We start from the raw sequence: 56071 nt of genomic DNA, 5'->3' as shown, positions 1-56071 counted from the left end.
ACACACGTCAGCCGGAACGACACCCCCGTCAGGGCCACCCCCACGAGCGGCCCGAGCAGAATGCCCGCCTGGTAGTAGACGTTGAACAGCGCGAAGGCCTCGACCCGGCGCTCCTCCCCCGCCTCCGCCGCGAGACAGGCCCGTACGGCGGGGTTGAACAGCGCCCCCGCGAGCCCGGTCGCGAGCGAGGCGGCGATCAGCATCGGGAGCGACTGCGCGAACGCGAGGGCCCCGAAGCCCGCCGTCCGCAGCGCGCAGCCCGCCACGATGAGCGGCTTGAAGCCGAGCCGGTCGGCGAGCGCCCCGCCGACGAGGAACATGCCCTGCTGGGAGAGGTTCCGGGCGCCGAGCACGAGCCCGACCGCCCAGGCCGCCATGCCGAGCCCGTCCGCGAGGTGCGCGGCCAGGTACGGCATGAGCATGTAGAAGCCGAGGTTGATGGTGAGCTGGTTGAGGAAGAGGAGCCGGACGGCCGGTTCGAAGGTACGGCTCTGCTTCCAGACGCCGCCCTCGGGCGGGGCCGCCGCCGTGGTCAACGCGCCGACCCCGTCCGGTCCATGACCCTGCGGGTCCAGCCGCTGACCGCGTCGGCGGAGACGTACCCCGCGGGATCCTCCCGTACGGGCCCGTCGAGGAGACCGTGGGCCGCGCAGAACTCGTCGTTGAAGACGGTGTCGAAGTACCGCTGCGGCCCGTCGGGGAAGACCGCCGCGATCCGCGTCCCGCGCGGCCGGGTCCGGGCCAGCCACCCGGCGACCAGCGCGACCGCGCCGACGCTCCAGCCGCCCGTGGCGAACTGACGCGAGGCCAGCCGGCGGGCCGCCCGGACCGCCTCGGCGGGGCCCACCCAGTGGATCTCGTCGAAGGCGCCGTGGTCCACGTTGCCCGGGTGGATGGAGGAGCCGAGGCCGCGCATCAGCCGCTCCCCGGCCGGCAGGCCGAAGACGGTGGAGCCGACGGAGTCCACGCCGACGAGTTCGAGCGCGGGGCTGCCGGTGGCGCGCAGGGCCCGGGAGATCCCGGCCGAGTGGCCGCCGGTGCCGACCGCGCAGACGAGGACGTCGATCCGGTCGAGCTGCCGGGACAGCTCGGCGGCGAGCCCCGCGTACGCGTCGGGGTTGTCCGGGTTGCCGTACTGGTCGGGCCACCAGGACCCGTCGAGGCTCACGAGCAGCTCGGCGACCCGGTCCATCCGGGCCTGCTGCCAGCCGCCCCGGGGGCTCGGCTCCGGTACGACATGGACCCGGGCGCCGTGGGCGACGAGCATCCGCTCGACGATCGGTTCGAGGCCGGGGTCGGTGACGACGTGCACCGGATGGCCGTGGAGGACCCCGGCGAGCGCGAGACCGAGGCCGAGGGTCCCGGAGGTCGATTCGACGATCGGGGCGCCGGGCCGCAGCTCACCGCGCCGGCGGGCCTGTTCGACCATGTAGAGGGCGGCACGGTCCTTGATGCCGCCGAAGTTGAAGCCTTCGAGCTTGGCCCAGTAGCCGTCGTCCGTGCGGAGGACGGGGGTGTTGCCGACGGTCTGCTCGGCGACGGGCAGCGGGCTGCCGGACAGCAGGTGGTTCATGGGTGGGACGTCCTTGGGGTGTAGCGGAAGGGGGCCTGGTCACGCGAGGGCGAGACCCGGCTCAGTTCCGGTCCACTCCGAGGGCGATCAGCAGCCGGCCCGGCTCGGGGCCGGGTCCCGCCCTGCCCCGGACACAGCGCGCGCGGGGATCGGTGCGGAGGTCGGCCGCGTACGGCAGGAGTACGGCTCCGCCGGCGTCCGGCGCGGCGAGGGGCGCGGCGGCGGTCTGCGCGGGGAGGTGGACGTCGAAGGACCACGCTTCTCCGGACCGCTCGCAGCCGTGCGGCAGCGCGGGGGCCGAGACGACGGCCGCGGAGCCCGAGGGCGGCAGCATGTGCCCGTGCGAGCCGTGGCAGACGCTGACGAGGAGGGCGAGGAGCGCGAGCAGGACGAGGACGGCGGGCGCCCGCCGGCGTACGTCACTCACGCACTCGTCACTCATGGTGCGCGTGACACTACGGTGGGCAGTGCGGGCACACAAAGTGACAGGCGCGGTTTTGGCCACCGTTTACTTCGGGCGGCCGGGGCCTTACTCGGCGGGGTCTTACGGCGGCCGGGGGCTTACGGCGGCCGGGGGCTTCCTCGGCCGGGGTCTTCCTCGGCCGGGGTCTTCCTCGGCCGGGCGTTCGGGCTACAGGTTCCGCTCCGCGTAGATCTCCAGCGCGTCACGGACCAGGACGGCGGTGCCCTCACCGTGCCTGTCGTAGTTCGCGGTGAAGCGCGGGTCGTCGACGTACATGCGGCCGAGACCGATCAGGTACTCCTTGCTCGGGGTCGTGGTGGTGGACAGCCACGCGACCTGGCGCCACGCGATCGCCTGCACCTCGTCGCTGTCGGCGGCGAGACCGTCCCTGAGCGCCCGCGCGAAGTCGCGGGCGATGCCGGACTGCTCGTCCATGAACATCTTCTTCTGCACGGCGGTGAGCGAGCGCCACCAGCGGTCGGCCTTCTCATAGGCGCCGCGGCCCCAGCGCTCGGTGACCTCCTGCTCGTACACCGTGTGGTCGAAACCGTCGAACACTTCGTCGGCCATGAGTTCTTCTCCGTTCTCGGTCTTGTGGAGAGTGGTCCGCACCGAGGCGATCTGCCGTCCGATGCGCTCGCGCTCCTGCTCCAGGAGTGCGAGATGGGTGCGCAGGGCGGCGGACGTGTCCCGCTGCCCCGCGAGGACCTCGGCGATCGCGGGCAGCGAGAGCCCCAGCTCGCGCAGCAGCAGAATCCGCTGCAGCCGCACGAGAGCCGCCTGGTCGTAGTACCGGTAACCGTTCGCGCCGATCCGGCTCGGCTCCAGCAGTCCGCGGTCCCCGTAGTGCCGGAGGGTGCGACTGGTGGTGCCGGCCTTCTTGGCGATCTCTTGGATCGACCACTCCATACCGAGAACGCTAAATCTTGACGTTGCGTAAAGGTCAAGCGCCGACATGCGGGAACGACGAAGGCCCGGATCCAGTGACTGGATCCGGGCCTTCGTTGCTACTGAGTAGCGGGGACAGGATTTGAACCTGCGACCTCTGGGTTATGAGCCCAGCGAGCTACCGAGCTGCTCCACCCCGCGTCGGTAAACACGACTCTACGGCATGACCGGGGTGATCCGGAAATCGGTTTCCGTCAGCAGCCGCAGTCGTCGGAGTCGACCGGCGCCGTGAGCGGGTCCGCGGCCTTCTCCGCGGGCCCCTCCCAGGTCTCGTACGCGAAGCCCTCGCGCACCCAGTACTCGAAGCCGCCGAGCATCTCCTTCACCTGGAATCCCAGCTCCGCGAGGGCCAGCGCGGCGCGCGTGGCGCCGTTGCAGCCGGGGCCCCAGCAGTACGTGACGACCGGCACGGACCGGTCGAGCAGCCGCTCGGCCTGCTCGGGGATGAGCGCGGTCGGCAGGTGGACGGCGCCGGGGACGTGCCCCTGGTCCCAGGAGGCGGTCGAGCGCGAGTCGATCACCACGAAGCCCGGGTCGGTGCCGTCGCCGGCCGCGGCGGCCAGCGCGGAGGCCACGTCGGAGACGTCGGCGTGGAAGGCGAGGCTCGCGGAGAAGTACGCGGCAGCGGCGGCGGGAGAGGCCGGCGGGGTGCGGAGCACGGCGTTGACCTGCGAAGTTGTCGTCGTCATGAGAATCAATCTACGGATGATGATCACCGCGCTGAAGGGATGATCCCCGGCGCTCCGAGGCGTCGACCGGGGATTCCCGGGCGTTCGCCGCGCGGCGGCGTGGATCTCACGTACCGGAATCGTCGGGACCGCCGATGCCCCGTCACAAGGGGCGTGACAGGCGGCGTCACATCGACGAGGTTTGATCCGTCATGACGACATGACGGGACGCGAACGGGGAGATCGACGAGTGGACCAGAACCGCGACAACCACACCGACGGCAAGGACCTGCTGGCCCGCCGCTTCGAGGCCGACCGGGGTCATCTGCGGGCGGTGGCGTACCGGATGCTGGGCTCGCTCAGCGAGGCCGAGGACGCCGTCCAGGAGGCCTGGTTCAAGCTCAACCGCAGCGACGTCGGCGCGGTGCAGAACCTGAGCGGCTGGCTGACCACGGTCGTCGGCCGCGTCTGCCTCGACATGCTGCGCTCGCGCGGCTCGCGCCGCGAGGACCCGCTGGAGTACTACGTCCCCGACCCGGTCGTCCGGGTCGCCGACACCACCGACCCGGAGCACGCGGCCGAGGTCACCGAATCCGTCGGCCTCGCGCTCCTCGTCGTCCTGGAGACCCTGGGCCCCGCCGAGCGGCTCGCGTTCGTCCTGCACGACATGTTCGCCGTCTCCTTCGACGAGATCGCGCGGATCGTGGACCGCACTCCGGCCGCCACCCGCCAGCTCGCCAGCCGCGCCCGCCGCCGCGTGCAGGACGCCGCCCCCGCCCCCGGGCCCGACGCGCGCCGGCAGCGGGAGATCGCCGACGCCTTCCTCGCCGCCTCGCAAGGCGGCGACTTCGAGGGGCTGCTCGCCGTCCTCGACCCGGACGTGGTGCTGCGCGCGGACGGCGGCCGGACGCTCGCGGCCGTCTCCAAGGTCGTCCGGGGCGCCGAGGCCGTCATCTCGCAGGCCCTCATGTACGCCAAGTTCCGGCAGGCCGCGCTGCCCGTCGTGGTCAACGGCGCGCCCGCGTTCGTCGCGGTCGTCGACGGCCGCCCGACCGTCCTCATGTCGTTCACGATCGCCGGGGACCGGATCGTCGAGCTCCAGATCCTGGCGGACCCGGAGCGGCTCGCCGCGCTCGACCTCTCGGAGGAGGACCTGGCCCGCGCGACGTACTGAGGCGCCCGGCGCACGGAAACGGCCGGCGTACGGAGACGACGACCGGCGTACCGAAGCGGCCGGCGTACGGAAACGGCCTTGCGTCTGAAGCGACCGGGCGCGTCTCCGACGCCCGGTCACTTCCTCCTGGCGGCCGTCAAGGAGGCCACGGCCGTCAGGGAGACGGCGGCGCTCGCGACGCCGAGGACGGCGCCCGCCGCGACGTCACCCGGGTAGTGCACCCCGGTGTGGACACGGGAGTAGCCCACGGCCATCGCCAGGATCTGCAGGGGCACCGCGACCGGCGGGAAGACGACCCCCACGGCGGTCGCGAAGGCCACCGCCGACGCGGTGTGCCCGGAGGGGAACGACGCCGAGTCCGGCATCGGCACATGGCGGCCCACCACGACCCGGGCCGCCTCCCGGTCCGGCCGCGGCCTGCGGACGAGGCGCTTGCCCAGCAGGTTGGCCGTGGCCGAGGCGACCGCCACCGCCCCGATGCCGGCCAGGGCGGCGCGGCGCGGCCGGCCGGGGACCAGGGCGAGCCCGGCCGCCACGGTGAACGAGATCTTGGAGTGGTTCGCCGCGCTCGACAGCCTGCGGAAGCCCGTGTCGAGGGTGGGCGTGGGGGTGGCGGCCACGGCGGCGTAGACGGCCCCGTCGATCGCGCGGAGGTCCCGGAAGACCGCCCGGACGGGGTTCGTCGCGGGGGCGGGGGCGGGGGTGGTGGTGCCGGTCATGAGCCGCTGCTCCTCGAAGGGGTCTGGAAGGCGATTTCGGTGATGCGCCGCCAGTCCAGGGGCGGCTGGGGCTCGATGACGCCGGGCCGGTGACGCGGCACGAGCACCCGCAGGGCGCGGGGGCGCAGGGTGCAGACGACGGGGGTGGGGAGGGTCAGCGCCTCACCGTCGACGGCGACGGCGATGGTGCCGGGGGCGCCGGGGGCCCGGGCCGGCGCGGGGACGAAGGCCGAGGGAGGCACGGGGACGGGGGCGGCGGCCTTCCCCGTCACCTCGACCCGAGCGGCCGTCAGGACGTTCAACCCGGTCGAGTTGGTGCCCAGTACGGCCATCTCGGCGGCCTGCGCGGCCCCGTCGACCCGGATGGCGATCACCCCGAGCTCCCCGCCGTCCAGGCGCGGTCTCCGGGCGGCGGCGGCGCTGAACGGATCGGGCGCGGCGTACGCGTTGTTGCTGACGAGGAGGGCCTGCTGGGCGGGCAGCCGAAGGCCGTCGGCGGTCGCGTCGAGACGGTCGCCGCCACCGCCCTGGAGCAGGTCGGGGAGGACGTCGACGGCGGTGCCGGCCTTGGCGTCGCGGTACTCGGGGAGCTGGACGACATCGGCGTACACGCCGAAGGAGACGGTGTTGACGAACGCCCGCCCGGACACGGAGCCGAGGTCGACACGGAGTTCCTCGCCGTCGACGAGGGCGTCCAGGCAGGTCGCCGGGTCGGCGCGGTCGAGACCCAGGTCGAGGGCGAAGTGGTTGCGGGTTCCGGCGGAGATGACCAGGAAGGGCAGGTCGTGCTCGGCGGCCACGTCGGCGACCAGCGCCTGGGTGCCGTCCCCGCCGGCCACCCCGAGCAGGTCGGCACCGTCGGCGACGGCTTCCCGGGCGAGCGCGGCGACATCGGTCTCGACGGACGGGTCGATGAGGACGACCCGCGCGCCCAGCTTCTCGGCCCGCTCGACGAGCCCGAAGCGGGCGACCTTTCCGCCCCCGGACTTCGGGTTCATGATCAGTACGGGCCGCTTCGGCCGGGGCCGCCGCTTCGGCCGCGGGCGGGCGGGCCCGCCGCTCATGTCCCGGATGAGGCGCAGGGCGGCCCGCGCGCAGACCAGCGCCACGCTCCACGACGCGAGGGCCCCGAGCCCGGTCAGCCAGGGGCCCCAGGCGACGTACAGGACGAGGACGGCGAGCGGCGCGGCGACGGCCAGCAGGGCGCCGGAGACCCGCAGCGGCCCGCGGTGGGCGAGGAACCACCAGATGCCCACGGCCGAACAGACGAGCCCCACGAGCGCGCCCAGGAGGACCAGAAGACCGGCGGCGCCGAGCCCCGTGAGCAGCAGCACGACCGCCGCCGCGGCGGCGCCGAGCGCCCACCGCGCCAGCGTCCGGGCCTGGTCCATCGGATCACCGGATCCGTTCACCGTCACGGTCCCCACCTCCACGCTCAGCGTCCACGAACCAGATTCGCCCACGGTGCCGCACACCGCGTCCCGGATACGGAAACGCCCCGACCGGTCGAAACCGGTCGGGGCGCTTCTCGGCAGCTCGGAGACCGAAACCCCCGCCTGCCACACGTAGGCCGTGTGGGACTCGAACCCACAACCAACGGATTAAAAGTCCGCTGCTCTGCCAATTGAGCTAACGGCCCGTGGACAAGCACACCCGTGCAGCATAGCCCGAGAGATCCCCCGAACCGATCGGGTATACGCGGACGGCTCGGGCCCGTTCCCGCGACGGCGCGTGGGCCGGGCCCCGAGGCGGGTGCCCGGGGCGCTCCGTTTCGGTCGTGTCGCGGGCCACCGGGTCGGCCTTGCCGTCGCCGGTGACGCCGTCCGGCAGCGGCCGGGCCCGCGAGAAGAGAACCGGTTCACCAACGCGCAGGGCCCGTACGGCACCGAAGTGCTGTACGGGCCCTGCGCGTTGTCAGGTCAGTCGACCTCAGCCGTTGCGCTTCCAGCGCGGCTTGTCGTCGCGGCGGCCGAAGGAGCCACCGGTCGAGCCGGTCGAGCCGGTGCCGCGGTGGTCGTCACGACGGGCGTGCGGGCGGTCGCCGCCACCCGGGCGGAAGCCGCCGGCGGGGCGGTCGTCGCGACGGTCGCGGTTGAACGGACGGTCGCTGCCACGGTGGCCGCCGGCCGGACGGTCGTTGTCACGACGCTCGAAGGAACGGCCGCCGCGGTCATCGCGGTTGAAGCCGCCCGACGGACGGTCGTCACGGTTGAAGCCGCCCGAGGGGCGGTCGTCACGACGGAAGCCACCGGACGGACGGTCGTTGTCACGACGGAAGCCACCACGGTCGCCACCACGGTCGTCGCGGTTGAAGCCACCCGAGGGGCGGTCGTCGCGACGGAAGCCACCGGACGGACGGTCGTTGTCACGACGCTCGAAAGAACGGCCGCCGCGGTCGTCGCGGTTGAAGCCGCCCGAGGGGCGGTCGTCACGACGGAAGCCACCGGACGGACGGTCGTTGTCACGACGGAAGCCACCACGGTCGCCACCACGGTCATCGCGGTTGAAGCCACCCGAGGGGCGGTCGTCACGACGGAAGCCACCGGACGGACGGTCGTTGTCACGACGGAAACCGCCACGGTCGCCACCACGGTCACCGCCGCGGAAGCCACCACGGTCGCCACGGTCGTCGCGGTTGAAGCCGCCACGGTCACGACGCTCGTAGTTGCCCCGCTCGTCGCGGGCCGGGCGCTCCTCGCGGCGCTGCTCCTCGGCGCGGGCGGCACGCTCGGCCTCGACGGCGGCGGCCGCGACCTCGGCCTCGGCGGCCTCGGTCACCTCGGCGACGGCGACCTCGGGGTCCTCGCCACGCTCACGGGCGGCGCGGGCCACCAGACGGTCGGCCTCCTCGCGGAGCTCGACGGCGCGGAGCTGCAGGCGCTCCAGCTGCTTGGTCAGGTCGACGACCTCGCGCTCGGCCTGCTTGGCCGAGTTGTTCGCCGAGTCGGCCTGGACCTCGGTCAGCGAACGGGCGCCCGTGATCTCCGCGACCTCGGGGTCGAACGCGCCGGCGCCGCCGACCATGTGGCGCGAGGCGTCGACGCCCGCGTCCTCCATCAGACGGAAGATCTGACGGCGCTGGTGCGGCAGGGCCAGGGAGACCACGACACCGGAGCGGCCGGCACGGGCGGTACGGCCCGAGCGGTGCAGGTAGTCCTTGTGGTCGCCGGCCGGGTCCACGTTGAGGACCAGGTCGATGCCGTCGACGTGGATGCCTCGGGCGGCGACGTCGGTCGCGACGAGCGCGTTGACGTAGCCCTTCTTGAAGTCCTCCAGGACGCGGGTACGGGCGCCCTGCGTCATGCCGCCGTGCAGCGCGTCGGCCTTCACACCGGCGTCGCACAGCTGCTCCGCGATGCGGTCCGCGCCCAGCTGGGTACGGACGAAGATGATCGTGCGGCCCTTGCGGGCGGCGATGGCGGCGGTGACCGGCGCCTTGTCCTTCGGCTTCACGACGAGGACGTGGTGCGTCATGGTCGTGACGTTGCCCTGGGCGCTGTCGACCTCGTGCGTGACGGGGTCGGTCAGGTAGCGCTTGACCAGGGTGCCGATCTCGTTCTCCATGGTGGCGGAGAAGAGCATGCGCTGGCCGCCGCCGGGGATCTGGTCGAGCAGCTCGGTGACCTCGGGCAGGAAGCCCAGGTCGGCCATCTGGTCGGCCTCGTCGAGGACCGCGATCTTCACGTTCTCCAGGGAGCAGGCGCCGCGGTTGATGATGTCGCGGAGACGGCCCGGGGTGGCGACGAGGACGTCGACGCCGCGCTCCAGGGCGTAGATCTGGTTGCCCATGGACGTACCGCCGCAGACGACCTTCATCTTGAGGCCGAGCACGTCGCCGTACGGCTGGAGGGCGTCCGCGACCTGCATCGCGAGCTCACGGGTCGGCGTGAGGATGATGCCGCGGGGCTTCTTCTTGTCGGTGTGGCCGCCGGCCAGACCGGCCAGGAGCGGCAGACCGAAGGAGAGGGTCTTGCCGGAGCCGGTACGGCCACGGCCCAGGATGTCCTTGCCGGCCAGGGCGTCCGGGATGGTCGCCGCCTGGATCGGGAAGGGGGTGGTGACACCGTTCTGCGCGAGCTTGCGCACGACGCCGTCCGGCAGACCGAGGTCGCCGAAGGTGATGGTGGGCTCGGCGGGCTCCTCGACGGAGTCGTCGTCGGAGTCGATGTCGATGTCGAGCGCCTCTACGGCGTCGGCGAGGTCGTCGGTGTCGATCTCGACGATCGCGACAGCCTCGGCGGCGTCGACGATCTCGTCGTTCTCGGGCATGACGGCGTGGTCAGAACTGAAAATGGACATGCGAAATGCGAAACCTTCCGGAGTCTCGGCACGCGCCCGTCAACTCCGTGATTTCGCAAACGACCGCCTCAATGCGGTCAGCCACGGCTAGGGAGAGTACGCGCCACGCGGCGCTCTTCTGTGTCGGCGCCGGGCAATGGGATCAAACGATCTACCACCATACGCACTCTCCCCCACCTATGGCAAATCGGACTCCCTCACACCGGTCCGACCTGCGGAGACGCCACCGGCTCCGGGGGCGCTCCCGGTCCGTCCGCCGCGCGCATCGCACCCATCTGGGTGTCGCTTCCGGGCGTCGGCGGATCGGTCGGATTGGAGGTCGGCTCCGGCGTCGGCTCGGGAGTCGGCTCCGCGGTCGGTTCGGGTGTCGGTTCGGGAGTCGGCTCCGCGGTCGGTTCCGGCGTGGGCGTGCCCCCGCCGCCCGGACCGCCGGAGCCGCCGCCGTTCGCCCCGCCGCCGTTGCCGCCGCCCCCGTTCCCGCCCCCGCTGCCACCGCTGCCTGCGCTGCCGGCGGAACCGCCCGCGCCACCGCCCGGGCCGTCCTGACCGCCCGTCGGCTGCGGCTTCGACGGGCCGCCGGGGCCGCCCGGACCCTCCACCGGCAGCACCGTGCCCGGGGAGGGCTTCGCCGTACCCGAGGGGGAGCCGCTCGGCACCGGTGACTCCGTACCGGAACCGGCCACGTCGGGGCCGCCGCCGGCGTCCGGCCGGCCGTTCCACGAACCGGCGTCGCCGCCGGGCTCCCCGGCCGCACCGCCACCGGACTCGGTCGCCACGCCCCGCTTCCCGCCGGACGCGCCGGGAGCTGGCTTCGCCCCCTCGTCACTCACACTCATACAGCCGCTCAGACCGGCACAGGCCGCGACGGCCAGCGCGGCGGCGGCCCATCTGACACGGGTGGGCAAATGGCGCACGGGGGCACCTCCAGGACACGACAGGCAGGAACGGAACGCGTTGCACTGCCCAACTCCCCCGGCGCCACAAGGGACACGCCCGAAAGGCCCCGGGCGTGTGCCCGAGGTCCGCTCAGCCGTAGCCCAGGGCGTGCAGCCGCTCGTCGTCGATGCCGAAGTGGTGGGCGATCTCGTGCACCACCGTGATCTCGGTCTCCGCGACGACGTCCTCGCGCGACTCGCACATCCGCAGCGTCGGCCCCCGGTAGATCGTGATCCGGTCCGGCAGCACACCGGCGTACCACTCACCGCGCTCGGTCAGCGGCGTCCCCTCGTAGAGCCCGAGCAGGTCGGGATCGTCCGGGGCGGGCTCGTCCTCCACGAACACCGCGACGTTGTCCATCAGCCGCGTCAGCTCCGGCGGAATCCGGTCCAGGGCCTCGGCGACCAGCTCTTCGAACTCCTCGCGCGTCATCTCCAGCACGCGCCCATTGTCCCCCCGCCGGAAACCGTTTTGGCGATAGCGCCCGGCATCCCATATGCTTCTCACGTCCCCGACGCGCTGCGAAGCGCCCAGGTGAGCCTCTAGCCCTCATCGTCTAGTGGCCCAGGACGCCGCCCTTTCAAGGCGGTAGCACGGGTTCGAATCCCGTTGGGGGCACGCATTACCGTGTGCGAGACTAGTGATCGCACACAAGCTTGGCTCTGTGGAGCAGTTGGTTAGCTCGCCACCCTGTCAAGGTGGAGGTCGCGGGTTCAAGTCCCGTCAGAGTCGCTGAAGCCGGAAACGGCTTCGTGGCTGGGTAGCTCAGTTGGTACGAGCGATCGCCTGAAAAGCGATAGGTCGCCGGTTCGACCCCGGCCCCAGCCACAAACAGAAGGCCCCGTTCGAAAGAACGGGGCCTTCTTCGTGTGTGCACGCGGAGATGCGTACGGGGAGGAGACCGCCGCCCCCTCCCCGTACCGTCAGACCTCCTCGCGTTCCCCCGAACGGCTCCCCCGCCTCGCCCGCAGCGCGAGCACCAGCGCCACCACGGCCACCACCGCGACGAGCAGCGCCCAGTCCGGGACCGCCCGGCCGAGCGAGGCCACCCGCTGCTCCACCGCGAACGAGTCGTCCACCGACAGCAGGCCCGGCAGCGCGGTCGTCCCGTCGAAGACCAGGAAGAGACTCCCGAGGGCCACGAAGAACAGGCCCGAGAGCAGCGACGTCGAGTGGAGCGTGAGGGGGCCCACCCGGAGCGGCCGGCCGCGCAGCCAGGACCGCCGGCCCAGGTCGTACCGCTCCCAGAGCAGCGCGAGCACGAACAGCGGAACGGCCATGCCGAGCGCGTACACGGCGAGGAGCAGTCCCCCGTACGCCGGGCTGCCGCTCAGCGCCGCGACCGTCAGGACGCTGCCGAGGATCGGGCCCGCGCAGAAGCCCGCGAGGCCGTAGACCAGGCCGAGGGCGTAGACGGAGAGCGCCGACGTGGGCCGGATCCGGCCGCTCGCCTCGGCGATCCGCCGGGAGGCGAAGCCCAGGCCGAGGATCTGCAGGACGCCGAGGCCGATGATCAGCCAGCCGCCGACGGTGACGAGCAGGTCCCGGTGGCCGTAGAAGAGGCGGCCCGCGAAGGAGCCGGCCGCGCCGAGCGGGACGAGGGTGGTCGCCAGACCCGCGTAGAGGATGCCGGTCCTGGCCACCAGCTTCGCGCGCGTGTCGATCGAATACGCGAAGAAGGCCGGCAGGAGCAGGGCGCTGCACGGGCTGAGCAGGGCGAGCAGTCCGCCGAGGAAGGCGGCGAAATAGCCGATGCCGGAGGTCACCGCGCGGAGTCCGAGCCCGGCTTCGTGGCGCCGTCGGTCGGCTCGGCCGTCTTCGGCGCCTTGGCCGCCCCGGCGGCCTTGGCCGCCCTGGCCGCCGCCTCGATCGTCTCCGTGAACGTCTCCAGCGGCTGCGCGCCGGCGATCGGCCGGCCGTTGATCAGGAAGGACGGGGTGGAGGTGGCGCCGAGGGAGTAGCCCTGCTCCTGGTCCGCGCTCACGGCCGCGCGGGCCGCCGCCCCCTCGCTGTCCTTGGCGAACCGGGCCGCGTCGGGGACGCCCGCCTCCTTCGCCAGGGCCGCGAGCCGGTCCTTGCCGAAGCCCTTCTCCTTGGCGCCCTCCGCGTAGGCGGCCTTGTGGAACTCCCAGAACCGGCCCTGCTGCCCGGCGGCCCAGGACGCGCGGGCGACCGCCTCCGACTCCTCGCCGAAGATCGGGAAGTTCCGCCATTCGATGCGCAGGGTGCCGTTGTCGACGTACTTCTCGACCAGGACCGGCTCGGTGTCCCGGGCGAACTTCCCGCAGTAGCCGCACTTGAAGTCGGCGTACTCGATGAGCACGACGGGCGCGTCGGCGCGGCCGAGGGCGAGCTTGTCGGAGGCGTCACGGCGGGCGTACGCCTCCAGCTCGGCGTAGACACCGGCCGAGGGGTCGGCGGAGACCTCGGCGACGGAGGAGGAGCCGGCGGCGCCGGGGGACGCGGGCCGGGTGGCGGTGTACGAGACGACGCCGAGCAGGACGGCGGCGACGGCCACCCCGGAGACGAGGACGATCGGCTTGGACCTGGACATGCGGAAGCGCTCCTGCGGAGAGAAGAGGAAGAGGACGGCGGAGGACGGCCGTCCGTCTAGACCCTCAGGACCGAAAGCTCCACGGGAGACAGGGGTACGCGCGCGGGTGGCTCCCGTCCCGCCGACACGCCCCGGCCGGCCGCATCCTGTTCCCGGGCGCCGCACGGGGTCCGGTCGGCGGCCAGGGCCGGCAGCAGCTCCGCGAAGGCGTGCGCCCGCGGTGGTACGACGGGACCGGCGGCCCCCTCGTCGACGGGGTGGCCCGGGTCGCAGCCGGGTACGGCGGCGCCCAGGACGACCGGGGCCGTCCCCGCGGGCGTGGCCGTCGTCGCACCGCACACCAGGAGTCCGAGGACCAGCGCCACGAGCGCGGCGAACGCCGCCGGCACGCGGGTGGTGCGGAACATACGAAACCTCTCCGGTCCGGTCGACGTGCCCGAAATAGTACGCACCCCACCACCCCGCACCCGGACGCCACCCACCGCCGGGTAGCCGCTCGTGGGTTCCCCGGTACGCCGCTCGTAAATCGGTTCGCCGCTTCTCGGCCGCAGGTGCGATCCTGGATCCCGTATGTCTACTTCCTTCGCCGCCCTCCAGTCCGTCCTGGCCGAGGTCTCGCTGCGGGACTCGCACCGGCTCGGCCGTCGTCTCGAAGGCGCCCGCCGCATCCGCAAGCCCGAGGCCCGTGAGGCCGTCCTGGACGAGATCGCCGCCGAGGCGGCCAAGGCCAAGGAACGCGTCGACGGGCGCGCCTCCCGCGTGCCCGCGGTCACGTATCCCGAGCAGCTGCCCGTCTCGCAGAAGAAGGACGAGATCCTGGAGGCGATACGCGACCACCAGGTCGTGATCGTCGCCGGTGAGACGGGTTCGGGAAAGACCACCCAGATCCCGAAGATCTGCCTGGAGCTCGGCCGGGGCGTCCGGGGCATGATCGGGCACACCCAGCCCCGTCGGATCGCCGCCCGCACGGTCGCCGAGCGGGTCGCCGAGGAGCTGAGGACCCCGCTCGGCGAGGCCGTCGGCTGGAAGGTCCGCTTCACCGACCAGGTGAACCCCGACGCGACGTTCGTGAAGCTGATGACGGACGGCATCCTGCTCGCCGAGATCCAGACGGACCGCGAGCTGCGCGCCTACGACACGATCATCATCGACGAGGCCCACGAGCGGTCCCTCAACATCGACTTCCTGCTCGGCTATCTGGCCCAGCTGCTCCCGAAGCGCCCCGACCTCAAGGTCGTGATCACCTCGGCGACCATCGATCCGGAGCGCTTCTCCCGCCACTTCGGCGAGGCCCCGATCGTCGAGGTCTCCGGCCGTACGTACCCGGTGGAGGTCCGCTACCGGCCCCTCCTGGAGGAGGACTCCGAGGAGTCCGACCGGGACCCGATCACCGCGATCTGTGAGGCCGTCGACGAGCTCCAGTCCGAGGGTCCCGGCGACGTCCTGGTCTTCCTCTCGGGTGAGCGCGAGATCCGTGACACCGCGGACGCGCTCCTCAAGCGGAACCTGCGCAGCACCGAGGTCCTCCCCCTCTACGCCCGCCTCTCGCACGCCGAGCAGCACCGGGTCTTCCAGGCGCACTCCGGCCGCCGGATCGTCCTCGCGACGAACGTCGCCGAGACGTCCCTGACCGTCCCCGGCATCAAGTACGTCGTCGATCCGGGCACCGCCCGCATCTCCCGCTACTCGCACCGGACCAAGGTGCAGCGGCTGCCGATCGAGCCGGTCAGCCAGGCCAGCGCCAACCAGCGCAAGGGCCGCTGCGGCCGTACGTCCGACGGCATCTGCATCCGGCTGTACTCGGAGGACGACTTCCTCTCGCGGCCGGAGTTCACGGACGCCGAGATCCTCCGTACGAACCTCGCCTCCGTCATCCTCCAGATGACCGCCGCCGGCCTCGGCGAGATCGAGAAGTTCCCCTTCATCGACCCGCCGGACCACCGGAACATCCGGGACGGCGTGCAGCTCCTCCAGGAGCTCGGCGCGATCGACCCGGACGAGAAGGATCCGAAGAAGCGGCTGACGCAGCAGGGCCGGAAGCTCTCCCAGCTGCCCGTCGACCCGCGGCTCGCCAGGATGGTCCTGGAGGCCGACAAGAACGGCTGTGTCCGCGAGGTCATGGTGATCGCGGCCGCCCTCTCCATCCAGGACCCGCGCGAGCGGCCGGCGGAGAAGCAGGCGCAGGCCGACCAGCAGCACGCCCGGTTCAAGGACGAGACGAGCGACTTCCTCGCCTTCCTGAACCTGTGGCGGTACGTCCGTGAGCAGCAGAAGGAGCGCGGCTCCAGCTCCTTCCGCCGGATGTGCAAGCAGGAGTACCTGAACTTCCTGCGCATCCGCGAGTGGCAGGACATCTACGCGCAGCTGCGGACGGTCGCGAAGCAGCTGGGCATCCATGTGAACGAGGAGGACGCGCCGGAGCAGTCCGTCCACATCTCGCTCCTCGCGGGCCTCCTCAGCCACATCGGCATGAAGGACGTCAAGGACGGCGCGAAGAACGACTACCTGGGTGCCCGCAGCGCCAAGTTCGCGATCTTCCCCGGTTCCGCGCTCTTCAAGAAGCCCCCGCGCTTCGTCATGTCCGCCGAGCTGGTGGAGACCTCGCGCCTCTGGGCCCGGGTCAACGCGCGCGTGGAGCCCGAGTGGATCGAGCCGCTCGCCCAGCACCTGGTGAAGAAGACGTACAGCGAGCCGCACTGGGAGAAGGACCAGGCGGCCGTGATGGCCTTCGAGAAGGTGACGCTGTACGGCGTCCCGATCATCGCCGACCGCAAGGTCAACTACGGCCGGATCGACCCCGAGATCTCCCGCGACCTGTTCATCAGGAACGCGCTCGTCGAGGGCGACTGGCGCACCCACCACAAGTTCTTCGCGGACAACCGCAAGCTCCTCACCGAGGTCGAGGAGCTGGAGCACCGCGCGCGGCGCCGGGACATCCTGGTCGACGACGAGACGCTCTTCGACTTCTACGACAAGCGCGTCCCCGAACACGTCGTGTCCGGGGCCCACTTCGACTCCTGGTGGAAGCACAAGCTCCACGAAGGAGGCGCTGCGTCGGAGTTCCTGGACTTCGAGCGCGAGATGCTCATCAACGAGAAGGCCGCCGGGGTCACCAAGGACGACTACCCGGACTCCTGGCGGCAGGGTCCGCTGAAGTTCCGGGTGACGTACCAGTTCGAGCCCGGCGCGGACGCCGACGGTGTGACCGTCCACGTCCCGCTCCAGGTCCTGAACCAGGTGACGGACGACGGCTTCGAGTGGCAGATCCCCGGTCTGCGCGCCGAGGTCGTCACCGAGCTGATCCGCTCCCTGCCGAAGCCGATCCGCCGCCACTACGTGCCCGCGCCGAACTTCGCGTCCCGCTTCCTCGACGCGGTCGTGCCCGTGCAGGAGCCGCTGGCGGGGGCCCTCGCCCGCGAGCTCCAGCGGATGGTCGGCGTGCCGGTCACCGCCGAGGACTTCGACTGGGCGAAGGTGCCCGAGCACCTCAAGGTGACGTTCCGGATCGTCGACGAGCGGCGCAGGAAGCTCGCCGAGGACAAGGACCTGGAGACGCTGCGGCTCCAGCTGCGCCCCAAGGCCCGTAAGGCGCTCTCCCAGGCCGCCGCGGCGGCCACGGGCGGCCCGGACGGCTCCGGGCCCTCCCTGGAGCGCGCGGGGCTCACGGACTGGACGATCGGCACGCTCACGAAGGTCTTCGAGACCAAGCGGGGCGGCCATCCGGTCAAGGCGTACCCGGCGCTCGTGGACGAGGGCGCGACCGTCGCCGTACGGCTCTTCGACACGGAGGCCGAGCAGGAGCGGGCGATGTGGCGGGGCACCCGGAAGCTGATCATGCTGAACATCCCGGTGAACCCGGCGAAGTTCGCCTCGGACAAACTGACCAACCAGCAGAAGCTGGCCCTGTCCTCGAACCCGCACGGCTCGATCCAGGCCCTCTTCGACGACTGTGCCACCGCGGCCGCCGACAAGCTGATCGCGGACCACGGCGGCCCGGCGTGGGACGAGGAGTCGTTCCGGAAGCTGTACGACAAGGTCCGCGCGGACCTGGTGGACACGACCGTACGGACGGTGGGCCAGGTCCAGCAGATCCTGGCGGCCTGGCAGGCGTGCGAGCGCCGGCTGAAGTCGACGAACAGCCTGGCGCTGATCAACAACCTGACCGACGTGCGCGACCAGCTGGCCTGGCTGATGCCGACGGGCTTCGTCACCCGTACGGGCCTGAAGCGGCTCCCGGACCTGATGCGCTATCTGGTGGCGGTGGACCGGCGGCTCCAGCAGATGCCGACCGGGGTCCAGCGGGACACCACCCGGATGGAGAAGGTCCAGGAGATGCAGGACGAGTACGCCTGGCTGCTCGAACAGCTCCCCAAGGGCCGCCCGGTGCCGTCCGAGGTCACCGACATCCGCTGGATGATCGAGGAACTGCGGGTGAGCTACTTCGCGCACGCGCTGGGCACGGCGTACCCGATCTCGGACAAGCGGATCGTGAAGGCGATCGACGCGGCGGCCCCGTAGCGGGCGCCCGTCGGTGAGTTCGACCGGACCGCTGACCTGCTGTACAGTGTTCCTCGCAGCCACTTACGAGGGGCTGCGAGCAAGGACCTGTGGAGCAGTTGGTTAGCTCGCCACCCTGTCAAGGTGGAGGTCGCGGGTTCAAGTCCCGTCAGGTTCGCTTTCAGGAAAGGCCCGCATCATGAGATGCGGGCCTTTCTTTGTGTTCCCGTGTCTTGACGGGGCCACAGGCCCGCCGGTACCCCGTACATCAGGGATTCGGGGGCCCACACCGGAGGTGGTCGCGCATGGCAGCGGCGTCCGCAGCACGGCACGAGACGAGAGCACTGCTGCGCGCCCATCTGGCGGCCGCGTCCCGGTACGGACATCTCACCCGCCACTGCGTGGTGTGCCATCGCCTCCTGCGGCTCTCCATGGACCTTCCGGACCCCGAGGGGCCCGGGGAAGGACCGGAGGGGCCCGGGGGAGGACCCGAAGGGCCGGAAGGTACGGGGGCCGGGCCCGAGCGGCCGGCGGACGGCAGTGGGGACGAAAGTCCCACCGACCCATGACCAACGGCGGGTTGAGGCCGTTCCGCGAAGTGGGAGGCTGTTCTTTGGCAAGAGTTCGCCAGTGTGACGGGAGTCACTGAAGCAGTTTCAGAAACCGCTTCACTTACACCCTCCCTACACCGGCCCGATTTAATATGTGCAATTGCACCGCCCTCCGAAGAGTGGCGCCGGACACAAAAGAAGATCGCGCCAGACCCGGCGGAGTCCAGCGCGATCGTTGACGAAGGCCTGTTGGGGCAGGAATCCGTCGGCAGAGCTAGGTGTGGGCGACCGGATTGGGGGATCCGGACAGGCCCGGTGTTACGGGGTACTGCAGGTACTACGGGGTGTTTGCGCGACCTCAGGCCTCGCTGCGCTGCTGCGGAATACCCGCCAGCAGAGCGCGAACCTCAGCTTCGCGGTACCGGCGATGCCCACCCAGGGTGCGGATGGACGTGAGCTTCCCGGCCTTCGCCCAACGGGTCACCGTCTTCGGGTCCACACGGAACATCGTGGCAACCTCGGCAGGGGTCAGCAGCGGCTCGGCATCAGGGGTGCGAGCGGTCATGAGCGGCCTCCTCGGGAGAACCGAACCATCTCGGTTCTTTCCTCTAAATTCTGCACCTTGACCCGCGTTGCCCGAAATGGCAGAAGCGGGCCGAGTCGGTTATAGGACGAACGGCTTGTCCTCGGCACTACAACTACACCATCCGTCCAGCCACGTCGGCCAAACCGATGGAATTGCCCTCGCAGGTGTTCATCAGCGGCGGAAGTCGATGGACCATGCCATAACGGACAGTCACGCCACTGTGACGATCAGTCACAGAGCGATCAGGAGTCCTCAGACCCCCCATAGAGTGCAATGCTGAGCGTTCCGCCCATAGATGGACGGAAGGAACCCTCCCCGGACTCCTTGTCCTATTTTGGCACGAGGGTGGGTGATGGGCGCAAGGGTGCGTTACGTGCTGTCCGTCACGCTTGAGCCAAAGGCCCGGATCGGGACCAACGTCCCCGCCCAGCGGGTGCCGAAAGACCCGACACCCCCCGGCATTCAAAACCGGGCAGGCGGTATCCGGACACCCCTGAAGATCATTTACACCCGTCGGACATGTCTTGTCGATACCGACCTGACGAAGATGCCCGACTGATGTCAATTCGCGAAGCGAAGATCCCTGACCGTGCGCCAGCGCTCCGCGAGCCGCCCGTACGCGTCGCTCGCCCGCTCACCGTCGCCGGCCCGCAGCGCCGCGATCCCCTCCGCCAGCTGCGCCGCCGACCGGTCCGCCGCCAGCCACTCCTCCGGGACCGCGTGCACCAGACCGCCGAAGTCCAGCTCCACGAGCGCCCGCGGATGGAACTCCTCCAGCCACCGCCCCACCTCGATCAGGCCCTCCGTCATCGGACCGTCGTCGATCGACTCCCGCAGGGCCCGCAGCGCCCGCGCGAGGCGGCGGCGCGCCTGCGCCATCGTCGTCCGGTAGCGCAGCACCGGAGCCTTCCCCGCACCGTCCGCGCCCGCACCGGCCGCACCGGCGCCGTCCACGCCCGCACCGGCCGCACCCGCGCCGGACGGCCGCTTCCCCGGCTCGTACTCCCGGTCCTCGTCCCCGAAGAGCGCGAACCAGCGCAGCGGCACCTGCCAGACCGCCGTACGGATCCACGGACGCGCGTCCGGGTTCCTGCTCAGCCAGCGCTCGTAGTCGCTCTCCACCTGGACGCGCACGACCGGCGGCAGCATCGCGTCGAGCACCGGCTCCGGGAACTGGCCGGCCAGCTCCTGGAGCGCCAGCCACCCCCGCAGCCGGGTTCGCCACGGGCAGATCACCACCACCCCGTCCAGCCGGGCGACGAAGGCCTCCCCGCTCTCGTGGACCGGCACCGGGACCGGCGGCGTCGGCAGCAGGTCGGCCAGCGAGCGCCGCAGCTCCTCCTGCGCCCCCGGGGTGCGCGGCAGGCGGGCGTACCGGGCCCAGTGGGTCCGCTCCGGCTCGGGGAACGCGGCCAGCGGCTCGTACACCCGCAGATAGGACGCGTAGGGAATGAGGACCGAGGAAGCGACCGACATGTCGCGAATCCTTCCACGGAGGTACTCCGGGAGGGGGTGATCCTGAGCACTGCTGCCGATCTACGCCCAGGTAGGACTTACTCTCTTGCCGAACTGGTCCTCCCCCACCCACAGGGAGGTCCGCAACCGCCGCTTCGTACTTGGGAGTCACCACCGTGACCGATGTGACCGGCGTTCCTGCTGATGTACTGCACACCCTGTTCCACTCGGAGCAGGGTGGCCACGAGCAAGTCGTGCTCTGCCAGGACCGCGCCACCGGCCTCAAGGCCGTCATCGCCCTCCACTCCACCGCCCTGGGCCCCGCCCTCGGCGGCACCCGCTTCTACCCGTACGCCAACGAGGCCGCGGCGATCACCGACGCCCTCAACCTGGCCCGCGGCATGTCGTACAAGAACGCCATGGCCGGTCTCGACCACGGTGGCGGCAAGGCCGTCATCATCGGCGACCCGGAGAAGATCAAGACGGAGGAGCTCCTCCTCGCCTACGGGCGCTTCGTCGCCTCCCTCGGCGGCCGGTACGTCACGGCCTGCGACGTCGGCACCTACGTCGCCGACATGGACGTCGTGGCCCGCGAGAACAAGTGGACCACCGGCCGCTCCCCCGAGAACGGCGGCGCCGGCGACTCCTCCGTCCTCACCGCCTTCGGCGTCTTCCAGGGCATGCGCGCCTCCGCGCAGACCGTCTGGGGCGACCCGACGCTGCGCGGCCGCAAGGTCGGCGTCGCGGGCGTCGGCAAGGTCGGCCACTACCTCGTCGAGCACCTCCTGGAGGACGGCGCCGAGGTCGTGATCACCGATGTGCGCGAGGAGTCGGTGCGCCGGATCACCGACAAGTACCCGCAGGTCACCGTCGTCGCCGACACCGAGGCGCTGATCCGCGTCGAGGGTCTCGACATCTACGCGCCCTGCGCGCTCGGCGGCGCCCTGAACGAGGAGACCGTCCCGTTCATCACCGCGAGCATCGTCTGCGGCGCGGCCAACAACCAGCTCGCCCACCCGGGCATCGAGAAGGACCTCGTGGAGCGCGGGATCCTCTACGCCCCCGACTACGTGGTCAACGCCGGTGGCGTGATCCAGGTCGCCGACGAGCTGCACGGCTTCGACTTCGACCGCTGCAAGAAGAAGGCGACGAAGATCTTCGACACCACGCTGGAGATCTTCGCACGTGCGAAGGCCGACGGGATTCCGCCGGCTGCGGCGTCCGACCGGATCGCCGAGCAGCGGATGGCCGACGCGCGACACGCCTGAGCACGACCGGGACCGACCCGTCGCCGGGGTGACCGTGAGGAGTCCGTGGGAGGGCCACGGAACGACCACGGGGAGACTTCGCTCACGCCCCTCGGCGGGTCGGCCCTCAAGAAGAGGTTAAAATCGCGATTGACCAGCGAGGAAAGGGCACCTCGATGGTTCTGTACCGGGGTATGTGATGCGCGCGGCGTACCGTAGACCCGCGGAAACAGGTACCGTTGAAGCCCTACGGACCGGTCTCTCTGTCGAGAGTCCGTTCCGAATCATGAACGCGTGTCAAGACTCTGGGGCCACCGAGCCCCGTCACCGAGGGGGTCGAGCCATGGGGCGCGGCCGGGCAAAGGCCAAGCAGACCAAGGTCGCCCGCCAGCTGAAGTACAGCAGCGGCGGGACAGACCTGACGCGTCTGGCCAATGAGCTGGGCGCTTCGACTTCGAACCAGCCGCCGAATGGCGAGCCGTTCGAGGACGACGACGAGGAAGACGACCCGTACGCCCAGTACGCGGATCTCTATAACGAGGACGACGAGGACGAGGACGACGAGTCCGGTCCGAGTGCGTCCCCGCGTCGCGCTTGACCTTCTGAATCGCAGCACAGAAACCCGGTCCGGGATCACCCGGCCGGGTTTCTGTGCTGTCCGCGTCCGTGCGCCGCAGGACCCTGTACGACGCGTACGGGGCGCCCCCTCAGGAGCGCCCCGTACGCGTCGTACCGCGTGACTGCTACTTCGCGTAGTCGCCGACCAGCTCCGCGCCCGTGGTGTGCGCGCCGCGCTCGGTGATCTCGCCCGCGACCCAGGACTCGACGCCCCGGTCCGCCAGCGTCGTCAGGGCCGCGTCCACGAACTCGGCCGGCACGACCGCCATCATGCCGACACCCATGTTCAGGGTCTTCTCCAGCTCCAGGCGCTCCACCCGACCGGCCTTGCCGACCAGGTCGAAGATCGCGCCCGGCGCCCAGGTGGAACGGTCGACCGTGGCGTGCAGGCCGTCCGGGATCACCCGGGCCAGGTTGGCCGCCAGACCGCCGCCCGTGATGTGGCTGAACGCGTGGACGTCCGTGGTCCGGGTGAGGGCCAGGCAGTCGAGCGAGTAGATCTTCGTGGGCTCCAGGAGCTCCTCGCCGAGCGTCCGGCCGAGCTCGTCGACCCGCTGGTCGAGAGTCATGCCGGCGCGGTCGAAGACCACGTGCCGGACGAGCGAGTACCCGTTGGAGTGAAGACCCGAGGAGGCCATGGCGATGACCGCGTCCCCCGTACGGATGCGATCGGCGCCGAGCAGCCGGTCGTGCTCCACGACGCCCGTGCCCGCGCCGGCGACGTCGAAGTCGTCCGGGCCGAGGAGGCCCGGGTGCTCCGCCGTCTCGCCGCCGACCAGGGCGCAGCCGGCCAGGACACAGCCCTCGGCGATGCCCTTGACGATGGCGGCGACCCGCTCCGGGTGGACCTTGCCGACACAGATGTAGTCGGTCATGAAGAGCGGCTCGGCGCCGCAGACGACGATGTCGTCCATGACCATCGCGACCAGGTCGTGGCCGATCGTGTCGTACACGCCCATCTGGCGGGCGATGTCGACCTTCGTCCCGACGCCGTCGGTGGCGGAGGCGAGCAGCGGACGCTCGAAGCGCTTGAGGGCGGAGGCGTCGAAGAGGCCGGCGAAGCCGCCCAGGCCGCCGAGGCCCGCGACTTCCGCGCGCTGCGTCTTCTTCACCCACTCCTTCATGAGCTCGACGGCGCGGTCACCCGCTTCGATGTCGACGCCCGCGGACGCGTAGCTGGCACCAGTGGTCTCAGACATGCTGAAGAACTTTCGTGTCGTACTGCGGTTGCAGCGGGGTCTTACGAGCGACGGCGCTCACGGACGACGGAGCGCGTCGGAGGCCGCCGTGGCAGCGGGACCCGCGGCCAGTTCGGTCTCCAGGAGCTGCTTGCCGAGCAGCTCGGGGTCCGGCAGCTCCATCGGGTACTCGCCGTCGAAGCAGGCACGGCAGAGGTTCGGCTTCTGGATCGTGGTCGCCTCGATCATCCCGTCGATCGAGATGTACGAGAGCGAGTCCGCGCCCAGCGACTTGCCGATCTCCTCGATCGACATGCCGTTGGCGATCAGCTCCGCGCGGGTGGCGAAGTCGATGCCGAAGAAGCAGGGCCACTTCACCGGCGGCGAGGAGATCCGGATGTGGATCTCGGCCGCGCCGGCCTCGCGGAGCATCTTGACGAGGGCGCGCTGGGTGTTGCCGCGGACGATCGAGTCGTCGACGACCACCAGGCGCTTGCCCTTGATGACGTCCTTGAGCGGGTTCAGCTTCAGCCGGATGCCGAGCTGCCGGATGGTCTGGGAGGGCTGGATGAAGGTGCGCCCGACGTAGGCGTTCTTCACCAGGCCGGCGCCGAACGGGATGCCCGAGGCCTCGGCGTAGCCGATCGCGGCCGGGGTACCGGACTCCGGCGTCGCTATCACCAGGTCGGCCTCGGCGGGCGCCTCCTTCGCCAGGCGGCGGCCCATCTCCACGCGGGAGAGGTACACGTTCCGGCCGGCGATGTCGGTGTCCGGGCGAGCCAGGTACACGTACTCGAAGACACAGCCCTTGGGCTTTGCCTCCGCGAATCGCGAGGTACGGATGCCGTTCTCGTCGATCGCGATCATCTCGCCCGGCTCGACCTCGCGGACGTAGCTGGCGCCACAGATGTCGAGGGCGGCGGACTCGGATGCGACCACCCAGCCGCGCTCCAGGCGGCCGAGGACCAGCGGGCGGATGCCCTGCGGGTCACGGGCCGCGTAGAGCGTGTGCTCGTCCATGAAGACGAGGGAGAAGGCGCCCCGGACATCGGGAAGGACCTTGGCGGCCGCCTCCTCGACGGTGAGCGGCTTGCCCTCGTCGTCGACCTGGGCGGCGAGGAGCGCCGTCAGCAGGTCGGTGTCGTTGGTGGCCGCGACACGGGTGCTGCGGCCTTCCTTCTTGGGCAGGTCGGCGACCATTTCGGCGAGCTGCGCCGTGTTCACCAGGTTGCCGTTGTGGCCGAGCGCGATAGAGCCGTGGGCGGTTGCCCTGAACGTCGGCTGCGCGTTCTCCCACACGGAGGCCCCGGTGGTCGAGTAGCGGGCGTGACCGACCGCGATATGACCTTGGAGGGAACCGAGAGAGGTCTCGTCGAAGACCTGGGACACGAGGCCCATGTCCTTGAAGACGAGGATCTGGGAGCCGTTGCTGACCGCGATTCCCGCGGATTCCTGGCCCCGATGCTGGAGGGCGTAGAGCCCGAAGTACGTGAGCTTTGCGACCTCTTCACCCGGAGCCCAGACACCGAAGACGCCACAAGCGTCCTGGGGGCCTTTCTCTCCGGGAAGCAGGTCGTGATTGAGTCGACCGTCACCACGTGGCACGTTTCCGAGTGTAGACGGGCTCGACCACTGGTCCGAATTGAGGAATTGCGGGGTCCCCCCGCTCGTGCGATCACACGAAATGATCATCTCCGGCTTGGAGAGGGCTACGAGGCAGGCGCGGTAAGGGATTCCCGCCCCCGGGCCCTCCCGAGCGGACGCTCGTACCAGGACGGGAGCCCCGTAGCGATGTGACGGAGGGCACCCCGGAGAGGCTCGTTCACCGGGACGCCGGGGGCTCTTGGCCCTCCGTTCCGCCTGCTCCTTCGGAGGTTCCGCCAGTCGTCCCGGTGGCCGCCTTCGCCCCCAGGCCCTCGCCCTCGGCATTGGTGAGGGTCAGCGTCCGGTGGTCCAGGCGATAGGTGAGCGGGCCGTCGAGGAGCTCGTACAGCGTGGCCTCCAGCTGCATCTGCGGGCTGGTGCACATCATCCGGGTGGTCGCCGCCGGGCCCTCGATCGTGAGCGTCTTCCCCTCGACGCGGGCGGTCGCGGTGAAGTTGTTGCAGCCCAGGTTTCCGGTGACCCGGCCGTCCGCGCCGAGGACGAGACGGGCCTTGTCACCACTGCCGGCGGGCAGCGAGGACGCGGTGTCCCCGGAGATCAGCCCGTCGATCTTCCAGGTGGTGCCGCGCAGCGGGAGGTCCGCCTCGGCGGTCAGCTCCAGGCCGTTGCGGCCGTCCGGGGACGTCAGGGTGAGGGCCTCGCCCTTCTGCCTCCCCTTGAGCGTGCCGGTGAAGGCCTTGCCCAGCTCCGTCTCGAAGCGCTGCCGGTCCTCGGGACAGCCCATCTCGGTGATCTCCTGCGGGGAGACGGTCAGGGTGTCCCCCTTCACGGCGACGGTCGCCCCGAAGGTGTTGCAGCCGCTGTTCCCGCGGGCGCGGCCGTCCGCGCCGAACTCGACGCGGGCGCCGTCCGGGGCGGCGGACCTGCGGCCGTCGACCGTGACGGCGCCGATCGTCCAGTGGGTACCGGCGACGGGCAGGTCGGGGGAGACGGTGTCGGAACCGGAGCCCGCTCCGGTGGTGCCTCCCTCCGTGCCGCAGGCGGCGAGAAGGAGGGCCAGGGCGGCGGCGGATGCGGCGGATGCGAGGGTGCGCGGCGTCGGCGTCTGCATGCCGGTGGGACGGGCCGCGGCGGAAGTCGGTTCCGCTTCGGTTCCACGGCCTGTCCCGCGGCCGGGTTCCGCTTCGGTCCCGCGGCCGGTCCCGCAGCCGGGTTCCGCGGCCTGTCCCGCGGCCCGTTCCGCCGGAGGGCCGGCCCCTGCGGGGAGTCTCAGCCCATCAGGGGCAGGAGGTCCTTCAGATCGGCCCGCTCGCCGCTCGCGCCGACCCGGGCCTCGTCCAGCTCCGTCGCCCACTCCGCCCGCCCGGTCGCGAGGCGGATCCAGGTCAGCGGGTCGGTCTCGACCACGTTGGGCGGGGTGCCCCGGGTGTGCCGGGGGCCCTCCACGCACTGCACCACCGCGTACGGCGGGATCCGCACCTCGACCGCCCCGCCCGGGGCCTTCGCCGCGAGGGCGTCGGCGAGCAGCCGGGTACAGGCGGCGAGGGCCTGCCGGTCATAGGGGACGCCGGCGCCGGTCGCGGCGTTGAGGTCGTCGGTGTGGACGACGAGCTCGACGGTCCGGGTGACGAGGAAGTCGGCGAGGGTCATCGCGCCGAAGCTCACCGGCAGGAGCCGCTCCTCCGGCGCCTCCACGAGCGCCCGCTCGTAATCCTCCGCCACGCGCGCGTAGAGCCCCGGCAGGTCGGAGGCGTCCATGCCCCGGGTGTGCTCGTCGATCCGCTCGGCGCCTCCGGCCGTCACGAACGGCCAGTCGAGGAGGGCGAGCCGGTCCTGCCCCACGCGCTCCGGCGCGGCCAGGAGCTGCGGCACCGAGTCGACCATCCACGCGAGGTGCGCCGCCAGGTCCCGTACCGTCCACTCCCCCAGCCGGGTCGGCCCGTCGAGCTGCTCGGGTGTGAGCGCCGCGACCGCCTCCCGTACGTGGGCGAACTGGGCGAGCACGGCCGCCCTGGTCTTGGCGGAGTCGTATCGACGGGTGCGCTTCTTGGCCGGTGGCATGGGGGCGAGGGTAGTCGGAGACTGGAAGGGGAGGGCTTCCGGCAGCGCACCTGTTCGACCGAGAGGGGTCGATGAGCGATGGCTGAGCACCCTGACGCCGCCCTGGTCCGCCGGGGCTTCGACGCGTGGACCAGAGGAGACATGGAGGCCGTCGGCGAACTGATGACGGCGGACTGTACGCATCACTCGCCCGGCGAGAGCCAGATATCCGGGCACATCAAGGGCCGGGACAACGTCCTCGACATGTACCGCAAGATGTTCGAACTCACCCGCGGCGAGATGCGGGTCGAGCTGCAGAGCGTCTCCGTCGACGGCCGCGGCCACGCCGTGGCGTCGAACCGGTTCTTCGCCACGCGCGAGGACAAGGGCATGGGCATCGAGATGAACGGCGCTCTCGTCTTCACCATCATCGGCGGCAAGATCTCCGACATCGACGAGTGCGTCGAGGACATCGACGTCTCCGACGCCTTCTGGGGTCAGGCCGGGTAGACCGGATCGCGTGGCACCTCGAACGTCTCGCCGTTCTTCGGTACGCCGACACCGCGCCAGGTGAACGGCACTCCGCTCGCCGTGTTCAGGTCCGGGCCGTCCATCAGCTGGAAGTGCACGTGCGGCTCGGTGGAGTTGCCCGAGTTCCCGCACCGGGCGAGTTCCTGGCCGGCCGTGACCCGGTCGCCCGGGCGGACGGCGAGGGAGCCGCGCCTCAGATGCGCGTACATCGCGTACGTACCGTCGCCGAGGTCGAGGACGAGGTGGTTCCCGGTGATCCGGTGGGCTCCCCCGATGCTCCGCGCACCGGACTCGATCAGCAGCAGATAGAGGACACCGAGCAGCGAATTGCGGCTGAGGTGGTCGCGCTGCCCGTCCTCGGCGTGCACGACGGTCGCGTCGGCGACCGCGAGCAGCGGCACGCCGAAGGCCGGGAAGTCCTCGCTCCGCCGGACCACCGGCCACAGCCACGCGAAGCCCGGGCGGGGCTTCGCCTCGTCCTCCCGGGTGACGTCGATCGCGTACGTCTGGCCCAGCTGGTGGGTGCCGTGGCTGGGCGTCCGGTCCGCCGGGCTGTTCAGCGCCGACCAGCGGCCGGTGACCGGCGGGTCCACCTCGACCGTGGCGCGGGGCGTGGCCATGACCCGGCTGCGGGCGGTCCGGGAGAGACCGACGCCGAGGATCATCGCGACGATCACGGGCAGCCAGCCCACCCAGTACGGGTACGGCAGTTCGACGACGAACGAGGCGATCACCTGGACGACGAACGCCAGCCAGAGCACGCGGTGGAGGACCATCAGCAGTTTGCGCGAGGACATCCGGATTCCCCCTCAGGATTCGTGGTGTCGGTTACGGGCGGGCCGCGGTGAGGACCACCAGGAGCGGGACGACCCGGGCCCCGGGGACCTCGTAGCGACCGCGTCCGACGGTCCTGAGCCAGCCCGCGCCGGTCAGCTGGCGCAGGTGGTGGTAGATCTGGCCGGTCGTACCGGTCTCTTCGAGCTCCGCCAGTTCGGCGGCGGTGCGCCGGCCTCCGAGGATCTCCCGCAGCAGGCGGAGCCGTACGGGATGGCCGAGCGAGGCGAAGGACTCGGCGGCGTCCGCCCAGTCCTCCTCGAACAGCTGCCCGGTGAAGGCGCCGAGCTGCCACTCGTACCGCTCCTCGGTCGGCAGCCTGACCGTCCCCGTGAAGACCACGGCGCCGTCCTCGCCCCGGTCTCCCGGGTCCGCCGCGAGCTGCGCCTTGAGGCTTTCGAGGGCCCAGAGCGGGCTGTCGGTGACCTCGGGCGCGGGGCGCTCCGCGGCCGCGGTGTCGGCCGCACTGTCGGCCGCGCGTCCCGCGCTTCCGGCCGTGCTTCCGGCCGTGCTTCCGGCCGCGTTCTCCAGGGCTGCCAGACGCCGTTCCAGCGCGGCGACCCGCTCTTCCAGCTCCATGCCGTCGAGATTACGTAATTACGTAATCTCCCGCAAGGGGGAAACGCGAAAGCCCCCGCCAGGACCTTCCGGTCCGGACGGGGGCTTCCCCGATGCTCCGTATCAGGCCAGCAGGGCCGGAATCGTCGCCTCGTGCGCCGTGCGCAGCTCCGTCAGGGAGAGCGCGAACTCACCCTGGACGTCGACCGCGTCCCCGTCGACGACACCGATCCGCGCCGCCGGCAGACCCCGCGCACCGCACATGTCGGTGAAGCGGAGCTCCTCGCTGCGCGGGACGGCCACGACCGCACGGCCGGCCGACTCGCTGAAGAGGAACGTGAACGCGTCCAGGCCCTCCGGGACGACCAGGCGCGCGCCGTGTCCGCCGCGCAGGCAGGACTCGACGACCGCCTGGACCAGACCGCCGTCGGACAGGTCGTGCGCGGCGTCGATCATGCCGTCGCGCGAGGCCGAGATCAGGATCTCGCCGAGCAGCTTCTCCCGGTCGAGGTCCACGGCCGGCGGCAGACCGCCGAGGTGCTTGTGGATGACCTCGGACCAGGCCGAGCCGCCGAACTCCTCGCGCGTGTCGCCGAGCAGGTAGAGGAGCTGGCCCTCTTCCGCGAAGGCGATCGGCGTACGGCGGTTGACGTCGTCGATCACACCGAGGACGGCCACGACCGGCGTCGGGTGGATCGCGACCTCGCCGGTCTGGTTGTAGAGCGAGACGTTGCCGCCGGTCACCGGGGTGCCGAGCTGGAGGCAGCCGTCCGCGAGACCACGGGTGGCCTCGGCGAACTGCCACATCACGGCCGGGTCCTCGGGCGAACCGAAGTTCAGGCAGTCCGAGATGGCCAGCGGCTTCGCGCCGGAGGCGGCGACGTTGCGGTACGCCTCCGCGAGCGCGAGCTGCGCACCCGTGTACGGGTCGAGCTTGGCGTACCGGCCGTTGCCGTCGGTCGCCATGGCCACGCCGAGGTTGGTCTCCTCGTCGATACGGACCATGCCCGCGTCCTCGGGCTGCGCCAGGACCGTGTTGCCCTGCACGAACCGGTCGTACTGGTCCGTGATCCAGGACTTCGACGCCTGGTTCGGGGAGGAGACCAGCTTCAGGACCTGGTCCTTCAGCTCCTCGCCCGTCTGCGGCCGGGGCAGCTTGCCGGCGTCGTCGGCCTGGAGCGCGTCCTGCCACTCCGGGCGGGCGTACGGCCGGTGGTAGGTCGGGCCCTCGTGGGCCACGGAGCGCGGCGGCACGTCGACGATCTGCTCGCCGTGCCAGAAGATCTCCAGGCGCTCGCCCTCGGTCACCTCACCGATGACGACCGCGATGACGTCCCACTTCTCGCAGATCTCCAGGAAGCGGTCGACGTGCTGCGGCTCGACGATCGCGCACATGCGCTCCTGCGACTCGCTCATGAGGATCTCCTCGGGCGAGAGCGTGGCGTCGCGCAGGTGGACCTTCTCGAGGTCGACGTGCATGCCGCCGGAGCCCGCGGAGGCCAGCTCGGACGTGGCACAGGAGAGCCCGGCGCCGCCGAGGTCCTGGATGCCCGCGACCAGCTTCTCCTTGAAGATCTCCAGGGTGCACTCGATGAGGAGCTTCTCCTGGAAGGGGTCGCCGACCTGGACCGCCGGACGCTTGGTCGGCTTGGAGTCGTCGAAGGTCTCGGACGCGAGGACCGAGACGCCGCCGATGCCGTCGCCGCCCGTGCGGGCGCCGTACAGGATCACCTTGTTGCCGGGGCCCGAGGCCTTGGCGAGGTGGATGTCCTCGTGCTTCATCACGCCGATGCAGCCGGCGTTGACCAGCGGGTTGCCCTGGTAGCACTCGTCGAAGACGACCTCGCCGCCGATGTTCGGCAGGCCGAGACAGTTGCCGTAGCCGCCGATGCCGGCGACGACACCCGGCAGCACGCGCTTGGTGTCGGGGTGGTCGGCCGCGCCGAAGCGCAGCGGGTCGACGACCGCGACCGGGCGGGCGCCCATGGCGAGGATGTCGCGGACGATGCCGCCGATGCCGGTGGCCGCGCCCTGGTAGGGCTCGATGTACGAGGGGTGGTTGTGCGACTCGACCTTGAAGGTGACCGCGTACCCCTGGCCGACGTCGACGACGCCGGCGTTCTCACCGATGCCGACGAGCATGGCGTCGTTGGCGGGGACCTTCTCGCCGAACTGCTTCAGGTGGACCTTGCTGCTCTTGTAGGAGCAGTGCTCGGACCACATGACGGAGTACATGGCGAGCTCGGCGCCGGTGGGACGGCGGCCGAGGATCTCGCGGATGCGCGCGTACTCGTCCTCCTTGAGGCCGAGCTCCTTCCAGGGCTGCTCGCTGTCCGGCGTCTCGCTCGCGTGCTTGACGGTGTCGAGGCTCATCAGGCGTTGACCAGCTTCTTGAGGATCGAGGTGAAGAAACCGAGGCCGTCCGTCTTGCCGGTGCCGATGAGCGGCTCGACGGCGTGCTCGGGGTGCGGCATGAGGCCGACCACGTTGCCCGCGGCGTTGGTGATGCCCGCGATGTCACGCAGCGAGCCGTTGGGGTTGACGTCCAGGTAGCGGAAGGCGACCCGCCCCTCGGCCTCCAGCTCGTCGAGCACCCGCTCGTCGGCGACGTACCGGCCGTCCATGTTCTTGAGCGGGACCTCGATCTCCTGGCCCTCGGTGTAGTCCGAGGTCCAGGCGGTCTCCGCGTTCTCCACCCGCAGCTTCTGGTCGCGGCAGATGAAGTGGAGGTGGTTGTTGCGCAGCATCGCGCCCGGCAGCAGATGGGCCTCGGTGAGGATCTGGAAGCCGTTGCAGATACCGAGGACGGGCATGCCCGCCTTCGCCTGCTCGATGATCGTCTCCATCACCGGCGAGAAGCGGGAGATGGCTCCGGCCCGCAGGTAGTCGCCGTAGGAGAAACCGCCGGCCAGGACCACGGCGTCGACCTGCTTGAGGTCCTTGTCGCGGTGCCAGAGCGATACGGGTTCGGCGCCCGCGAGGCGGGCGGCACGCAGCGCGTCCTGGTCGTCGAGCGTTCCGGGGAACGTGACGACGCCGATGCGTGCGGTCACGACTCCACCTTCACGATGAAGTCTTCGATCACAGTGTTGGCAAGGAAGGTTTCGGCCATCTCATGGATGCGGGCGAGAGCGGCGTCGTCGACCGGTCCCTCCACCTCCAGCTCGAAACGCTTCCCCTGACGGACGTCGGCGATTCCGGCGAATCCCAGGCGGGGCAGTGCACGCTGCACCGCCTGCCCCTGAGGGTCGAGGATCTCCGGCTTGAGCATGACGTCGACTACGACGCGTGCCACTGGCACTCCCGGTGGTGTGTTGCGTGGGCGGTTCCCTCAGCGTACCTGTCTCCAAATTCTACGCGGGTAGAGATCTGAAGGATCCTACAAAAGCCAGGCCACGGCGCCGCCCCACCAGGGATCACAGCCCATGCCCCCGCCCGAGCACACCCACGCAAAATTCGAGTGAAATATTGCGGACCTCATTGCACCGGGACACGCGGAAACAATTGCCAGGGCTTCACAATGCGACGCCCACCGCTGTACAAAGGAATCGAGAAGAAATCAGCATTGTCGCGGCACAGCCGTACGGTCGGCATCGCCGCACGTCAGAGGCGCCACAAGCGCCCCCTCTGCGGCGCCGGCCGCAGGAAAGGACCGATATCCGTGGCTCAGCGTGTGGTGGTCACAATCTCCGACGACATGGACGGCGGAGAAGCGGCTGAAACGGTCGCGTTCGGCCTCGACGGGAAGATGTACGAGATCGACCTGAATGCTGCCAATGCAAAGAAACTCCGCAAGGCACTCGCCCCGTACCTCGCCGCCGGGCGCAAGTTGCCGGCGAAGGCCGTGACCGGCCGGAGCGCCTCCCTGGAGTCGTACACCCACACCTCCCTCGCCCCCGACCCGGCGGCGGTCCGCGCCTGGGCGCAGTCCAACAAGATGGAGGTGCCCGCCCGCGGCCGGATCCCGAAGCGGGTCTACGAGGCCTTCCGCGCCGCGAGTTGAGCGGACCGGGCCCCCGGCCGCCGACGCGGCGGGGCGAGCCGATTTGCATTGCACCCCCCATGATCCGCTAAAGTCTGGAACACGCCGAGGGGCGAGGCCGCAAAGCCCCACCTCACGCAGCGTGCGGGTGTAGTTCAGTAGCAGAACATCCCCCTTCCAGGGGGAAGGCGCAGTGTGCAATTCCTGTCACCCGCTCTGCATCGCAAGACCAAGCACTCCGGTGCATCAGGTAGAGTGGTGCTCGCACCGCCCAGTGAAAGCTGAGCGGCAGCAAATGCGGACGTGGCTCAGTTGGTAGAGCATCACCTTGCCAAGGTGAGGGTCGCGAGTTCGAATCTCGTCGTCCGCTCCAGATCGAAGGCCCCGGTTCTCTGGAACCGGGGCCTTCGGCGTATCCCCGAGCGCTCCCGACTCCCGCCGCCCCCATGACATTTGTCAGAAGCGGGTGGTGACAGCGCGCACTGCCGGACGGCCCGCGCCGCCGGAAGCCTGGACACATGACCCACGCGACCCACGTGACCCCCGCGATCGAGGCGGAAGGCCTACGCCGCGGCTACTCCGGCGACTTCGAGGCCGTCCGCGGCATCTCCTTCACCGTCCCGCGCGGCGAGATCTTCGCCCTCCTCGGCACCAACGGCGCCGGGAAGACCTCCACCGTCGAACTCCTCGAAGGCCTCGCCGTCCCGAGCGCCGGCACCGCCCGCGTCCTCGGCCACGACCCGTACCGCGAACGGGCCGCCGTCCGCCCCCGGATCGGCGTGATGCTCCAGGAGGGCGGCTTCCCCTCCGAACTGACCGTGGCCGAAACCGTACGGATGTGGGCAGACTGCACCACCCACGCCCGCCCCGCCGCCGAAGCGCTCGACGCCACCGGCCTCACCGGGCGCGAGGACGTACGGGTCAAGCAGCTGTCCGGCGGCGAACGACGCCGGCTCGACCTCGCCCTCGCCCTCCTCGGCCGCCCCGAGGTCCTCTTCCTCGACGAACCCACCACCGGCCTCGACGCCGAGGGCCGCCGCGACACCTGGGAACTCGTCCGCGCCCTGCGCGACGGCGGCACCACCGTGCTGCTCACCACCCACTACCTGGAGGAGGCCGAAGCCCTCGCCGACCGGCTCGCGATCATGCACCGCGGGCAGATCGTGCTCTCCGGCACCCCGGCCGAGGTCACCGCTGCCCGGCCCGCCCGCATCCGCTTCACCCTCCCCGCCGGCGTCCCCGCCGCCCGGCTCCCGCTGGGGCTGCGGGCCGCCGAGGACGAGGGGCGGGTGGAGATCCGTACCGAATCCCTCCAGGACGACCTCGCCGCGCTGCTCGGCTGGGCCCGGGACGAGGGCGTACGGCTCGACGGGCTCGACGCCCGCTCCGCCTCGCTCGAAGAGGCCTTCCTCGACATCGCCGCCGCGGCGGACACCGTGACAGAAGCCCGGACCCCGGAACCGGAGGCCGTTCGATGAGTTCCCCCGCCCAGCTCCCCTCGCGCACGCCGCTGTCCTCCCGTACGCCCCTGTCCTCCCGTACGCCGAACCCTTCGGGTACGCCGAACCCCTCACGCACGCGACTCCCCTCCCGCAGGCGGCTCGTCGCGCTCGGGCGGGCCGAGCTCACGCTCCTCGTCCGCAACCGCACCGCGCTCTTCGGCGCACTTCTCGTCCCCCTCCTCACGGTGGGAGCGGTCCGCAGCTCCCTCCAGGACGTCGACCTCGGCAAGGCCGGCACGACCATCGCCGAGGTCGCCGTGACCGGCGCCATCGGCATGGCCCTCCTCATCGGCGTCTACAGCAACCTCGTCGCCGCGTTCGTCGCCCGCCGCGAAGCCCTCGTCCTCAAGCGGCTGCGCACCGGAGAGCCGACCGACCCCGAGATCCTGACCGGGATCGCACTGCCGGCCGCCACCCTCGCCCTCGCTCAGAGCGCCGTCCTGACCATCGGCGGCATCGCCGTCCTCGACCTGCCCGCACCCGCCCGCCCCGACCTGCTCCTCGCAGCCGTCGTCCTCGGCACCGTCCTGCTCACCACCGTCGCCGCGGCCACCTCGGCCGTCACCCGCACACCCGAGAGCGCCCAGCTCACCGCGCTGCCGCTGGTCCTGATCTCCTCCCTCGGCTCCGGGCTCTTCGTCCCCCTCTCGGTGCTTCCCGACGGGCTCGCGTCCGTCTGCGAACTGCTGCCGGTGACCGGGGTCATGACGCTCGTACGCGCCGGCTGGTCGGGCGGCGTGGAAGCGGGAGACCTGCTGGGCGCGGCGGCGGTCACGGTGGCCTGGATCGTGGTCTCGGTGTTTGCTGTCCAGCGGTGGTTCCGCTGGGAGCCCCGGCGCTGAGGAACCCGGCGCGACACCGAGAGGACGGACCTGCGCCCGTGAAGAGGCCCGTGAAGAGCTGGAACGGCCGGAGCGGCCTGGCCAAGGTCGACCTCTACACCCGCGTCACCGCGTACATGCTGCTGTGGGCCGCCGTCCTCGTGCTCGGCCTCCTGCTCCTGATCCGGCCGATCCGGCACGAGGCCCCGCTCCTCCTCGTCGTCGTCGCCCCGCTGCTCAACCTCGCCAACGGGGTGCTCTGCCACCGTTTCCTGCACCGCGCCATGGACGCCTACCTCAGGCCCGGCACCGTGCTCCCGCCGCGCGAGGTGCTTCCCGCCGCGGCGGCCACGGCCGCGGTCGCCGGAGCCGTCCTCCTCGAAGCGGCCACCGCCGACCTGGTCGGCGCGCTCCCCGGGATGCTCGGGGCGGCACTCGTACCCTTCCTCGCCGGGCACTGCCTGATCCTTCCCCGCCGGATCGTCGCCCTGCACCATGCCCTGCTCGCCGGGGCGCTCCTGATCCTCGTACCGCTCACCGAACGGGACACGGTGCAGAGCCTCACGACCGTGATCAGCGTCGTCTTCATCACCGGCTGGCTCGCCGTCACCGTCCGCCTCTCGCTCTGGGTGCTCGGCGTCGTCTTCGAACTGCGGGAGGCACGCGACGTGCAGGCCAGGCTCGCGGTCGCCGAGGAACGGCTGCGCTTCGGGCGCGACCTGCACGACATCCTCGGCCGGAACCTCTCCGTGATCGCCCTCAAGAGCGAGCTCGCCGTCCGGCTCGCGCGGCGCGAACGCCCCGAGGCCGTCGACCAGATGATCGAGGTGCAGCGCATCGCGCAGGAGTCCCAGCGGGAGGTACGGGACGTCGTCCGCGGCTACCGCGAGGCGGACCTGCGGGTGGAGCTGGAGGGCGCGCGGGGCGTGCTCGACGCGGCCGGGATCGAATGCGCCGTCGACTCCCCGGGGCCGGCGCTCGGCCTGCCCGACGAGGTCCAGGCGGCGCTCGGGTGGGTGGTCCGGGAGACCACGACGAACGTACTGCGACACGGGGACGCGCGGCGCTGCGCCATCGCCGTGCGGGAGGAGGAGGGCACGGTGCTGCTGACGGTGGAGAACGACGGCGTACGGGCGGGAACGGGGGGCGGGGGTGGGTCCGGCGGTGGTGCCGGCGGTTCGGGTGGTGGTGCCGGCGGTTCGGGTGGCGGTCCCGGCGGTTCGGGCGCGGGTGACGGCGGTTCGGGTGGCGGTCCCGGCGGTTCGGGCGCCGATGCCGGCGGTTCGGGCGCCGATGCCGGCGGTTCGGGCGCCGGTGCCGGCGGTTCGGACCCCGGTCCCGGCGGTTCGGGGCTCGTCGGGCTGCGGGAGCGGCTCGCCGCCGTCGGCGGGACGCTCGACGCGGGGCCGGGCGACGGCGGTACGTTCCTCGTGACGGCCCGGATTCCGGTGACCCGGGCGGGGGTCCGGCGATGAACACGCTTGGAGCCGTGCCCGCACCCGTGCCTGCGCCCGTACCCCTGCCCGTACCCGTGCGCGTGCTGCTCGCCGACGACGAGCATCTGATCCGTGGTGCGGTCGCCGCGCTGCTCGGCCTCGAAGACGATCTCGTCGTCGTCGCCGAGGCCGCGACCGGGCCCGAGGCGCTCGCCATGGCCCGCGCCCATCGTCCCGACGTCGCCGTGCTCGATCTGCAGATGCCGGGTGCCGACGGTGTGAGGGTCGCCACAGTCCTACGGGACGAACTGCCCGACTGCCGCACAATGATCGTGACCGGTCACGGCCGTCCCGGGCACCTCAAGCGGGCCCTCTCGGCCGGTGTCCGCGGCTTCGTCCCGAAGACCGTCAGCGCCCAGCGGCTCGCCGAGATCATCCGTACCGTGCACGCCGGAAACCGTTACGTGGACCCGGAGTTGGCGGCCGACGCCATCGCCGCCGGGGACTCCCCGCTGACCGCGCGGGAGGCCGAAGTACTCGAGTTCTCCGCCGACGGGGCACCCGTCGCGGAGATCGCCAGGCGTGCCTCGCTCTCCCCCGGAACCGTCCGCAACTACCTCTCCTCGGCCGCCGCGAAACTCGGTGCCGAGAACCGGCATACGGCAGTGCGTCTCGCACAGGCGAAAGGATGGGTATAGTTGGCTCCGCGCTACGGCGCATGCGGACGTGGCTCAGTTGGTAGAGCATCACCTTGCCAAGGTGAGGGTCGCGAGTTCGAATCTCGTCGTCCGCTCCATGAAGAAGCCCCCGGTCGAATCGACCGGGGGCTTTCTCGTGTCCCGAGGCGTGGCCCCCGGCACAAGTGCCGAGGGCCGGGGCCGGGGGCCGGGGGCCGGGGACCTCAGAAGCTGTCGGACCAGGACTTGCCGGTCAGCAGCTCGTACGCCTCCAGGTACTTGGCGCGCGTCGCGTCCACGATCTCCTGCGGGAGCGGCGGCGGGGGCTGCTCGCTCTTGCGGTCCCAGCCGGAGGCCGGGGAGGTCAGCCAGTTCCGGACGAACTGCTTGTCGTACGAGGGCTGGGCGCGGCCCGGCTCCCACTGGTCGGCCGGCCAGAAGCGCGAGGAGTCCGGGGTCAGGACCTCGTCGCCGAGGACGAGCGTCTCCCCGTCGAAACCGAACTCGAACTTGGTGTCCGCGAGGATGATCCCGCGCTCGCGGGCGATGTCCCGGGCCCGGCCGTACACGGCGAGGGTCGTCTCGCGCAGCAGCGCGGCCGTCTCGGCGCCGACCTGGCGGGCGACCTCCTCGTACGACACGTTCTCGTCGTGGTCGCCGACCGCGGCCTTGGTGGCCGGGGTGAAGATCGGGGCGGGCAGCTCGGAGCCGTCAGCGAGGCCCTCGGGGAGCTCGAGGCCGCAGACCGTGCGGGACTCGTTGTACTCCAGGAGGCCGGAGCCGGTGAGGTAGCCGCGGGCCACGCACTCGACCGGGACCATGTTCAGCGACTTGCAGACCGTGGTGCGGCCCGCCCAGTCGGCGGGGGCGCCGGCCGGCAGCTCGGTGGAGATCACGTGGTGCGGGACCAGGTCGGAGAGCCGGTCGAACCACCACAGGGAGAGCTGGGTGAGGACCCGGCCCTTGTCGGGGATCTCGGTGGGCAGCACCCAGTCGTACGCGGACATGCGGTCGCTCGCCACCATCACGAGGTCCCCGTCCTCGTTGCGGTACAGGTCGCGCACCTTGCCCGTGTGGAGATGGGTGAGGCCCGGGACCTGGACGGGCTCGGGCTTTTCTACGAATCCGGACACGGTTCCTCCGCGTAGGTTGATCCAGGAGCGTGTCCGATTCTCTCGCACATCCGGGCGGCCCCGGCCGCCAGGCCGTGTGACCCCCCGCTCAGTCCCTCTTGCAGATCCGGTCGAGGAGGTTCGCGGTGGCGCGCTGGACCCGGGCGTCGACATGGCCCGGCCGGTCGAGCGCCGGCGACCAGGCGAAGGTGCCGGAGGCGAAGACCCAGGCACCCGAGGGCGCCCGGTACAGACTCGTCTCCTGATGCCGGAGCGCCCCCTCGCCGTCGCGGTAGGGCGAGTGGGCGAGCAGGATGCGGCCCTGGTGCTCGGGGAGCGCCGTCCGCGGGAAGTAGCGGTCGGCCTCGCCCGCGACCAGGCCGGGGAGCTCGTCGCCGTCACCGGCGCCGGTGGCCTCCCAGAGCCAGTGCTCGGCGTTCCGTACGACCAGCGGGTGCGGTTCGGGCACCCGGCCCGCGTACTGGATGCCGAGGAGCTGCTGCTCGGGCCGGTCGACCTCGCGCCAGAGCGCGGGCCGGCCGGGGCCACGGCGCTTGCGGCAGGTGAGGAGCCGGTCCGGCACCCCGGACGGCGAAGGGCCCAGCTCCACCTGCCAGTACATGGTGTTGGCGGAGAGGAAGACCAGCGACGTGCCCTGGTCGCGGGCGAGCTCGACGGTCTTGCGCATCGGCACCGACCAGTACTCGTCGTGCCCGGGGAAGACCAGGCCCCGGTAGCGGCTCGGGTCGACCCGGCCCGCGTGCAGATCGCGGGTCTCGGCGTACGCCAGGTCGTATCCGTAGCGCTCGGCCCAGCGGATGAAGTCGTACGCGTGCCCGACGTGGAGCGGCAGCCCCGCGCCCGCGTACGGGCGGTCGAAGGACACGGTGACGGCCGCGTCCTGCTCGCCGAGCAGCCGGCCCTCCTCGTCCCAGGCGTGGTAGAGGCTGGCGCCGGTGTGGCCGTCCTCCGGATAGAGGTTGTACGCCTGCCAGGTCACGTCGGGGAGGACGAGGAGCAGATCGGCCGGGTGGTTGTCGCGGACCGTGAAGGGGATGTGCGAGCGGTAGCCGTCGGCGGTGGTGAGGACGGCGACGTACGCCCCGATCGACCAGTAGCTGGGGACCTGCAGCCGCCAGGACTGCCACCAGTGGTGGCAGGAGACCGTGCGGTCGGCGGTCAGCGGGGCCGGCTGGACGATCCCGGAGAGCCGGGGGCTCGTGGTGATCTTCGCGGCGCCGTCGCCGCCGTAGTGACCGATCCGGTAGATGTCGACCGAGAACTGCTGCGGCGGGTCCACCGTGATGTGGAAGTCGATCGACTCGCCCGGTGCCACGGCTCCGTCGGAGGCGAAACCCTTGATCTGCCGCCGGACGTCGTCGGCCGTGCGCGGGCCGCCGCTGCCGCCCCGGGCCAGGATCTCGTCCGCGTACCAGGGGACCATCTGCCCGGTGTCGTCGAAGTAGTTCTCGGAACCGCGCAGCCAGGGCAACGGGCCCTGGCCGAAGGGATCGGTGACGGCGTGCGCGAGCGCACCCGACTCCCACCGTCTGATCTGGTCCGCCCCCATGCTGCGCCCCTCCCTCGACTCCCCCGGGTCGGCTGGTCAGTGCCTGTGGCTTGTGTGTCTGTGTGCCTGTGTCGGCTCGTGCTCTGTGTCGGCTCGTGCCCCTGGTTCAGGCTCTTGGTTCGTGCCTCTGTCAGTGACGGTCTCCAGCACATCACATAACGCACGCACTCCGTCACCGTTCGTCGTGAATTGACGAGAGCGGAAGGCGGGGCTCCGAAACGAGTGATCTCCAGGGCTCCTGCGGGGCCCTCTGGACGGCCTCCAGGGCTCCTCCCGGAGGCCTCGGACCACTCAGACCAGGCGTACGGGCTTCTCGGGGCGCACCCCCGTGCGTGCCAGCCAGACCCGCAGCGGCTCCGGGTCGCCGTCCTCGACGAGCGCGAGGACGCGGGGGCCGAGGTCCGCCGCCCGCTCGCCGCCGACGAGGAGCGCGGGACCGTCGAGCCAGTCGAGGCCGGGGGTGGCCTCGGCGGTGTCCACCGCCGCGCAGCAGACCATCGCGGTGACGTGGTCGGCGAGCAGGTCGCGGCCTGAACGGGGCGGCTGGAGCGGGAAGAGCGGCAGCGGGCCGTCCGGGCCGCTGACGACCACGGGGGGTGTGCTGCCGGAGTGCCGGCCGTCCTTCTCGGCGCTGCGGGCCGCCGCCTCGGCGGTCAGGGCGCCGGCGGCCACACGGGCCTCCCGGGCGGCCTCCTCGCGCGCGAGGAGCACGCTGAGCGCGCCGGCGAGCGCCTCGGCGGCGGGGTTGACGGCCTCTTCGTCGTCCCCGGCGCCGATGCCGAGGTCGGAGTCGGTGGCGGTGCCGAGGTCGGCGTCGGTGGCGGCGTCGGTGATGTGGGCGTCGTCCGTCGGGAACGCGCGCTCCTGGGGCGCCATCTGCGCCGCCTCGAGGACCGCCCCGCCGGCATCGACGTCGGCATCGGCGTCGATGCCGGCATCGGCGGGCTTCGTCGGCTCCGTGGAGAGGTGGGCGATCACCCGGGTCAGGGTCGGGCCGTCGGCCACGCCCTCACCGCCCCCGCCCCCTGCCGCGGAAGCCGCCAGGCCGAGTCCGTCGAGGACCTGGTGCAGCCGGGCCGCGTCGGTGCGCCACTTACGGTCGACGACCTCCTCCGGGTACTGGCTCCACTCCACCGGGGACCAGTCGGGCCCGGCCTCGGCCGGGCCGCCGTGGAAGAGACGGGCGGCGAGCAGCGAGGTGGCCTCGTCGACCGCGCCCGGCTCCTCCAGGAGGTCGCAGGCGGGGCGCTCGCCGAGCCGGGAGGAGAAGCCGTCCGCGAGCCGGTCGCGGCGGGAGAGCTCGGTCAGGGCGGAGACCACGCCGGCGTCGAGCTTGGCGGGCCAGCGGCCCATCCGCCAGGCGGGCAGCGCGACGCGGGTCAGAAGCCGGTCCCAGCCCGCGTACGCCAGACCGACCTGCTCCTGGGCGACGATCCGTACGCCGTAGTCCACGGCCTGGGCGCGCTCGGAGCCGGCGGCGGCGACCCCGCGCTCCATCTCGGCTGCGTGCCCGCGGCAGGCGCGGAGGAGGACGCGGGCGACCTGCCCGACGCCGTGCGCGCCGAGGCGTCGGACCGGGTCGAGACCCGGGGTCCCGGGCACGGCCACGGCGGCGTCCAGACCCCGGACGAAACGGCGGGCCGCGGCTATGTCGGGGTGTGCGGCGGGGCCCGTGCCGGCGACGACCGGGGCGAGGACCGCCCGGAGCTCGCCGACGCGCATCCACCAGAGGAAGGGCGAACCTATGACGAGGACGGGGGCGCCTTCGCCCTCCCCCTCGCCGCCCGGTGTGCGCAGCGCGCGGTGGGCCCGGTGGGTGCGGTCCTCCAGCCAGCTGTCGCAGTCCGGGGTCAGGGCTATCGCGGCGGGAGCCGGGACGTCGAGCCGGTCGGCCAGGTCCCGGACGAGCCGGTAGAGGTCGGGGGCGGCGGTCTCGGAGAGCTCCACCGTCGGTGTGGCGGCCGGACGGGCCCGGGCGACGACGAGGGCGACGGCGGTGGCGGCGAGCAGGACGAGGACCGCCAGGACGGTCACCACCCAGCGGGCCGCGTCCCAGCCGGAGCCGGTGAAGTGGCCGGTGACCCCGCCCGCGTACAGGACGACGGCCACGGCGGCGGGCAGGACCGCGAGGCCCAGCGCCCTGCCGCGGACCCGGAGGACGGCGAGGGCCCGGGAGCGCGCGGCACGCGCTCCCCACTCCTCGCCGACAACGGAACCGGTACCGGACACGCCGTACATCACCCCCTCCTGCCCTCGTCGGGACTGCCTGTGGCGGTGTTGCTCACTCCCCCACTGTGGCACCCGCCACCGACATCGCAATGCCGGTGGGCCAAGTGCCGGAACGCCTTCGCCGCACCCTAGTTGGGGCTTCGGCGGACGTCATCCGGATGGCCCAGCCGTCACTCGAAGGTATGGCTTTGGGCAAAGGTGATGGATTTCGCGCGGCCGTACGATCCACCGCACGGCCGCGCGAGAAATCAGCGGCCCCGTCAGGCCTCGGCGGCCTTCCGCGCGATGTCCGTACGGTGCTGGGAGCCGTCAAGGCGGATACGGCCGACCGCCGCGTAGGCGCGCTCGCGGGCCTGCGCCAGGTCCGTTCCGGTCGCGGTGACCGACAGGACGCGGCCGCCCGCGCTGACGATCGCGTCGCCGTCCCGCTTCGTCCCGGCGTGCAGCACGTACGCGAGCGGGGCGTCCTTCTCGGCGACCTCGGCGAGGCCCTCGATCGGGTCGCCCGTACGCGGGGTCTCCGGGTAGTTGTGCGAGGCGATGACCACGGTGACCGCGGCGTCGTCGCTCCAGCTCAGCGGGGCCTGGTCGTCCAGGGTGCCGTTGGCGGAGTTCAGCAGGACGCCGGCCAGCGGGGTGCGGAGCCGGGCCAGGACGACCTGCGTCTCGGGGTCGCCGAAGCGGGCGTTGAACTCGATGACCCGGACGCCGCGGCTGGTGATCGCCAGACCCGCGTACAGCAGGCCGGAGAACGGCGTGCCGCGGCGGCGCAGCTCGTCGACCGTCGGCTGGAGGACGGTCGCGAGGACCTCCTCGACCAGCTTCGGGTCGGCCCAGGGCAGCGGCGAGTAGGCGCCCATGCCGCCGGTGTTCGGGCCCTCGTCGTCGTCGAGCGCGCGCTTGAAGTCCTGCGCGGGCTGGAGCGGGAGGACGGTGGTGCCGTCGGTGATGGCGAAGAGGGAGACCTCGGGGCCGTCGAGGAACTCCTCGATGACCACCCGGTCGCACGCGAGCGCATGGGCCCGTGCCTGCGCGAGGTCGTCGGTGACGACGACGCCCTTGCCGGCGGCGAGGCCGTCGTCCTTCACGACGTACGGAGCGCCGAAGGCGTCGAGCGCCTCGTCGATCTCCTCCGGGGTCGTGCAGACGTAGCTGCGGGCGGTGGGCACCCCGGCGCCGGCCATGACGTCCTTGGCGAACGCCTTGGAGCCCTCCAGCTCCGCCGCTTCCCGCGACGGGCCGAAGACGGGGATGCCGACCGCGCGGACTGCGTCGGCGACACCCGCGACGAGCGGAGCCTCCGGGCCGACGACGACCAGGCCGGCGCCGAGCTCGGTGGCGAGGCGCGCGACGGCGTCGCCGTCCAGCTGGTCGACGGGGTGCAGCTCGGCGACCTCCGCGATTCCGGCGTTGCCGGGCGCGCAGTGCAGAGCGGTGACGTCGGGATCGAGGGAGAGAGAGCGGCACAGGGCGTGTTCGCGGGCGCCGCCGCCGATGACGAGGACCTTCACGCCAGTCAGAGTAGCCCGACGACCGGGATGCACCTTGTGCGGGCCACTGAACGAGACGCCCCTACTCGTTCGTGTATTCCTCCACAACCGTGGCTCCGAGCTCGCGCACGATCAGGTCGTGCCCGGAGAGGGCGGAGTCGACGAGGTCCGGATCGTCCTCCTCCGGCACGTCGTCCTCGGGCGCCACGGGCTGCGGCGCGGGGGGCGCGTACGCGGGTGCGGAGGCGGGCGGCGGGGCCTGCTGGAAGGAGGAGGGCGCGGGGCCCGACGCGGGTGCGGACTGCGTCTGCGGCTGCACGGAGGCGGGCGGCGGGGCCTGCTGGAAGGACGGAGCGGGGGCGGCCGCCTGCGGGCGGCTGAAGCCCCCGGTTCCGCCCGATCCGCCGAAGCCGGTCGCGGCGGGCGGCGGCGAGGCGCCGCCCGAGGGGTCGATGATCGCCTCGATCTTCCAGTTCACGTTGAACTGCTCGGCGAGGGCTTGCTTCAGGACGTCCTCGCTGCCGCTGCTCGCGAAGTTGTCGCGGGCTCCGGCGTTGAGGAAGCCGAGCTGGAGGGTCGTGCCGTCGAAGCCCGCGACCTGCGCGTTCTGGCTGAGCAGGATCCAGGTGAAGCGGCGCCGGTTCTTCACGGCGTCGAGGATCTGCGGCCAGAGGTTGCGCACCTGGGCGATGTCACCGCCGCCGCCCGAGGCGGCGGGCGCGGGGGCCTGCGGCGCGGGCTGCGCGTGTACGGGAGCGGGGGCGGCCGGGGCCGGCGCGGCGGGCGCGGAAGCACCGGGCCAGGCGCCGGGTGCGCCACCGCCGGGGGTGGCGGCACCGGGCCAGGCACCGGGGCGGGGGGCGGAGGGCTGCGCGTGAACCGGCTCCGGTGCGGGCGCGGGCGTCGGTGCTGGTGCCGGTGCGGCCTGCGGCGGAGCCTGTACGGGCATGGGAGCGGGAGCCGGGGCGGGGGCCGGCGGGGGCGGGGCCATCGGCGTGTGGGCGTCGGGCCCGGGGACGTACCCCATGGCGGGCGTGGGCGCTCCGGGCGTGAAGACGGGCGCGGGCCCGGTGGCCGCACCGCGCTCCAGCCGGTCGAGGCGCGCCTGCACGGAGCGCTCGTCGTCGAAGGCGGCGGGCAGCAGCACCCGTGCGCAGATCAGCTCCAGCTGGAGCCGGGGCGAGGTGGCGCCCCGCATCTCGGTCAGACCGGTGTTGACCAGGTCGGCCGCCCGGCTGAGCTCGGCGGCACCGAACACGGACGCCTGCGCCTGCATGCGCTCGATCACGTCGACCGGGGCGTCGATGAGCCCCTTCTCGGCGGCGTCGGGCACGGCGGCCAGGATCACCAGGTCGCGCAGCCGCTCCAGGAGGTCGGCGACGAAGCGGCGCGGGTCGTTGCCGCCCTCGATGACCGTGTCGACGATTTCGAACGCGGCGGCGCCGTCACCGGCGGCGAAGGCCTCCACGACCGCGTCGAGCAGCGAGCCGTCCGTGTAGCCGAGCAGGGAGGTGGCCATGGTGTAGGTCACACCGTCGGCGGCGGCTCCGGCGAGGAGCTGGTCCATGACGGACATCGAGTCACGCACGGAACCGGCGCCGGCACGCACGACGAGCGGCAGCACGCCGTCCTCGACGGGGATGCCCTCGCGCCCGCAGACGTCACGCAGGTACTCCCGCAGGGTGCCGGGCGGGACGAGCCGGAAGGGGTAGTGGTGGGTCCGGGACCGGATCGTCCCGATCACCTTCTCGGGCTCGGTCGTGGCGAAGATGAACTTGAGGTGCTCCGGCGGCTCCTCGACCACCTTCAGCAGGGCGTTGAAGCCCGCCGGGGTGACCATGTGGGCCTCGTCGATGATGTAGATCTTGTACCGGCTCGACGCGGGCCCGAAGAAGGCCTTCTCGCGCAGGTCACGGGCGTCGTCCACACCACCGTGCGAGGCGGCGTCGATCTCGATGACGTCGATCGACCCCGGCCCGTTCCGCGCGAGGTCACGGCAGGACTGGCACTCCCCGCAGGGCGTGGGCGTGGGCCCCTGCTCGCAGTTCAGACACCGCGCGAGAATGCGCGCACTGGTCGTCTTGCCACAGCCGCGGGGCCCGCTGAACAGGTACGCGTGATTGACCCGGTTGTTCCGCAGGGCCTGCTGCAACGGGTCGGTGACATGCTCCTGCCCGATGACCTCGGCGAAGGACTCGGGGCGATAGCGGCGGTAGAGCGCGAGAGACGACACATGTACGAGGTTATAGGCGCCCACCGACAACCCGGGAAAAACCGCCACCGGCCACCACCTCGGCGACCGCCCCGGGTACTGCCGCGGTCTTTGCCGCTACCGCCGGAGCCGGGTACCGCCCCGGTCCTCCGCCGCTGCCGCCGCCCGGCCTCCGCCCGGCCTCCGCCTCGTACGGGAGCGGACTCGCGCGGGAACGGACTCGTACGGGAACGGACTCGTACGGGAACGCAAGCGCCCCCCACGCACCTGCCAGAGCCGACCTACCCTTGCTGCCTTCCGGCCCTGGGGGAGTTCAGTCAGATAGCACCGCGTGAGGGGCTTCGCCCAGAGTACCCGATGGCGAACCCCCCGAAGCCCCGCGCCCCCGGCTCCCCGCCGGACCACCGCACCGGACACCTCACCGGACACCTCACCGACATGTCGCCGGACAGGTGGCCGGAGATGTCACCGGACAGGTGGCCGGAGACCTCGCCGGGCACCTCACCACCCCCCACCAGGATCGAGTTCGCGAGCACCCTCTCCGGTCATGTAATGTTCGCCGCGGAGGATTCGCCTAGTGGCCTAGGGCGCACGCTTGGAAAGCGTGTTGGGGGCAACCCCTCACGAGTTCGAATCTCGTATCCTCCGCCAGTGCCTCACCGGGCACGATGTCGAAGGCCCCGCTGCTTGCAGCGGGGCCTTCGACGTTGTCCGGGGCGGTCAGCTCTCGCCGGCGCGGAGGCCGGCTTCGAGGAGATCGAAGACGTACGCCGCCTCCGGGGCCACGACGGCCGCGATCCGGGCGTTGGGCTCCCCGGCGAGGGTGAGCTCCTGGATGCGCTGGAACAGCAGGCGGTGAGCGGCGCCGAGGAGTGCCGCGGCAGCCCGGGGGGCGATGGCCGGGGCCTGGGCGGGGACGACGGCCGTCAGGGCCTCGGCGAGGGCCTCCTCGCGCAGGTCGTGAAGTTCGCGCAGGCGGGCGCTCAGGGTGGGGCTCTCGGCGATCATGCGGGCGAACTCCGGGCCGGCGAAGCCCGCGACGGGGTCGCACGTCTCGACCGCGGCGGTGAACTCGCGGCGCAGCGCGGCGAGCGGCGACTCGCCCGCGGCCCGGTCGGCGACCGCGCGGGCCAGGGTCGCGGTGAACGCCTCGTGGTGGTCGAGGGCCAGGTCCTCCTTCCGCGGGAAGTAGTTGGTGACCGTCTTCTTGGCGACGCGGGCCGCCGTGGCGATCTCGGCGATGGTCGTCTGCTCGAAGCCCTGCTCCATGAAGAGGCGGGTGGCGTGGTCGGAGATCAGCTGCCTGGTCTCCTGCTTCTTGGACTCGCGGAGTCCCATGCTCTCGGTACCCATGAGCGAATCTTACATGCGACGTAAAAATATCCTTGACGCACTCGCGCGGCCGTGCGTAAAGTTACGTCCGTTGCAAAAATCGCCCCATGGAACGTTAAGCCCAAGGGAAGAAGCCGCGTATGCCGAAGCAGGACCCCGCCGCGTTCAGTACCGCCATCAGTACCGCCTTCAGTACCGCGTTCACCGGCACCGCCAAGCTCGGCGCAGCCGCCCAGGACACCGGGCCGGCGCCCACCACCCGGCGCCCCCCGCCCCGCGAGCTGCCGCGTGCGGGCCGCAGCGAGGCCCGCAACCGGATCCAGGCACCGCGCCGCACGTACTGAGACGGGACGGCCAGGCGCTGCGCGCCTGTACGCCCGCCGACCTACTGACCTGCCGACCTGCCGACCCGACTTACCGATCCGCTGATCCACTGATCCGCTTCCTGAGGAGCCGCCGTGAACGTCTCTACCTCCACACTCTCCCTCACCGTCGCCGACGTGGACGCCTCCCGGGAGTTCCTCACCACCCACCTCGGCTACCAGGTGGCCATGGCCGCCGACGGGTTCGCCTCGCTGACCCGCGAGGACGCCGCCGTCGACATCGTGCTGCTGCGCCGGGGTACGGACGTACTCCCGCCCGAGCAGCGCGACCAGCAGGCCGCGGGCCTGATCCTGGCGTTCACCGTCACCGACCTCGCGGCGGAAGAGGCCCGGCTGCGGGCCGAGGGCGCTCCCATCACGATGCCGCTGCGCGAAGAGCCGTGGGGAGAGCGGCTGTTCCAGCTGACCGACCCCAACGGCGTCGTGGTCCAGTTGGTCGAGTGGGTCACGCCCTCCGCCGATCCCGGCCCCGTCGAAGAGGAGGCACCCGCGGTGCAGGTGATCACCCCGTCGCCCGAGTCCGTCACGGTCTCCCCCAACGCCACGATGACCGGCCTCGCCGCGCCGAGCCGGGGCAGCGCCGAACTCAGCACCTGGACGGTGGAGATGGCCGCGGGGGCGACCGGGCCCGAGCACACCATCAGCCGCGAACAGGTGTGGACGGTCACCAGCGGCACCCTGGAGGTCACCTGCGGGGGCCGCACCGAGAAGGTCGCGGCCGGCCGGACCGTGGTCCTGCCGCCGGACGTGGTGCGCCGGGTCCACGCGCCCGAGGCGGCGGAGGCGCATGTCGCGATGCGGGCGGACGGGTACGCGACGGTTCCGGGGACGGAGGGCACGCGGGTGCTGCCCTGGGCCGTGTGACGGCGCACTTCTCCGTGAACGCCGGTGGGCCGGGACGCGTTGGCGTCCCGGCCCACCGGCGTTCGTGTGTGCGTGTGTGCGTGTGTGCCTACACGGGGCAGGGGCGGTACTCGAGGCTGAGTTCGCGGTCGACGGCGTAGCTGGTACGCATCGACGCGTCGATCACCTGCTGCCAGGAGCCGTACTTGACGTACAGCTGGTCCGCGGTGGGGCCGAGCGGGTTGCCGTACTTGGCGATGTTCCGCTGCTCGAGGATCCGGACCTCTTCCGGGGTCATGCCGGCGCGGGTGATCTCCTTGGCCTGGTTCCGCATGTCGACCAGCTCACGGGCGATCTCCTCGTCCGTGGCACCCGCCTCACGCATGGCGGCCTCCGTGCGGTGCATGTCCTCAAGGAGCCCGTGGTACCGCATCCGGGTCCGCTGGGCCTCGACCTTCTCGTCCATCGGCAGCACACGGATCCGGCACACCACGGGGTCGGTGCTGGGACAGGGGTCGTCGGCGGACACGGGCCGTGCGAGCGGGGCGGTGATGACCGACCCACACGCCTCGACGGCACCGGCACCGGCGGAACCGGCGGTCCCGAGGAGGGCGACGGCGGCGACGAAGGGGAGAAGGGCGCGGCGAAGCGTGACGGAAGGGGAGGAGGAGGGGGAGGGGGAAAGGCGCATGCGCGCATCTTTGGGGCTGCCGCCGTACGCCTTCACGGAGGCGCACCGGTGATCACTCCTACGGGGTGGGGGTGGACCTGGGGTCCCCCAGAACGGCCTCATTCACTGGATCGGGGGGTGATGGGAGGGAGGGACGTTACTGCGACTACCGGTGTGTAGTGATGCCGATACTTTCTGTGATGACCAGTCGGCACGACCAAACAGGGGTTATCGATGAGGAAGTTGGCTACGGCGGTGGTGGCCGCGGGGCTGTTCTTCGGGGGGATGGGGGCGGCGGTGGCGAGTTCGACTCACAAACTGGTCATGCGGACGCCAGGTGTTGCGTTCGTCGGCACGTACGCCTGGCAACCCACGACCAAGGCTCCGAGCGGTCTTCACGTGAAGGGCGAGCTGCGGGACGAGAACGACAATGACGGGCATAACGTCTACCTCCGCGTCAAGGTCGAGGAATACCCGTGGGGTGACCTGAAGGGTGTCCAGAGGGGTGACTTGAAGGTCGACAAGGTCTACACCGACGGCGCTGTCCTGAAGACCAAGGAAGTACGTATGCAGGTTTGCCTCGACCGCGGCTCCTTGCGACCTGACTACTGCTCACGGGAGCGTCTGGTCTCGCGGAAGTAGTCAATGGTTCCGGGGGTCGCGAACCAAGCGGCCCCCCATCCTCATGGAGCGCACCACGATGGAAACCATCCTCCGCGCCGACGGCGTGGATCTCTTCTACGGCACTGAGCAGGCCGTCAGTAGCGCGGATTTCATGCTCAAGCGCGGCGAGGTGGCCGCCATCATGGGCAGCAGCGGGTCGGGGAAGTCGTCGCTGCTGTACTGCCTCGCGGGGGTTCTGCCACCGACCAACGGCACCGTGACCTTCGACGGAATCCAGCTCTCGAGCCTCCCCGACGGTGAACTGAGTGCCCTGCGCCGCACCCGTCTCGGGTTCGTCTTTCAGTACGGGGAGTTGCTGCCCGAACTGACCGTCGAAGAGAACGCAGCCCTACCCCTCCGGCTCGCCGGCATCAGCAAGGTGCATGCCCACGCCGTAGCCGCGCAGGTACTGGGCCGGCTCGGGATGGGTGATCTGTTGCGGCGCAGGACCTCAAAGCTGTCCGGGGGCCAGAGTCAGCGTGTTGCGGTCGCACGGGCTCTGGTCCACCGGCCTGACGTGGTGTTCGCGGATGAGCCGACCGGGGCACTCGACAGTGCCAACGCGGCAGCTGTGTTGGAGGAGTTCCTTCAGCTGGCGCGCAGACAAAAGACGGCTGTCGTCATCGTCACTCACGATGCCGACGTCGCCGCGCGGGCTGATACGCAGTACACGATGTCGGATGGTGTTCTGGCCCAGCGGGTGACGGTGTGAATGCGTTCGCCCTCGGATTGCGCCTGTTATGGGGAAGCGGGCGTCGGGGGCGGGTTCGCTTCCTTCTGATGGCGCTGGGCTCGGCACTCGGAGTGGCATGTCTTGCCGCAGTCCTCACCATTCCGTCGATCCTCGCCGCGCACGACGCTCGCACAGCCGCCCGCGAACCGCGACCAGGCACAAGTAACGTCCTCTACCAGGAACTTCGCGGGCCGTACGGGTCACAGCCACTCCATAGGGTCTTTGTCGCACGAACAGGTCCTGGGCCGACTCCCGTGCCCCCGGGAATCGGCAAGCTTCCCGGTGCCGGCGAGGCGATCGTTTCGCCGAGGCTAGGTGCGATCCTGGCTGCCAATCCGCAAACAGCGGGCCTTGTTCCGGGCCGGGTGACGGGCATGATCGCGCCAGAGGGATTGGGCGATAGCAACGACCTGTACGCCTACGTTGGAACCACCCCAGCCGAGTTGACCGAATCGGAAGAGTTGGGTGGCTTCGGCATCGGACGGTCCTGGCGGCAGATCGTCGAACCATCGACCCTCAACATCCTGCGTTTCACCCTCGGGTGCATCGTGCTGCTCCCGCTCGTCATTTTCCTTTCCGTCTGCGCCCGACTCTCTGGAGAATCGCGTGCCCGGCGGCTCGCCGCCCTCCGGCTCGTCGGGCTCAGCATGAAGGACACCCTGCGGGTCAACGCCGGCGAGAGTGTCGCCGCTGCATCAACCGGGGCCGTGATCGGGGTCGTGGGATATCTCGGGGTCAACGAGATCATGGCTCGGGTCGGGCTGCCAGGCTTGCACTGGTATCCCGCCGACGGCAGGCCCACCGGGGAGACCCTTGCCCTGTGTCTGCTGGGATGCCCGGCGCTCGCATGGTTCGTCGGGCAGTTCAGCGCACGGCGGGCTGCCATGTCCCCCATCAGTGTGCGACGAACCGGGGATCGCAAGCCTCCGAGGAAGTTCGGGACGCTGCTTCTCGTGCCAGGACTGGGCATCATCGGTGGGTACTGCGTGCTCAGCGTCGCGGGGCGGGACCCATCCGGGGGATCGGCCAGTTCTCTGCTGGTGCCCGGCGCCGTGTTGTTGACTGGTGCAGGGCTGGTCTTCGGGCTGGCACCCATCACAGCGTGGCTGGCTCGACGACTGGCCGGGGCGGCAAAATCGCTCCCGGTGGCCTTGGCGATGCGGCGGACCGAGGTCGACCCCGGGTCCTCGCTGAGGGTCGCCACCGGGCTGGTGCTGCTGGTGTTCGGGGCCTCTCTGACCCAGGGCGTGCTCATTGAGCTGGACCAGGTCAGTCGGCCGACTGCGCCTCTTCAGGAGTACAGCATCCGCCTGGACCAACTCGAGCCGACACAACGAAAGGCACTGGCCGGCGTGTCGGGTGTACGGACGCAGGTGGTCTCGTACAGCTCCTGGGATCCGTTGGACGGCACCGACGTGCCCCGTGCCGACCTCGTAGTCGCCACCTGCGCGCAGCTCGCCGCGTCCACGCAGCGGGCCACGGGATGTGTGGACAACAAGGTCATGTCACTACGGGACCAACGCGCGCCCCTCAGATACGACCCGAAGGCCGGAGAGCAGTACCCCTTCGCGCTGAGGAACGGCCAGAGAGGTGTTTTCACCGTGCCTCGCGAGCAGATTGACGTGCGTCCCTGGGACCTGTCCGTCTTCGACTCAGGCACTCTGATCATCCCTCCTTCCCTCCTTCCCTCCCCCCTCGCCGATTCCGCCGGCACCCTCACCCTCGTCAGCGACTCCGACCCCGCCACCATCCGCTCCGTGCTCGACGGCATCGGGGCCATCGCGCCCACCTCCCCCGTCGAGCCCGTCGGGATCGTCATCGACTCGCTTGCTCAGCTCACCGTCATTCGGAGTCTGCTTGCCGTCGGGATGGTGCTCGGGCTTGTCATCGGGGTGGCTGCGTTCGTGGTGTCTGTGGCCGATCGGGCCATGGAGCGGCGGGGGCAGGTGACCGCGCTGGCGCTTTTGGGGGCTCGGGCCGGGACGTTGCGGGGGGTGCAGGTCATGCAGGTGTTGTTGCCGCTTGTCGTGGGGCTGGGGGGTGCCATCGTTGCCGGGTGGCTTGCCGAGTCCAGCTATCTGATCACCGGGGGTGGCGCCGTGCACTGGGACTGGGAGGGGTTGCCCCTGCTGCTCGCCTGCGCCCTGGGCGTCCTGCTCGTCGCCGCGCTCGCCTCCGTGCCCATGGTGCGGCGGCACGTCGACCCCGAGCACATTCGGCGGGATTGATCTTGCGGCTCCGATGAGTTTTCGATGGGGTGAGGGTCTGCATGGGCGTACGTACGCCGTTGCCCGCCCTCACCCACCCCGGAGACTCCCCATGGCCGAGAACATCGTCAAAGGGCCCGCCAGTTACTTCCCCTCCATCGAGAAGAAGCACGGCCGGCCGATCTCCGAGTGGCAGGACCTCATCCGTTCCTCGCCGCTCACCAAGCACATGGAGCTCGTCTCCTGGCTGAAGGCCGAGCACGGCCTTGGCCACGGGCACGCCAACGCGCTCGTGGCCCACACCCTCGCCGAGGGGAAGTAGCCCCCGGCTTCACGCCGCCAGTTCGTGGGCCGCGCGGGCGTTCACCCTCGTCGTCAGCGCCGCCGTGGCCACCGCCGCGGCGGTGCCCGCCACCAGGGCCGTCCACCACAGCACCGACGGGCCCAGCGTCGTGTACGTGGCCACCCCCAGCGTGAGCGCCGCGAAGCGCGCCAGCCCCCACGTCCAGCTGAAGGCGCCCTGGTAGCGGCCCCGTGCGTGCGCCGGGGCCAGGTTGGCGACCACGCCCGCGGCGATGCCCGCCACCACCACCTCGCCCAGGGACCAGACCACGACCGACACCGTGTAGCCCGCGACGCCGTCCGCCAGCCCGGTCAGCGCCACTCCACCCGCGATCAGCGTGCCGCCCGCGCCCTGCACCGCCAGCTGCGGGAACCTCGACAGCCTCGCCGTCGCGAACGGCTGCAGCCCCACCACCAGGATCGCGTTGACCGCCGCCATCGCCCCGTACACCGCCGGCGACAGGCCACTGTCGTGGACCGCAAGCGGGAGGGCCACCTCGGTCAGCGAGTACACGAAGAGCTGCACTCCGAAGAGGGGGAGCAGGAGCATGGCCAGGCGGTCCCGGAGGACCACTCCGTAGCCGATGCCGTCCTTCTTCTCCTGGGGGTCCTTCTCCCGGGGCTTCTCCCCCGGCTTGTCCGGCGTGCTCGGGCCGTCCTTCAGACGGACCGCCACCACCAGTGCGTACGCCAGCATCGAACCCGCGTCCACCGCGAACAGCAGCCAGTAGCCCCGCGCCGCCAGGTAGCCGCCGAGGACTCCCGCCACCGCCGTGCCGATGTTCACTCCCCAGCCGAACAGGGCGTACGCGCGGCGGCGCCGCTCGCTGTCCACCGCGTCCGCGAGGAGCGCGTACGCCGCCGGCGAGACCGTGCTGCCCGCCGCGCTGATCAGCAGCGCCGCCGCCGCCATCGTCCACACGCCGGGGGCCAGGAACAGCGCGCCCTGCGCCGCCGACGCTCCGATCAGGCCGATCAGCATCGTCGGGCGGCGCCCGATCCGGTCGGCCAGGATGCCGCCCACGGCCGGGCCCAGGAGGTTGCCCGCGCCCAGGGCTCCCAGGACGTACGAGGTCTCCGCGCCCGTCACTCCGCGCGCGGCCAGGAAGAAGATCAGGAACGGCGTCACGAGGTAGCCGAGCCTGTTGACGATCGTTCCCGCGAAGATCGTCCATACGACGGGTGGCAGGTCTCGGAAGGAGGACGGGATGAGGGACGACGCAGTGAGAGTGGGCATGCGACGAGGTTGCCCCCGCCACGCCTCCACCTCCATTGATTAAGCTCTGGCCGAATCCAATCGCCGCATCAGATCACCGAATCAGATCGCCGAGCCCGATCACCGAACCCGATCGCCTCGCCGCATCCGATCGCCGAACCCCATCGGCTCCTCCCACCCGCGCTTGTGGACTCTAGGACGTGGACCCCTTGGAATCCGGGCTCAGTTTCTCCGCCGCCGACCTCGCCCAGACCCGTTTCGCCGTCTCCCCCATGTGGGAGGTCGTCACCAGCTTCCGCGTCCTCGTCGGCCGGCCCGACTCCGGTCCCCATCGGCGCTGGGTCGCCCAGGTCCGGCCCCGGATCGTGCGGGCCGGGCTCGATCGCGGGTGGCTCGCCGCGCTCGTCCCCGCGCACGGCTACCTCGCCGACTTCCTCAACCCCACCCCCGCCGGGCCCTTCCCCACCCTCGACACCGAGCTCGACGCCGTTCTCCGCACGCCCGTCGAGCAGGTCCGGGACGATCTCCGCACCTTGGCCGGAGGTGCGCACCTCGACCGGCTTCGGCTGCTGCACGACGATCCTCCCGCCGTTCTCCGTAAGGTCGTCGACGAGATCGAGGCCTACTGGGAGCTCGCCCTCGCCCCCTACTGGGCCCGGATCCAGCACGTCCTGGAGGCCGATGTCTTCCATCGGGCGCGGCAGGTCGCCGAGCACGGTTCGGCGCGGGTGCTGAGCGAGCTCCACGAGACCGTGCGGTGGGACGACGGCACCCTGCGGCTCGTACGGCGGCACTGTGCGCTCAGTCGCGACCAGGCCGGGTCCGGGCTGCTGCTCGTCCCCTCCGTGTTCGCCTGGCCCCGGGTCCTCACCCGGTCCGTCCACCCCGATCCGCCTCAGCTCGCCTACCCGGCCAGGGGCTTCGGTGCCGTCTGGGAGCCCCGTACCGCAGATGCCACCGAGGCCGTCGCCGCCGTTCTCGGGCGCTCCCGCACCCTGCTCCTCACCGAGCTCGACACCCCGGCGTCGACCACCCAACTCGCCGCCCACTGCGGCCTGTCAGCCGCCGGCGTCTCCCAGCACCTCATCGCCCTGCGCAACGCCGGCCTCGTCACCGCCCACCGCAGCGGGCGCTCCGTCCTCTACGCCCGTACCACCGTCGCCGATCAGCTCCTCAACCCGTAGGGGATCATGGAGGGATGACATCCCCCTCCAGTCCCTCCTGGTCAGAGCGGTTCGTGATCCGTGACGGCGTGCGGCTCTCCTGTCGCGACTGGGGCGACCGGGGCAACCGGGGCGACCGGGGCGACCGGGGCGGTTCAGGGGGCGACGTACTCCTCCTCCACGGGCTCGCCGGGCACGCCGGCGAGTGGGACGCCACGGCCCGGCTCCTTCGGGACTCCGGCCATCGCGTCGTCGCCCTCGACCAGCGCGGGCACGGCGGCAGCGACCGGAACCCCTCGGACGGGGACGTCTCGCGGGCCGCGTACGTCGCCGATGTCGTCGCCGTCATCGATCGACTCGGGCTCGATCGGCCCGTGTTGATCGGACAGTCGCTGGGCGGGAGCACCGCTCTCCTCACCGCCGCCGCCCACCCCGATCTGCCGCGCGCCGTCGT

Annotated in this window: 51 protein-coding genes, 10 tRNA genes and 1 other RNA gene (2 of these 62 running past the window's edge); 27 read left to right on the top strand and 35 right to left on the bottom strand. The window is 71.3% G+C overall.

Annotated features, from left to right (window positions below; translation table 11 throughout):
* The 6 genes from E0F75_RS10110 to E0F75_RS10085 form a co-directional block, all read right to left on the bottom strand.
* Positions 1-536, bottom strand: partial view of an MFS transporter gene (locus tag E0F75_RS10110; protein WP_187622118.1) — the 5' end (the start) only. 688 nt of this gene lie to the left of the window's left edge; 536 of the gene's 1224 nt are visible here — the first part of the coding sequence; the start codon lies at positions 534-536; its stop codon lies beyond the left edge, outside the window.
* A complete protein-coding gene (locus E0F75_RS10105) occupies positions 533-1573 on the bottom strand; it encodes a PLP-dependent cysteine synthase family protein (RefSeq protein ID WP_187622117.1) in 1041 nt (346 codons plus the stop codon). Before E0F75_RS10105 ends, E0F75_RS10110 begins: the two co-directional genes overlap by 4 nt.
* 61 nt (positions 1574-1634) lie before the next feature.
* Positions 1635-2000, bottom strand: coding sequence for a hypothetical protein (locus tag E0F75_RS10100; protein ID WP_229312611.1), 366 nt, complete (start codon positions 1998-2000; stop codon positions 1635-1637).
* A gap of 204 nt (positions 2001-2204) precedes the next feature.
* Positions 2205-2945 carry a MerR family transcriptional regulator gene (locus E0F75_RS10095; RefSeq protein ID WP_187622115.1) on the bottom strand — a complete coding sequence of 247 codons (741 nt, stop codon included), beginning with the start codon at positions 2943-2945 and terminating at the stop codon, positions 2205-2207.
* 106 nt (positions 2946-3051) lie between these two features.
* Positions 3052-3125 (bottom strand) — tRNA-Met (locus tag E0F75_RS10090).
* Between the two features lie 53 nt (positions 3126-3178).
* Positions 3179-3673: a rhodanese-like domain-containing protein gene (locus E0F75_RS10085; protein ID WP_187622114.1), complete on the bottom strand. Its 495-nt coding sequence runs from the start codon at positions 3671-3673 to the stop codon at positions 3179-3181.
* Positions 3674-3872: 199 nt separating this feature from the next.
* Between E0F75_RS10085 and sigJ the strand changes: the two genes are divergently transcribed.
* Positions 3873-4826: an RNA polymerase sigma factor SigJ gene (gene sigJ / locus E0F75_RS10080; protein WP_187622113.1), complete on the top strand. Its 954-nt coding sequence runs from the start codon at positions 3873-3875 to the stop codon at positions 4824-4826.
* 116 nt (positions 4827-4942) lie between these two features.
* On the opposite strand, the gene E0F75_RS10075 is transcribed toward sigJ, so the two are convergent.
* The 6 genes from E0F75_RS10075 to E0F75_RS10050 form a co-directional block, all read right to left on the bottom strand.
* Positions 4943-5545: a phosphatase PAP2 family protein gene (locus E0F75_RS10075; protein WP_229312610.1), complete on the bottom strand. Its 603-nt coding sequence runs from the start codon at positions 5543-5545 to the stop codon at positions 4943-4945.
* Complete coding sequence (locus E0F75_RS10070; RefSeq protein ID WP_187622186.1) at positions 5542-6936, bottom strand: diacylglycerol kinase family protein; 1395 nt, start codon at positions 6934-6936, stop codon at positions 5542-5544. Before E0F75_RS10070 ends, E0F75_RS10075 begins: the two co-directional genes overlap by 4 nt.
* A gap of 175 nt (positions 6937-7111) precedes the next feature.
* Positions 7112-7184: transfer RNA gene (locus E0F75_RS10065), tRNA-Lys, on the bottom strand.
* A gap of 290 nt (positions 7185-7474) precedes the next feature.
* On the bottom strand, positions 7475-9844 hold the full coding sequence (locus E0F75_RS10060; RefSeq protein ID WP_187622112.1) for a DEAD/DEAH box helicase: 2370 nt from the start codon (positions 9842-9844) through the stop codon (positions 7475-7477).
* A 197-nt stretch (positions 9845-10041) separates the two neighbouring features.
* Positions 10042-10620 (bottom strand): hypothetical protein, encoded by a 579-nt coding sequence (locus E0F75_RS10055; RefSeq protein WP_187622111.1) that lies wholly within the window; start codon positions 10618-10620, stop codon positions 10042-10044.
* 250 nt (positions 10621-10870) lie between these two features.
* Complete coding sequence (locus E0F75_RS10050; protein WP_187622110.1) at positions 10871-11221, bottom strand: metallopeptidase family protein; 351 nt, start codon at positions 11219-11221, stop codon at positions 10871-10873.
* Positions 11222-11325: 104 nt separating this feature from the next.
* Between E0F75_RS10050 and E0F75_RS10045 the strand changes: the two genes are divergently transcribed.
* From E0F75_RS10045 to E0F75_RS10035, 3 genes are all read left to right on the top strand, one after another.
* Positions 11326-11398: transfer RNA gene (locus E0F75_RS10045), tRNA-Glu, on the top strand.
* Between the two features lie 40 nt (positions 11399-11438).
* A tRNA-Asp gene (locus tag E0F75_RS10040) sits at positions 11439-11512 on the top strand.
* A gap of 22 nt (positions 11513-11534) precedes the next feature.
* Positions 11535-11608: transfer RNA gene (locus tag E0F75_RS10035), tRNA-Phe, on the top strand.
* A gap of 95 nt (positions 11609-11703) precedes the next feature.
* Here E0F75_RS10035 and E0F75_RS10030 read toward each other — a convergent pair.
* From E0F75_RS10030 to E0F75_RS10020, 3 genes are read right to left on the bottom strand one after another with little or no spacing between them, the layout of a single operon-like run.
* Entirely contained in the window at positions 11704-12546 is an 843-nt protein-coding gene (locus tag E0F75_RS10030; protein WP_187622109.1) for a cytochrome c biogenesis CcdA family protein, read from the bottom strand.
* Positions 12543-13334 carry a DsbA family protein gene (locus E0F75_RS10025; protein WP_187622108.1) on the bottom strand — a complete coding sequence of 264 codons (792 nt, stop codon included), beginning with the start codon at positions 13332-13334 and terminating at the stop codon, positions 12543-12545. The genes E0F75_RS10030 and E0F75_RS10025 overlap by 4 nt, the downstream gene beginning before the upstream one ends.
* Before the next feature lie 56 nt (positions 13335-13390).
* Complete coding sequence (locus E0F75_RS10020; protein ID WP_187622107.1) at positions 13391-13741, bottom strand: hypothetical protein; 351 nt, start codon at positions 13739-13741, stop codon at positions 13391-13393.
* Between the two features lie 163 nt (positions 13742-13904).
* Between E0F75_RS10020 and hrpA the strand changes: the two genes are divergently transcribed.
* The 3 genes from hrpA to E0F75_RS10005 all read left to right on the top strand — a co-directional run bounded on the left by hrpA (position 13905) and on the right by E0F75_RS10005 (position 18400).
* Complete coding sequence (gene hrpA, locus E0F75_RS10015; RefSeq protein WP_187622106.1) at positions 13905-17852, top strand: ATP-dependent RNA helicase HrpA; 3948 nt, start codon at positions 13905-13907, stop codon at positions 17850-17852.
* Positions 17853-17935: 83 nt separating this feature from the next.
* Positions 17936-18009 (top strand) — tRNA-Asp (locus E0F75_RS10010).
* Between the two features lie 127 nt (positions 18010-18136).
* On the top strand, positions 18137-18400 hold the full coding sequence (locus tag E0F75_RS10005; RefSeq protein WP_229312609.1) for a DUF6274 family protein: 264 nt from the start codon (positions 18137-18139) through the stop codon (positions 18398-18400).
* A 340-nt stretch (positions 18401-18740) separates the two neighbouring features.
* Here E0F75_RS10005 and bldC read toward each other — a convergent pair whose 3' ends face one another.
* Both bldC and E0F75_RS09995 read right to left on the bottom strand, forming a co-directional pair.
* On the bottom strand, positions 18741-18947 hold the full coding sequence (gene bldC / locus E0F75_RS10000; RefSeq protein WP_003949541.1) for a developmental transcriptional regulator BldC: 207 nt from the start codon (positions 18945-18947) through the stop codon (positions 18741-18743).
* Between the two features lie 582 nt (positions 18948-19529).
* Complete coding sequence (locus E0F75_RS09995; protein ID WP_187622105.1) at positions 19530-20444, bottom strand: hypothetical protein; 915 nt, start codon at positions 20442-20444, stop codon at positions 19530-19532.
* Positions 20445-20599: 155 nt separating this feature from the next.
* Here E0F75_RS09995 and E0F75_RS09990 point away from each other — a divergent pair, with 155 nt between their 5' ends.
* Together E0F75_RS09990 and E0F75_RS09985 are read left to right on the top strand one after the other, a co-directional pair.
* A complete protein-coding gene (locus E0F75_RS09990; protein WP_187622104.1) occupies positions 20600-21691 on the top strand; it encodes a Glu/Leu/Phe/Val dehydrogenase in 1092 nt (363 codons plus the stop codon).
* A 322-nt stretch (positions 21692-22013) separates the two neighbouring features.
* Positions 22014-22268: a DUF3073 domain-containing protein gene (locus tag E0F75_RS09985; protein ID WP_030318267.1), complete on the top strand. Its 255-nt coding sequence runs from the start codon at positions 22014-22016 to the stop codon at positions 22266-22268.
* A 145-nt stretch (positions 22269-22413) separates the two neighbouring features.
* Here E0F75_RS09985 and purM read toward each other — a convergent pair whose 3' ends face one another.
* The 4 genes from purM to E0F75_RS09965 all read right to left on the bottom strand — a co-directional run bounded on the left by purM (position 22414) and on the right by E0F75_RS09965 (position 27132).
* On the bottom strand, positions 22414-23487 hold the full coding sequence (gene purM, locus E0F75_RS09980) for a phosphoribosylformylglycinamidine cyclo-ligase (protein WP_187622103.1): 1074 nt from the start codon (positions 23485-23487) through the stop codon (positions 22414-22416).
* 57 nt (positions 23488-23544) lie between these two features.
* Positions 23545-25071 (bottom strand): amidophosphoribosyltransferase, encoded by a 1527-nt coding sequence (gene purF, locus E0F75_RS09975; RefSeq protein WP_187622102.1) that lies wholly within the window; start codon positions 25069-25071, stop codon positions 23545-23547.
* Between the two features lie 217 nt (positions 25072-25288).
* On the bottom strand, positions 25289-26182 hold the full coding sequence (locus tag E0F75_RS09970; protein ID WP_187622101.1) for an META domain-containing protein: 894 nt from the start codon (positions 26180-26182) through the stop codon (positions 25289-25291).
* A gap of 158 nt (positions 26183-26340) precedes the next feature.
* Entirely contained in the window at positions 26341-27132 is a 792-nt protein-coding gene (locus tag E0F75_RS09965; protein ID WP_187622100.1) for a maleylpyruvate isomerase family mycothiol-dependent enzyme, read from the bottom strand.
* A gap of 78 nt (positions 27133-27210) precedes the next feature.
* Between E0F75_RS09965 and E0F75_RS09960 the strand changes: the two genes are divergently transcribed.
* A complete protein-coding gene (locus tag E0F75_RS09960; protein ID WP_187622099.1) occupies positions 27211-27621 on the top strand; it encodes a nuclear transport factor 2 family protein in 411 nt (136 codons plus the stop codon).
* Here E0F75_RS09960 and E0F75_RS09955 read toward each other — a convergent pair.
* The 5 genes from E0F75_RS09955 to purS all read right to left on the bottom strand — a co-directional run bounded on the left by E0F75_RS09955 (position 27609) and on the right by purS (position 32329).
* Entirely contained in the window at positions 27609-28439 is an 831-nt protein-coding gene (locus tag E0F75_RS09955) for a M23 family metallopeptidase (RefSeq protein WP_187622098.1), read from the bottom strand. The genes E0F75_RS09960 and E0F75_RS09955 overlap by 13 nt on opposite strands.
* A 31-nt stretch (positions 28440-28470) precedes the next feature.
* The gene (locus tag E0F75_RS09950; RefSeq protein ID WP_187622097.1) at positions 28471-29055 is read right to left on the bottom strand and encodes a helix-turn-helix transcriptional regulator; all 585 of its coding nucleotides are present in this window, start codon (positions 29053-29055) and stop codon (positions 28471-28473) included.
* 102 nt (positions 29056-29157) lie between these two features.
* A complete protein-coding gene (gene purL, locus E0F75_RS09945; protein WP_187622096.1) occupies positions 29158-31407 on the bottom strand; it encodes a phosphoribosylformylglycinamidine synthase subunit PurL in 2250 nt (749 codons plus the stop codon).
* Positions 31407-32087 (bottom strand): phosphoribosylformylglycinamidine synthase subunit PurQ, encoded by a 681-nt coding sequence (gene purQ / locus E0F75_RS09940; protein WP_030496512.1) that lies wholly within the window; start codon positions 32085-32087, stop codon positions 31407-31409. Before purQ ends, purL begins: the two co-directional genes overlap by 1 nt.
* A complete protein-coding gene (gene purS / locus E0F75_RS09935) occupies positions 32084-32329 on the bottom strand; it encodes a phosphoribosylformylglycinamidine synthase subunit PurS (RefSeq protein WP_017240564.1) in 246 nt (81 codons plus the stop codon). The genes purQ and purS overlap by 4 nt, the downstream gene beginning before the upstream one ends.
* A gap of 366 nt (positions 32330-32695) precedes the next feature.
* Between purS and E0F75_RS09930 the strand changes: the two genes are divergently transcribed.
* The 8 genes from E0F75_RS09930 (at position 32696) to E0F75_RS09895 (ending at position 37571) form a co-directional block, all read left to right on the top strand.
* Positions 32696-33037, top strand: coding sequence for an Lsr2 family protein (locus E0F75_RS09930; protein WP_030318247.1), 342 nt, complete (start codon positions 32696-32698; stop codon positions 33035-33037).
* Between the two features lie 123 nt (positions 33038-33160).
* Positions 33161-33232: transfer RNA gene (locus E0F75_RS09925), tRNA-Gly, on the top strand.
* Between the two features lie 81 nt (positions 33233-33313).
* Positions 33314-33389: transfer RNA gene (locus E0F75_RS09920), tRNA-Gly, on the top strand.
* A 145-nt stretch (positions 33390-33534) separates the two neighbouring features.
* Entirely contained in the window at positions 33535-34494 is a 960-nt protein-coding gene (locus E0F75_RS09915; RefSeq protein WP_187622095.1) for an ABC transporter ATP-binding protein, read from the top strand.
* A complete protein-coding gene (locus E0F75_RS09910; RefSeq protein WP_187622094.1) occupies positions 34491-35360 on the top strand; it encodes an ABC transporter permease in 870 nt (289 codons plus the stop codon). The genes E0F75_RS09915 and E0F75_RS09910 overlap by 4 nt, the downstream gene beginning before the upstream one ends.
* 50 nt (positions 35361-35410) lie before the next feature.
* The gene (locus tag E0F75_RS09905; protein ID WP_187622185.1) at positions 35411-36814 is read left to right on the top strand and encodes a histidine kinase; all 1404 of its coding nucleotides are present in this window, start codon (positions 35411-35413) and stop codon (positions 36812-36814) included.
* 14 nt (positions 36815-36828) lie between these two features.
* Positions 36829-37473: a response regulator transcription factor gene (locus E0F75_RS09900; RefSeq protein WP_229312607.1), complete on the top strand. Its 645-nt coding sequence runs from the start codon at positions 36829-36831 to the stop codon at positions 37471-37473.
* Between the two features lie 22 nt (positions 37474-37495).
* Positions 37496-37571 (top strand) — tRNA-Gly (locus E0F75_RS09895).
* Between the two features lie 105 nt (positions 37572-37676).
* Here E0F75_RS09895 and E0F75_RS09890 read toward each other — a convergent pair.
* The 6 genes from E0F75_RS09890 to ffs form a co-directional block, all read right to left on the bottom strand.
* Positions 37677-38585, bottom strand: coding sequence for a phosphoribosylaminoimidazolesuccinocarboxamide synthase (locus E0F75_RS09890; RefSeq protein ID WP_187622092.1), 909 nt, complete (start codon positions 38583-38585; stop codon positions 37677-37679).
* Positions 38586-38673: 88 nt separating this feature from the next.
* Entirely contained in the window at positions 38674-40134 is a 1461-nt protein-coding gene (locus tag E0F75_RS09885) for a N,N-dimethylformamidase beta subunit family domain-containing protein (RefSeq protein WP_187622091.1), read from the bottom strand.
* A 291-nt stretch (positions 40135-40425) separates the two neighbouring features.
* Positions 40426-42372, bottom strand: coding sequence for a hypothetical protein (locus E0F75_RS09880; protein ID WP_187622090.1), 1947 nt, complete (start codon positions 42370-42372; stop codon positions 40426-40428).
* Between the two features lie 251 nt (positions 42373-42623).
* A complete protein-coding gene (gene purD / locus E0F75_RS09875; protein WP_187622089.1) occupies positions 42624-43874 on the bottom strand; it encodes a phosphoribosylamine--glycine ligase in 1251 nt (416 codons plus the stop codon).
* A gap of 61 nt (positions 43875-43935) precedes the next feature.
* Positions 43936-46086 (bottom strand): DNA polymerase III subunit gamma and tau, encoded by a 2151-nt coding sequence (locus tag E0F75_RS09870; RefSeq protein ID WP_187622088.1) that lies wholly within the window; start codon positions 46084-46086, stop codon positions 43936-43938.
* Positions 46087-46310: 224 nt separating this feature from the next.
* Positions 46311-46409: signal recognition particle sRNA small type (gene ffs, locus E0F75_RS09865), an RNA gene on the bottom strand.
* 219 nt (positions 46410-46628) lie between these two features.
* On the opposite strand from ffs, the gene E0F75_RS09860 reads away from it, so the two are divergent.
* A tRNA-Ser gene (locus E0F75_RS09860) sits at positions 46629-46716 on the top strand.
* Between the two features lie 69 nt (positions 46717-46785).
* Here E0F75_RS09860 and E0F75_RS09855 read toward each other — a convergent pair.
* Positions 46786-47418 carry a TetR/AcrR family transcriptional regulator gene (locus E0F75_RS09855; protein ID WP_229312606.1) on the bottom strand — a complete coding sequence of 211 codons (633 nt, stop codon included), beginning with the start codon at positions 47416-47418 and terminating at the stop codon, positions 46786-46788.
* Positions 47419-47537: 119 nt separating this feature from the next.
* Here E0F75_RS09855 and E0F75_RS09850 point away from each other — a divergent pair, with 119 nt between their 5' ends.
* Positions 47538-47741, top strand: a complete 204-nt coding sequence (locus E0F75_RS09850; protein ID WP_187622087.1) for a hypothetical protein — start codon at positions 47538-47540, stop codon at positions 47739-47741.
* A 114-nt stretch (positions 47742-47855) separates the two neighbouring features.
* Positions 47856-48644: a VOC family protein gene (locus E0F75_RS40395; RefSeq protein ID WP_187622086.1), complete on the top strand. Its 789-nt coding sequence runs from the start codon at positions 47856-47858 to the stop codon at positions 48642-48644.
* Between the two features lie 88 nt (positions 48645-48732).
* Here E0F75_RS40395 and E0F75_RS09840 read toward each other — a convergent pair whose 3' ends face one another.
* Positions 48733-49314 carry a hypothetical protein gene (locus E0F75_RS09840; RefSeq protein ID WP_187622085.1) on the bottom strand — a complete coding sequence of 194 codons (582 nt, stop codon included), beginning with the start codon at positions 49312-49314 and terminating at the stop codon, positions 48733-48735.
* Positions 49315-49527: 213 nt separating this feature from the next.
* On the opposite strand from E0F75_RS09840, the gene E0F75_RS09835 reads away from it, so the two are divergent.
* From E0F75_RS09835 to E0F75_RS09820, 4 genes are all read left to right on the top strand, one after another.
* Entirely contained in the window at positions 49528-49935 is a 408-nt protein-coding gene (locus tag E0F75_RS09835; RefSeq protein ID WP_187622084.1) for a hypothetical protein, read from the top strand.
* A gap of 58 nt (positions 49936-49993) precedes the next feature.
* Positions 49994-50668 (top strand): ABC transporter ATP-binding protein, encoded by a 675-nt coding sequence (locus E0F75_RS09830; RefSeq protein ID WP_187622083.1) that lies wholly within the window; start codon positions 49994-49996, stop codon positions 50666-50668.
* Positions 50665-52917, top strand: coding sequence for an FtsX-like permease family protein (locus E0F75_RS09825; protein ID WP_187622082.1), 2253 nt, complete (start codon positions 50665-50667; stop codon positions 52915-52917). Before E0F75_RS09830 ends, E0F75_RS09825 begins: the two co-directional genes overlap by 4 nt.
* Before the next feature lie 91 nt (positions 52918-53008).
* Entirely contained in the window at positions 53009-53218 is a 210-nt protein-coding gene (locus E0F75_RS09820) for a DUF4287 domain-containing protein (protein ID WP_187622081.1), read from the top strand.
* Between the two features lie 9 nt (positions 53219-53227).
* Here the strand turns inward: E0F75_RS09820 and E0F75_RS09815 are convergent, their stop codons facing one another.
* Positions 53228-54475, bottom strand: a complete 1248-nt coding sequence (locus E0F75_RS09815; protein ID WP_187622080.1) for an MFS transporter — start codon at positions 54473-54475, stop codon at positions 53228-53230.
* 188 nt (positions 54476-54663) lie between these two features.
* Between E0F75_RS09815 and E0F75_RS09810 the strand changes: the two genes are divergently transcribed.
* Positions 54664-55638, top strand: a complete 975-nt coding sequence (locus E0F75_RS09810; protein WP_187622183.1) for a DUF5937 family protein — start codon at positions 54664-54666, stop codon at positions 55636-55638.
* A 14-nt stretch (positions 55639-55652) separates the two neighbouring features.
* Positions 55653-56071, top strand: the 5' end (the start) of a protein-coding gene (locus tag E0F75_RS09805) for an alpha/beta fold hydrolase (RefSeq protein WP_187622079.1). It continues 496 nt past the right edge of the window; only the first 419 of its 915 coding nucleotides appear in the window; it begins with the start codon at positions 55653-55655; the stop codon falls past the right edge of the window.

The organism is Streptomyces sp. CB02980 (assembly GCF_014451325.2).
GTDB lineage: Bacteria > Actinomycetota > Actinomycetes > Streptomycetales > Streptomycetaceae > Streptomyces.
Note: the sequence above shows the minus strand (reverse complement) of the source record. Positions and strands in the feature narration are given on the sequence as shown.

Excerpts from the sequence above, each read along its gene's own strand:
- E0F75_RS10020 (WP_187622107.1), bottom strand. The coding sequence starts at position 13,741 with ATGTTCCGCACCACCCGCGTGCCGGCGGCGTTCGCCGCGCTCGTGGCG.
- E0F75_RS09885 (WP_187622091.1), bottom strand. The coding sequence starts at position 40,134 with ATGGGGGCGGACCAGATCAGACGGTGGGAGTCGGGTGCGCTCGCGCAC.
- purL (WP_187622096.1), bottom strand. The coding sequence starts at position 31,407 with ATGAGCCTCGACACCGTCAAGCACGCGAGCGAGACGCCGGACAGCGAG.
- E0F75_RS09995 (WP_187622105.1), bottom strand. The coding sequence starts at position 20,444 with ATGTCGGTCGCTTCCTCGGTCCTCATTCCCTACGCGTCCTATCTGCGG.
- bldC (WP_003949541.1), bottom strand. The coding sequence starts at position 18,947 with ATGACCGCTCGCACCCCTGATGCCGAGCCGCTGCTGACCCCTGCCGAG.
- E0F75_RS09880 (WP_187622090.1), bottom strand. The coding sequence starts at position 42,372 with ATGTACGGCGTGTCCGGTACCGGTTCCGTTGTCGGCGAGGAGTGGGGA.
- E0F75_RS09985 (WP_030318267.1), top strand. The coding sequence starts at position 22,014 with ATGGGGCGCGGCCGGGCAAAGGCCAAGCAGACCAAGGTCGCCCGCCAG.
- sigJ (WP_187622113.1), top strand. The coding sequence starts at position 3,873 with ATGACGGGACGCGAACGGGGAGATCGACGAGTGGACCAGAACCGCGAC.
- E0F75_RS10085 (WP_187622114.1), bottom strand. The coding sequence starts at position 3,673 with ATGACGACGACAACTTCGCAGGTCAACGCCGTGCTCCGCACCCCGCCG.
- E0F75_RS09820 (WP_187622081.1), top strand. The coding sequence starts at position 53,009 with ATGGCCGAGAACATCGTCAAAGGGCCCGCCAGTTACTTCCCCTCCATC.
- E0F75_RS09960 (WP_187622099.1), top strand. The coding sequence starts at position 27,211 with ATGGCTGAGCACCCTGACGCCGCCCTGGTCCGCCGGGGCTTCGACGCG.
- E0F75_RS10095 (WP_187622115.1), bottom strand. The coding sequence starts at position 2,945 with ATGGAGTGGTCGATCCAAGAGATCGCCAAGAAGGCCGGCACCACCAGT.
- E0F75_RS09855 (WP_229312606.1), bottom strand. The coding sequence starts at position 47,418 with ATGGGTACCGAGAGCATGGGACTCCGCGAGTCCAAGAAGCAGGAGACC.
- E0F75_RS09965 (WP_187622100.1), bottom strand. The coding sequence starts at position 27,132 with ATGCCACCGGCCAAGAAGCGCACCCGTCGATACGACTCCGCCAAGACC.
- E0F75_RS09850 (WP_187622087.1), top strand. The coding sequence starts at position 47,538 with ATGCCGAAGCAGGACCCCGCCGCGTTCAGTACCGCCATCAGTACCGCC.
- E0F75_RS09815 (WP_187622080.1), bottom strand. The coding sequence starts at position 54,475 with ATGCCCACTCTCACTGCGTCGTCCCTCATCCCGTCCTCCTTCCGAGAC.
- E0F75_RS09835 (WP_187622084.1), top strand. The coding sequence starts at position 49,528 with ATGAGGAAGTTGGCTACGGCGGTGGTGGCCGCGGGGCTGTTCTTCGGG.
- E0F75_RS10070 (WP_187622186.1), bottom strand. The coding sequence starts at position 6,936 with ATGGACCAGGCCCGGACGCTGGCGCGGTGGGCGCTCGGCGCCGCCGCG.
- purM (WP_187622103.1), bottom strand. The coding sequence starts at position 23,487 with ATGTCTGAGACCACTGGTGCCAGCTACGCGTCCGCGGGCGTCGACATC.
- E0F75_RS09910 (WP_187622094.1), top strand. The coding sequence starts at position 34,491 with ATGAGTTCCCCCGCCCAGCTCCCCTCGCGCACGCCGCTGTCCTCCCGT.
- E0F75_RS09840 (WP_187622085.1), bottom strand. The coding sequence starts at position 49,314 with ATGCGCCTTTCCCCCTCCCCCTCCTCCTCCCCTTCCGTCACGCTTCGC.
- E0F75_RS10075 (WP_229312610.1), bottom strand. The coding sequence starts at position 5,545 with ATGACCGGCACCACCACCCCCGCCCCCGCCCCCGCGACGAACCCCGTC.
- E0F75_RS09970 (WP_187622101.1), bottom strand. The coding sequence starts at position 26,182 with ATGCAGACGCCGACGCCGCGCACCCTCGCATCCGCCGCATCCGCCGCC.
- E0F75_RS09830 (WP_187622083.1), top strand. The coding sequence starts at position 49,994 with ATGGAAACCATCCTCCGCGCCGACGGCGTGGATCTCTTCTACGGCACT.
- hrpA (WP_187622106.1), top strand. The coding sequence starts at position 13,905 with ATGTCTACTTCCTTCGCCGCCCTCCAGTCCGTCCTGGCCGAGGTCTCG.
- E0F75_RS10105 (WP_187622117.1), bottom strand. The coding sequence starts at position 1,573 with ATGAACCACCTGCTGTCCGGCAGCCCGCTGCCCGTCGCCGAGCAGACC.
- E0F75_RS10060 (WP_187622112.1), bottom strand. The coding sequence starts at position 9,844 with ATGTCCATTTTCAGTTCTGACCACGCCGTCATGCCCGAGAACGACGAG.
- E0F75_RS09950 (WP_187622097.1), bottom strand. The coding sequence starts at position 29,055 with ATGGAGCTGGAAGAGCGGGTCGCCGCGCTGGAACGGCGTCTGGCAGCC.
- E0F75_RS09955 (WP_187622098.1), bottom strand. The coding sequence starts at position 28,439 with ATGTCCTCGCGCAAACTGCTGATGGTCCTCCACCGCGTGCTCTGGCTG.
- E0F75_RS10005 (WP_229312609.1), top strand. The coding sequence starts at position 18,137 with ATGGCAGCGGCGTCCGCAGCACGGCACGAGACGAGAGCACTGCTGCGC.
- E0F75_RS10025 (WP_187622108.1), bottom strand. The coding sequence starts at position 13,334 with ATGTCCAGGTCCAAGCCGATCGTCCTCGTCTCCGGGGTGGCCGTCGCC.
- E0F75_RS09915 (WP_187622095.1), top strand. The coding sequence starts at position 33,535 with ATGACCCACGCGACCCACGTGACCCCCGCGATCGAGGCGGAAGGCCTA.